The sequence below is a fragment of the Candidatus Methanoperedens nitratireducens genome (assembly GCF_900196725.1).
Classification (GTDB): Archaea; Halobacteriota; Methanosarcinia; order Methanosarcinales; family Methanoperedenaceae; genus Methanoperedens; species Methanoperedens nitroreducens_A.
On sequence record NZ_FZMP01000202.1, the window covers coordinates 1 to 45,133 of the forward strand.

Sequence of the window (45,133 nt, forward strand, 5' to 3'; positions counted from 1 at the left end):
GGTAATGGTCTTTCGGCTACATCCGAGAACAGCAGAAATATAAACAGTTCCACCATGACCAAGCTTCAAAGCTTCAATCGCAGCGTACCGTCTTTTATCTTTTTCAGAAAGCGTATCATAGAATTTTTTCATCTCTTGTTCTACAGATACGTCATAGGGTATCATGCCTGATATTTCGGACGAACAGACTAATATCACTTTTGTTAAAGTTCACCATGCAGAAATGAGAATGTTATTTAATCATCAATCCTAAGCTTGCAAGAAAGGCAGAAATTCAGGGAATAGAAGTCAGAGGAAGCCCAGACATTTTACTTAAGCTTTTGAGAAAAAGTATTATTAATAAGGTACAATATAATCAATTTATAATTGGACTCTATGAAAAGAAAAGGATATCAGAAGCTAATATGATTGGATATTTGGAGAAATAACATGAACACTGAAGTTGTCAGAATAAATACAACGTTGACAAAAGACCTATTGAGAGAACTGGATTCTTATGCAGAAGAACACCAGGAAGATAGGTCTACTGCCATACGTCAACTTCTCTTTGCGGCATTAAAAGAAATATCAAAAAATAAAATTATCAACGACTACAAGAATAATAAGATTACACTGAGGCAGGTGGCAGAAAAGCTTGGGGTCGCATACTGGGAAGCAATGGATATCCTAGTCGAAGCAGGTGTGCCTGTCCAAAATTTGACTAAAGAAGAGATTCAAAACCGCAAGCAAAAGATAGAAAGGGACACATTTTGATTTAAAAGATAATGTATAACAATCCTAAGGTGATGATGCCTAACAACCTTATCCAAGAAAAAGGAATAATTAATATATTTTCCGCTCATTTTTGCACCGATTAAAATGCCTGTCATTACACTATATTACGATGACCTTGAAGAACTCTCAGGGATCGATAAAGAAACCGTCATCCAGCGTATCCCGATGATGGGATGCGATATCGAGCGTATCGAGGAAGACCACGTGGATATCGAATTCTTCCCGAACAGACCCGATCTTTACAGCACCGAGGGCGTTGCGCGCGCACTCAAAGGATTCCTTGATATCGAGACCGGGATACGGGAGTTTAAAGTCACACCTTCGGATATCAAGATAACAAAGGACGCGGAAATTGAAAAAATCCGCCCATACCTTGCCTGCGCCGTAGTTCGCGGGATGAGGTTCAATTCCCGCAGCATCGAGTCCCTTATGGCGCTTCAGGAATCACTCCACTGGGCTGTAGGCAGGAACAGGAGAAAAGTTTCCATAGGTGTGCATGACCTCAGGATGATAAAGCCGCCTTTTAAGTATGTTGCAAAGCAGCCGAATTTCAGGTTCGTACCTCTTGATTTCACAGAACCGATGACAATGAGGGAAATACTTGAAAAACATCCGAAGGGTATAAAATTTGCACATATTCTTGAAAAATTTGATAAATATCCGCTTATTATTGATTCTGAAAATAACGTGTTATCATTCCCACCCATAATCAACGGAGAACTTACAAGGGTTACAGAAGAAACAACCGACCTGTTCATCGAAGTGACAGGTCTTGACCCTGCCGTATCTACTGCCCTTAACATCGTGGCGGCGGCGCTTGCAGAGCGCGGAGGAAGGATAGAATCTGTTGCAATTGACAGCACGACCCGGACACCAAAACTTGAACCATTACCCATGAAACTAAAAAGCAGCGAGATCGAAGAGCTTCTTGGTCTTGAACTGAAAAATGAAGAGGTCATCCAATGCCTTGAAAAAATGAGATACGGAGCGAGAGCTTCGGGAAGTACCATAGAAGTATCAGTTCCCGCTTACCGCGCAGATATCCTGCATAACTGGGACCTGATAGAAGATATCGCCATCGGCTACGGCTTTGATAAGATCAAAACCGAACTCCCGCCCACTTCCACCATCGGGAACGCCCACCCTATCTCCAAAATCCGGGAATCCATCCGCGAGATAATGGTAGGGCTGGGTTATTTTGAAGTAATGCCATTCACGCTCACCAATGAGCGCATCCAGTTCGATACGATGCGCCGGGAAAAGGCGAAGGGTATCACCCATATCCTGTATCCCATAAGCGAAGACCATACAATCGTGCGCCCCACCATCCTGCCGAACCTGCTTGAGATATTATCGATTAACCAGCACCGCGAACTCCCGCAGCGGATATTTGAGGTGGGCGAGGTCGTGCTTGACTGCAAGACCGGGCAGCGGCTCGGCGCCGTCGCCATCCACCCGCAGGCTAATTTCACAGAAATACAGGCTGTTGTGGATGCTGTGCTGAGGGAGAGACATATTGAGTATGAGGTAGCGGAATCAGATGACCCCGCATTTATAGAAGGCAGGCGCGCGGATATTATGATCAAAGGCGAGGGAGCCGGGGTGCTCGGAGAGATTCACCCTGAGGTTATCTCGAACTTCGGGCTGGAGCATCCGATTATCGGGTTTGAGCTGAAGCTATAATCGTAAGAGTTGTTTCGATACAAAAAGGTGATATAGGAACAAGTATAAACTCGTAGAAGAACGCTACGTGCTCATTTCTTCTATCTGGGCTTTTGCTTTTCGGACTTCACTTTGAAGTCCGATTTTTTCAAATATATCAAGAGCTTTTTGTGTATATTCGATTGCTTCTTCTTTTTTGTCAATCTGTGAATAAAGTAAACCAATTTGTGCAAAATTGTATGCTATCCCACGCTGGTCGCCGAGTTTTTTCTTAATCTCCGCAGACTTTTTGTACTTTTCAAGAGCTTTTTCAAACTCACCCCTATCCTGATGAATTATTGCTATCTGATGAAGTGCATATGCTTTCCCGAGCTGGTCGCCGAGTTTTTCATTTATTTCCAGTGATTGGTTGTACATCTCAAGAGCTTTTTCAAACTCACCCTTGACATAATGAATATTTCCGATCTGATGAAGTACGTATGCTATCCCGAGTTGGTCGCCGAGTTTTTCATTTATTTCCAGTGATTGGTTGTACATCTCAAGAGCTTTTTCAAACTCACCCCTATCCTGGTGAACCATTGCTATCTGATGAAGTATTGAAGCTATCCCGAGCTGGTCGCCGAGTCTTTCGGCTAATTCCAGTGATTGGCTGTACTTCATAAGAGCTTCATCGTACTCTCCCCTAAAATAATGAATCATGCCTAATTTAAAATACCAATCTGCAAATTTATAGTTATCAACAATATTTTTCTTTTTGTATTCTTCTAGTAGCTCTGAATACCTTTTATATCGCTCTTTTAATTCATCAATTGTTAGATTTTCTAACCCGCTTTCGGTGATCCTTTCTGTTTTTTCTAAAGGTTCAGATATTTTTTCCATCTTGAACTCAAACACAGTAGTCCGCCAGCTCCAGAAATCCGGCGCTTCGATTGCAATTTTGCTTAATGTTGCTTCATTTGACCAGATGATAACCGGCTGGTTAATAGCAGAAAATTCATCCCGCATTATATTCAGTTTTGTTAAAAATGCAGATTTACCAGATGGGGTAACAGCTTTTGAAGCTTTTTCAATGCCGTAAACAAAAATTGCTACTTTATTTTTTATTAGTGAGATTTTCTTTCTAATTTCATTAACTAAATCGTTGGAACCTTCATCTAATTGTATAATTATTATATTTATATTAAGGGAGCGAAGCCTTTTTTCTAATTCATTGTATAATTCTTTTCTTAAAATCGGCTCATTACAAAGCACAAACGCAATAGCTCCCTCTTTTGAAAGAGTTATTAAAGTAACCAGTTCGTCCAATTTGCTTAACTGTTCTTGATTAAGTTCCATTTTAGCTTCTAATTAACCCCTTTTCAGATAATAGTGATTTTACAATTGGATTTACATCGCACCAATCAGTATCGTTTCTATATTCCAGAACACTTAAATTATGTAACAATCTTACAAGCCCTTCATCTCTCTTTAATTCTTTAGATTTATAAATCTCCCCCAGTATTCTATAATCATCCTCGCTTATTTGCCCTCTGTATAGGTTCTTCATATCATTTACAACTGTAATTGCAATTTCTTTGTCTATCTTTTTCTTTCCCTTGGTTATCGCTCTGATAGAAGAATCCCGTATAATTCTGATTAATTCTCTTACTACCCCACCGCTCATATTTATAATATATTCCAGGGCATCTTTTTCAATAAGATCCAGCGGTGCCCGTCTACTTATTACTTCTTCCAAAACTTTTACGCCGTTACTGTAAGGATTTTGAGCTTTATCCAGAATTTTAATATTAGGATGCATGCAAACTTTATCAAAATTTATTACTATCTGGCTGAATTTTTCAGAATTTTTTAGCGCTATTGGGAAGGTGTAGATTATTTTTCCCAGCGGCTGAACTAACTGGGTTCCATGATTATAAAAAATCTCAATGGCTTTACTGGGGTCAGTTTTCTCAAGATTATCAATAACTATCAATACCTGTTTGCCTGTTGTTTTTTCAATCTCAGCAATCACATCATTAATAATGTTTATAAGCTCCGAAACTTTGGGCTCGATTCTGCTACGAATCTCCGTTCTTGAACTTGTTTCAGTTTTGATTTTCCCCATTAAAGTCAAGAAAGGTATGGATATTTTCGCTGCAATTCCACCGCTTTCTGTCTCTTCATCAACTTCTATTTTCTCAATTGAGCTGCCCCATGTCATAATACGTTTTGAGAGAGCTTCATTCAAAGTCAGACCTTCTCCATCTATTTTGTCCAGCATTTTTGATAGCATTGAGAGAAGCACATCCGTGTAAGATATGTCATTTATATCCATAATATCAAATGCCGAATAATGAACGATAAAAAATTCACCCCCTAATTTTGAAATTAATCTGTGAAGCGCTGTGGTTTTTCCAGAACCTCTATGCCCTGTGAATAATATTTTAATCGGTTCTCTGGTTTTTAAACTTAACTCTAATCTTGTCTTTAATTCATCAATATTTGATTCACTATGTTCAATTTCAACATAGTATTTTCGAAAAAATTCGGTGCCAAAAGTTGTCTTAGGGTCAAATAAATAATAAACATCTTCCAATGAAGGTCCAGGCAATTAAATCAGCTCTACCATAAAATTGTAAATTCAACGTATTAATCTTTTGTAAGGTTCTGGTAAATGTCTTGCTCTTCATGGAAGAAAAAGTATTATTTGAAGAACTACAAACCCTTCTTCCTTTCGTTCTTCATATAATACGCAGCTCCGACCGCGCCCAGTAAAACCACTGCTCCGGCCAGCAAACCCACGGACTCTAAGGGCGAACCTGCATCAGCAGCAACTGTTAATGGTACAGTCCGCCTGAATATCAACACGTTCTCTTTCTGGTCGATGCCTCTTAATTCCACGTCAAGCAGGTACTTCTTTGCCGGCGCAGTATCATCTATTTTCATCCTGATTACGGCGTCGCCGCTTTCGCCGGATTCAAGTTTTCCGATGAAATCGGACTTCTCGCTGAACTCAAACGGCTGTGACGAATCTTTGAACACGCGTAAAGAGACCGATTGAGCCTTCTCATTACCTGCATTCCTGACTTTTATAAGGATATCGGCATTACTTCCCGGCACGATATTTTCCGGGGTAGCTGCAACAGATTCCACTACAAGGCGCGGGGCGGGCTTGATGGGAAGCGCCAGGTCAAGCGTCTTTGTCCTGTACTGGTTATTCTCGTCATTCTCATCCCTGTATGTGATGTTGAGTTTTGCATCGTGCTCGCCTTCTGACACGTTCTCATCGATATCAACATAGAACGTAGCTTCTTTACTGCCACCTTTTTCGATTATGCCAAGACTGTCCTCGTCCGAATAACTGTAACTTGGCTTAAAGCCTTCAGGAAGCAGCAGTTTGACTTTTACATTCTCAGCATTGCCTTTCCCGATATTATCTATGTTAACCGACAGCTTTGCCTCATCCGTGTCCGCTATCAGTCTCTCAGGGGATGTCACAAGTGCCCCGACCACGAAGTCAGGCTTTTTGGGGTCGATATATACGGGGAACTCTTTCTTTGTCCATCCTTCCCCTGTCGTCCATCCGAGCGTTACATTATATGTCCCCTTGAGTGCGTTATCCGCTACCCTGAGCTTATAATGCAGGACATAATAAACCAGGTTATCATTTGTCCCCGCTGATGTCCCGATGTACTTATCCGGGGTATCGCCTGCCTCAAATAAGAATGGATAGCCTGCTTCAAGACGGAACCTGAGATTTTCTGTCGTTCCCCCTACGGTGTTCACTATCTGCCATCTTAGATCGATGTATTTTCCCGCTTCAGCCGGGTCCGGGTCCTGGTACATGAAATTCATCTGTACCTTACTTCCTGTGCCCCCTGCGATGGGAGCCCCCAGAGTTGGACCGATCATTGTTGACAAAACTACTATCAGCATGCCTATAAAGGTGATATCTGGAATTAATCTGCTTTTCATGTTCATACCTCCAATCTACTCAATAAATTTTTAAACATAGTTTTCAAATCGATTTTGTCAAATATTACAATAAGCGCAGGAACGATGGTTATAGCTGCAAGCATGCTTGCCACGACACCATAGCCCATCATGGTCCCCATATCGGCTAAAAATGTCAGCTTGCCCAGCGACATTGCCCCGAATCCTATCAGGCTCGCAAGTGTTGTGGTCGACATCGGGATTATGACGTTATTCAGCGAGACCGCCATCGCTTCTTCCGGGGATTTGCCGGGAAGCTCAAGCCTGTACCTTGTGACGACCTGTATCCCGAAATCTATACCTATGCCCATAATCATGGACAGAACGCCCGATGTCTGGGATGTCATTCCCATCCCGATAAACCCGACATAACCCATTGCCCATATGCTTCCGAAAATAATTGTGGTCATAGGCGTAAACCCGTATTTGATCGAGCGGAAAACAAGCAATATAATCGCAAGGATTCCGATAAGCGAGTAAAGAGACGTTTTCGCCATATCGGGACCAATGGTTTTTTCCATTACTCTGCTTTCCATCACGCTTCCGCCAAGACTTGTTTTTATTCCCGGAGGTTTTGGTACCTGCGTAATGATTTTATCAAGTTCAAGCTCAAGGTTCTCAAGGTCAACGTCATCGGTCGTTTTTATCCTGACCAGCGCCAGGGCATAGTCTTTACTGATATAGCTATCAAGCAGCCCGTTTTTATAAGTAAGCTCCTGTATATCCCTCCGGGATTGTGGAATCCTGCCATCATTGATGCTTTTTAAGACCGATGCCGGGCTTGTGACCTCCAGCACGTCCTGTGTATGAAGCGCAAGGTCAGAGAGCTGGTTCATGTACAGTATAACCCTTGGGTCCCTGACATCCGAGACCTCATCTGACCCTGTGTACCGGGGTTCCCTCTCTATGACAAGATGCACGATGTTCGTGCTTCCGAACTCATCCTCTACTGCGAAAAGGGTACTAATAGCCCCTACATCCTGCGGAAGAAAGTCTTTTTGCTCAGTCTTTTTCGTCTGGATGGTACCAGCCATCTGGATCGCGAATATCGTGATAAGAACTACAACCACCAGTACTATAAAGGGGCGGTGCGTAACAAAACTTGAATATCTTTCAATGAATTTGCCGATCATATTATCTGCCCTTCAGAATATGTTCTTCCTTTTTTGCAGTTAGCTTCTCAAGCTTTCTATGTGTCCTGCTATACTCATAGTCCTCTTCCAGCAGTATCAGCACCGGGTTAGCAAAAAGTGCGGCAAGGAGGCAGTAGGCTATCCCCAGCGCAAGTGTCTGGCCGAAGTGCTGTATCATGGGCATGGAAGTGAACGACAGCACTCCGAAACCCACGATAGTTGTGAGTCCTGAGCCGATAACGGCGGTGCCTATCCCGTGTACCGTGGTCTTCATCGATTCAAGCTGGCTGACCTTCTTGTCTCTCTCTTCTTTGTATCTGCTTACCACGAACACACCGTACTCCACTCCAAGCCCCATGATCATAGAACTGAGACCTACCGTAGCCACGGATAGCGGTATCCCGAGCCAGCCAAGGGTACCCATGGTCCATATAAGCCCGAGGATGAGCGGGATAAACACGAGCAGTCCCTGCGTATAAGACCGCTGCATTGCGAAAAGTAAAAGCAGTATAAGGACTGAGGCAACTACGAGGGTAAAAGCTGCATCTCTTTTCAGCAGATCGAAAATGGTCATCCTCAGGGTTGGCGCACCCGTAATGCTGAATATTACGCCCGGTGGTTTCGGGGTATAATCGATCTGCTGCTGGATAAGCTTGTTGAAGCTCTGTACTTTATCTTCACCAGAGCCTATATCCGCTGTAATGTACATGAGCGCCATCCTGTAATCACGGCTGAAAAATGCGTCTGCCTGGGGGCTGCGCAGGGTACTGGTCATTTCCTCAGGCGAGACTGTTTTATTGCCCCTGAAAAAACTTGCAGGCGAAGCGATGCTGGTCACACCACCTTCACCTTTCAGGTTCTCATCGAGGAACATGAGGGATCTTATCACTTCAGGGTCCCGGATATCCCGGACAGCGCTTTTTGAATCCACGGATTCATCAAGCTGTACGGCTATCACCACGGTATCAGCACCCCCGAACTTGTCAGATATCCGGTCGTTGAGTTTGTATATAGGCATCTCTGTAGGCATTTCTTTCCTGATATCCGAGTTAATGGTCAGGTCTTTAAGACCTATACCGAGCACTACTGTTATGAGAATAACTAAAACCGCAAGTATCCTTGTATGCTTTCTCTGTATCCCGGCAAGCTTTTTAAGGTTTGTTTCGAGGAAATCAGCCATAAATCCCTTGGATCATTTTAATCAGGGTTCAGTTCCAACCCCCCCTATTCTTTCCTTACCTATATTTAAAGTGTTCCAATGTAAACAACTCTGGAGTGGTTTAATTCAAAAGTTTTAAATATGAGGGAGAAAAATTAACCAGTGTGATTGAAAAACTACGAAAATTAGGGCTCACTGGCTATGAGGCGCAGGCATTTGTTGCTTTGCTTAAGCTTGGCGATGCGGAAGCAAATGAGATAGCTAACAGGGCAAAGATACCGATCGGCAGGATATATAACGTGCTTTCAAATCTTGAAGACCTGCGCTTAATACGAGCACAGGACACGCGACCGAGGCGATACGAATGTGTGGAGCCTTCAACTGCTCTTGAGAGGCTTCTAAGAAACAAGCAAGAAGAGCTTAAACATGCCTGTGAAGAAGTGGAGATGCTGACTAATGACCTTGCATCAGAACTATCAGGAGTCAGAGCCAGGAAACCTGGTAAAACATTCTGGACCGTCGCGATAGGGGACCAATCACAGGAGCTTGTGCAGGAGTGCATACTGGGGGCCAGAAAGGAAATATTGTTCTTTCTGGCTTCACAGCCGTGTTCAGAGAGGATAAAAAACAAGTTGAAGTTCGAAAAATTACCTGAAATTATAAATGCAATTTCCGAAGCACTTGAAAAAGGGACGGATGTTAAAGTCATTCTTAGCAAAGAAGTGGATTTCAGCGAGCTTGAGGATTCTTCGAATATTAAAAAACTGTTGATGCACATGGGGAATGAATTCAATTGCAGGCTTGCCGCCATACCTGCAACACCTTTCCACATAATAGACAGGGAAAATGTCCTGCTCCAGATGCTGAATCCGTTAGCTCCGAATGAGCTTTTTGCTGTGGTTAATGTAAGGGACACGAAGCTTGCGGAGGAACTTAGAGAGAAGTTCTTTGCCATATGGGAAAAAGCAGAGGTATATTCTGAGAGGAAAATAAAATCCGCAGTCAAGTAGTTATTTACAGAATATAGCACAGCGTGCCTTTTATATAGGGTTAAAATGATTAAATATTTTTATGTGGAAGATGACGATTAGTATAGATGATTCGGTTCATGGCTACTGTTGTCTGCCCTTCTTGAACAATATGGTTAGGAGATTTGAGATAATTTCAATATTTAATCTTACGCCTTCATTATTTACCGAAATTTGTGAAATTACTTTCCAGGATAGCGTTCATATAGAAGACTGGATCAGGGAAAACGATTTCATTGAACTGCATGTAATAAGACAGGTCGGTCAGAAATATACCTGCTTTATTAAAGGTAAAATAATCATGGATGAGATTTCAGCTTTTATTGAAAATTTTGAAATTAAAATAGAATTTCCAGTAATCGTTGAACAGCGTAATTGCCGATTTAGCCTTATAGGTAAACGTGAAGAATTATACAATATTATAAAAAAATTCAAAAAGGGATGGAAAATTGAAGTTCTGTCTTTTGAAAAATATGACCCCGCTAATAAGAATATGCTGGATTCACTCACTGCAATGCAAAAAGAAGTGCTCAAACAGGCATACTTAAGCGGATATTTCAGTTATCCCAGAAAAATAAACCCTCAAAAACTTGCGGATAAAATGGGGATAAAGAAGGCAACTTTGCTTGAACATCTGCGTAAAGCCGAGAATAAGATATTGCATCGGATTATTGAATAGACTTACATTAATGGTGTTTTTCATAGAGCTTCTATTTTTCCATCCCTGAAGTGTATAATCCTGTCAGCCATCCTGCCAATCTCGGGGCTGTGCGTTACCATCACAATCGTCTGTCCCCGCTCCACGTTCAGTTTCCTGAAAAGCTCTATGATTTCTAAAGAAGATTTAGTGTCCAGGTTGCCCGTCGGTTCATCAGCCAGGAGCATTTTCGGATCATTGGCAAGGCTTCTTGCAATAGTAACGCGCTGCTGCTGCCCGCCGGATAATTCCGACGGGAGGTGGCGCAGCCGGTCGCCAAGACCAACAAGACCGAGCAGTTCCCTCGCTCGGTCCTTATAACCGGATTGCTTATTTAGCATCATAGGGAACATCACATTCTCAACTGCCGTGAGCTCATTAAAGAGATTAAAGAACTGGAATACGAAGCCAATGTGCTTTAACCTGTACTCTGCTCTCGTGTTGCCACTCATTTTTGTTACATCGTTGCCATCTATGTATATTTCCCCGGAAGTAGGGGTATCAAGCATGCCGACCAGGTTGAGAAAAGTTGATTTCCCGCCGCCTGACGGACCCATGATGGCAACAAATTCACCATGCTCTATGGAAGTATCCACACCGTTAAGTGCTTTAACCTCGACTTTGCCTGGCATGTAGCTCTTTTTAAGATTATCTGTTCTGATCATTTCCATTTCAATTACCCCAGATTGCTTTTATTATATTCATCCTGCCGGCGATAAGTGCAGGATATACAGCAGCAAATAGTACGGTGAGCATGGTTACCAGTGAGGCATCGTAGAGGAGATACGTATAAAATCTTGGAGCCATAGAACCCAGCGTAGGCTCAGGAAAAGGGTGGGCTTCCAGATATATTGTACCTGCATATCCCAGTGCATCCCCTATCAGAATACCTATTGCCCCGAGAAACACAGCCTCAAGAATATATACAGATAATACCTGCAAATCCTTCATTCCCATAGCTTTCAATATGCCTATCTGCCTTCTCTTGTGCAAAATATTTATATACAGTATCACACCCACGGACACTGCGCTGGTAAATAACCCGACTGCATTTATTATGGCAAAGATTTCCTTAAAAGTTTCAAGTGAACTTACTACGGATTCGATCTCCTGCTTCCACTCTTTGACTTTTTGCATTTCAAGTTCTTCGGATATTTTATTTTTATATTGCCCTGAAAGGACTTCATCTGAAAGTTTAATAAGAATCACCGAGGCTTTATTATTCAGGTTAAGCTGTTCCGCACCACTATCAAAATTAATTATTACTGTATTCGCGTCCATCGCCATGCCTGTGTGAAGTATCCCCCTGGTTGTGAATACCCTGGTTTTCCCTTTTTCAAATAATATATTCACCTCATCACCGGGTTTTATCTTTAGTTCATCAGCCAGCCGGTAAGATACCAGGATCCCATCCCTGTCATTGGCAGCAAGCGTTTCACCGGAATCAACTTTACTTAGCAGGATAGTAACTTTGTTTTCTTTTGATGGATCAAGTGCTAAAATTCTTACAGACCTGGATTTCTCCTTATATGATAAAGCACCGCCTGCCGTAAGTCTCGGAGAATAAGCAACCACCCCGTCTATAGTCTCAAGTTTTTGTTCCTTTATACCCAGACCATCTATGTATATCTCTTTCTCGTTTGGATAGACATTAATGTGCCCTGACGATGTTTCCATTGTTTTTTCCAGGAAATCATTTGTCACACCATCCATAAACCCGTTCAGGATAATGATATTTGCAGTCGATATGGCAATCGCTATAATAATGAAAATAAATGTTTTCCTGTTTTTTTCTGCATCTTTTCTTGCATAAAAGAATACGGCTGACATACTACGTACCCCATATGGATTTAATGATATCTACCCTGCTAGCCTTGATAGCCGGATATACTCCTGCAAGTATTGTTACTGCAAAAGATACGATAGTTGCCTTGTAGAACAGGTAATATTCGAACCTTGCACCTATCCAGGTCTGCATAATAGCGTCATAAAGAGGGTGTTCTTCCAGGTACCTAATCGCAAAATATCCAAGACCATCCCCGATGGATACGCCGATAACGCCAAAAAGCACTGCCTCCATTAAAAATACAGTAAAAATGAAATCATCTTTCGCGCCTATGGCTTTCATTATTCCGATTTGCCTGTTTTTGTGGATTACATTTATATATATTATAATCCCGACCGAAATCGCCGCTGCCACTAATCCCACAGCAGATATAATGCTGGAAAAACCTTGCCAGGCTCCGGCAAAACTTAATAGATACTCTATCTCTTTCTTCCATGTTTTTACATTACTTACTCCGAGAGATTGCATTATCACCGGCATGTATGCGTCAGCCAGTTCCTTATCTGAGAGCTTAACGAGGATAACTGAAGCGCTGTTATCAAAAGCGAGCTGTTGATTTGCTTCATTGAGGGATATGATAATGGTCGAACTGTCAAAATCCGCAGCCCCGGTGCGAATAATCCCTTTAACATTGTAGACTTTAACTTTCCCGTTCTCAAAGGCAAGTTCCGCCTCATCCCCGACGTCCAGTTTTAGATCTTCTGCGAGCCGGTAAGAAACCAGGATAGCGTTTTTATCATTGGAATTTATAGCCAAACCCTTTATAATTTTATCAAGAAGTTTCGTCGTTCTCCTCTCTTTATCAGGGTCAAGAGCCAGTATTGCTATGGATGCGGATAGCTCTTCGTTGGATAAAACCCCGCTTGCTGAGATCCTTGGGGAATATGCCTCCACCTTCTCCATTGTAGCTAATTTCTGTTCCTTTACCCCGATACCCTCTATAAACCGCTCGTTGTCAGCGGGATAAATATTTAAATGGCCTGAGGACGATTCGATCGTGTTGTCAACCAGATCTTTAATCATTCCGTCCGTAAGCCCATTGATAATAATGATATTTGCAGTTGCGAAAATTATAGATAATGTAATGAATATGAAAATCTTTTTGTTTTTAAAGATGTCTTTTCTTGAATAGAAAAGGGCTGAGCGTAAGTCAACAGGCACTCCTTAGCCCCTCCGTTTGTATATTAAAACAAGAGCAAGTATTGCAAGAACCGGTATGATCACGGTAAAGCCCGGAGTACTGTAACTACTGTCTCCTGATTTGCCTGATTGGTTCGTGGCTTCGGGTGTCTTTGCACTTGTTCTCTTATCAACAGTAAAAATCTTATCGTAGTTGACAGTGAGATCTTTTCCGTTTAATGATACTGAGACGATATACGTACCTTCGCCCAGATTACCGGTCCACAGGATGTTTATGGTTTTCTCCTTGTCGTTTGACATGATAGACGGGGCGGCGATTTCCCTGGTTTCCACAATCTTGCCGCCCTGTTTCAGGGTAAAAATGATTTTAGCGTCCAGGGGAACCATGGACATGCTTTTAATTGTAGCACTTGCACCTATTCCGTCCCCGTACACTTCGGTTATTTCAGCATCGTTCCTGGCTGTGAAATTCGAGCTTGTAGTAAGGTAATATTCTGGTTTTCCTTCCCTGTACAGGTACACCTTTGCCATTCCGGTGTAGTTCTTGCCCCCTTCCAGAGCCACATTCCCCTGGTGATTAAGGATTATATTTCCTTCGCTACCTACTGATAATGGGATTTGTTCAACTCTTTTGGAATAAACAACCTGCCCTTGCGCCATCAGGATATATTCTATATCAGCAAGGAACGGTTTGAAACTAGTCTCTGCATGCCTCTCATATGTCCTTAAGATAAGCTTGAAACCGTTGGAATTTACTCCGAACCCGTCTACGTAGATTTTTGAAAATCCCGACATTCCGCTATCCTCATTAAAAAAATTCTCTTTTTCAATGGAACTATCTATTGACGCATCTACGGTTGAGGCGGTCAACATGATCAAGGCAAGGACTGTTATGATGTGTTTAAACATAAGATACCTCTAATTTATTTCTAGCGTGTAAATTTTTTATCACATGGTTTAAATATAATTTAAAGCCTCTATTGCTTATCGTATTTTGCACCATTTTCAGCGTATCGGTTCCAGCATCTTTATAATACGAGAAAAAGAATGATTCCCAATGCTTAAAGTTATAATCCCAGCATGCCTTGAACAATTCAATCTGGCTTGAACTCATTGAATCAAGTGTGTACGACGTTTCATCAGGTGAAGTGGCTACGAAAAAAACAGGCATTATGAGCCCTTTAATATCTTTGACACTTTCAATGAACTCAAGATTGTATGATACATCCTTTTCAGACTCGCCGGGAAGACCAATAATAATAGAACCGATAGGGAACCAGTGGGCATCATTCATTTTGCCCATTGATTCCTTCAGGGCACCAGCCCATTCATTCGGTGTGAATGGTTTAATCTTTCCTTTAATATGAGCTTCTACTAAGGGAGGACTCAATGTTTCAATACCTATGTTGGCCCAGGACCATCCTGATTTTTTGCTAACAGTCATGAGATTATGCAGGTTTTCAAGATAATCTGCGGAAACCTGGGACAGGAAGGTTACTGATGTATGATAAACTTCAAAACGGTCTATGTCTAACCGGGAAATCGACTCGAAAAGATCTAAAACTTTCCCGGAATCTACGTTTAATCCTTTTGCTCCGTATCGCAAAAAGTCCTCGGCAGCAAGGGATATATTCCTTTGTCCGTTTTCCGAATTAACCTTGATTTCCTTTAGTATTTTATCTTTTGGGAAATGTATTATTGGCACAGATCTAATTGTGCAAAAAGAGCAACCTCTCCCGCAACCTCTTGATATTTCTACAACTCCTATAAGGGTAGGGTTAATATAAGGCGGGACGTCTTCTGAAATTTCCCCATGCACAATTCTTGGAACTTCTTTCTTATCGAGGATGAGTTTAAATATTTCCGGAACCACCTTTTCCCCCGGACCTACAACGAGGTTCCGGATATTGTATTTATCAAGATATTCCGGGAATTGCTCTAGCTGCCATGCACCCGGACCCCCTGCACAGATGCTTGGTTTAAATGTCTGTAGTGACTTATTTAATAAAATTTTACTGAAACTTAACTCAGTGTATGGAACCCCGCCGAATACTTCCCGCATTGCAGATGTGTTTGCAGCCTTCCCCAGCGGATCCCCGCTTGAGATTGCTACTATTCTGGTGTTATCCCCGATAACCTTGCTAATGTCTTGTGGATTGGTGATTATTATATCATTCTCATCAAAACCGCTGTTTAAAAGAACAGTCTCTATCATTCTCAAACCGGCAGGTGCATAAACAACACCGTTGCTTTTACTTTTAATCGGAGGCGATAATAGTGAATAATATATATATTCAGGAATTTTATTAGTGAAAATCGCGGTAAATGCTCCTTCCAGCACTGTCTTATAGTGTCCCATCATTGCACGATCAGCGGTAAGTACGATTTTGTGCGACTCCATAGTTTTATTCACTTATCCTTTTACAGCGCTGAGTATTTGTTTTTTCAACTCGTTTTCGTTAATCTCGCCCAATGATATGATTTTGCCGTCCATAACAATGACCGGGAATGACTCAATTATTACAGGTAACCCGTGCTTTTCAACTTTGTTCCATACATCGGGGCGCTGTTCCTGCACCATCTTTATCAGGATATCCTGGGTTGTTAACGGATCAACTTCCTTAAATACCGCGCCTGCTTCCTTGCATAAATCTTTTAGCGTCTTGGAATAATTCCTGTTTGCAAGCCATTTTGTTGCTGCACAGCAACTGGGTATCTGAAATAGTACTACTGTGTGCTCCATAACATTACCCATAGAGAATTTTTCCAATTTTCCTCATGTTATCAATCCCCGTAATATCAGTTTCAAAGAGGGGCACCTCTTTTTTGTGTAAGCCATTAAATCTCTTATCTATGATGCCCAGGTATTTGTCTTGAGTCGATCTTCGTTTCTCTAAAAACCAGTTCCCTTCCAGGACTTCTTTTGGTATTATTTCATTTATTACTAAAGCCTGGACTTTGATATTTAGCTGACTTAAGTTCTCTATTGCCCTAGCAGTTTCTTCAATAGGTAAGTTCTCGGCAAGCAATACCAGGGAAAATAAAGTACTCTGTGTGTCGGCTAACGTTTTTATTGCAGTCTCATATTTTTTTTGTTCGTTCTTCAGGCTTTCCATTGTATTTCCTTCTCCCTTGATACCCAATACTTTGCTCAGCTCACTTCTGTTTTTAAGCTGGTTTGAAATATAATTAGCCCAATCAAAAGGCATTGCCAGTTCCCTGAGCGTATGACCTGTTGGAGCAGTATCAAATACAACAACGTCATTTTCGTCTGCATTCAGGTATTTTACGAACTGATCGAAGGCTGCCATTTCTTCGGCACAGGGTGTATTCATCACTTCCTTCCCGAACATGCCTGTGATTTGCTCCACCACCTCATTCAGCCTTGCCTGGAAAACGCCGGATGCCTTCTTAGGATTTATATTAAGTCCGCAGAGATTTTTAATTTCTTTTATTTTTGTTACCTCGGTTTCTCCGATCTCCTGTTCAAAAATTGCGGATAAGCTCACTGTAGGGTCTGTTGCCACTATTAATGTATCATATCCATGGTCAGCCAGCCAGACCGCAGTTGAAGAAGCCATTGTTGTCTTCCCAACGCCGCCTTTCCCGCCAAAGAAAAGGAACTTCTTGTTATTTATCAAGTCTCGCATTGTCATGATATCACTATCATGCAGCTAAGAAAGAAAGGTTTTTACCCCTACATGTAGGATTATATTTATAAGGCTGGCAGATAAGTGAGATTCTATGAGGAAAATGACAGCACGTGTCTCTGGCAGCATATTTCAATGCTGTGTTCCTTTAGCCAGCATGGTTGATCGTCTTGAAGTTATTTCAATTTTCAACTTTACATCCACTACTCACACTGAAGTTTGCAATATTACGCTCAAGGATGGAATAAGCATAGAAAACCTAAAGAGCGATTTTATCACCGATTTAATCGTCATAGGGAATGAGGGCAGGAACTATACCTGCCTGACGAAAGGAAATATCTCTGATGAGATTTCCAGGTTTATAGGACGATTTGACCTCAAACTGGAGTACCCGATTATTTTTGACGGGAATACATGTCAGTTTGGGGTTATAGGTTCACCTGAAGAATTAAATAATATCCTTAAAACCGCCAGAGAAATCGGGTGGGGATTTGAAATACTGTCGCTACAAAAATATAATCCTCTGGACTTGAATGCCTTTAGCAAACTAACCAAAAAGCAAAAAGAAATATTGCTGCAGGCATATGATAACGGTTATTTTGATCATCCAAGGAAAATTAATGCAGAACAGCTTGCCAGGAAGATTGGGATTCATAAGACGACTCTCCTGGATCATCTGCATAAAGCAGAGAGACAGCTCATCAGGAATATAATCGGAGAAAAAAAAATAAACAGATTTTGAGAGTGTACCTTACGTTTTTAGGACTTTGAATTTCTTCTGCTCATCTTTATTATCGATTCTCCTATGTAAGATTCTCCTATGTAATTCACTATATTTGCCCAACGCTTCTAACGAAAAGGCCGTAGTGAAATCTTCTGAGCCAATATAAACCGGCCAAATCCCACCTGTACTGACACCAATTTCTGCCCAACCACCATCATTTCTCTGGGTGCTCATTATATACTCGATAGCATTGTCTAATGCTTTACCTTTATATCCTGTGTTTAATAAAGAAACGGCCGCCAGGCTTGTATTAATTTCATTCCCCCAGCTTCCATCCGGTTTTTGTGTACTCAAAAGATATCTTCTTATAACCGGCATTGAAGGCTCTAAATCCTTCACATGCCCATCGGCATAAGCCCTTGTGAACATGTAGAGCTGGATGTATGGATCATTATAATATATCGTAGGATCGGTGAAAGAATTATTAGCTATATAACTATTTAGATAGCCGCTTACTTCAGGCGCCTGTTTTCCATCAAGGGAGAGAGCATATAGCATATTTGCATTTACTACAATATCTATATCATTTTGTTTATAGTAAAAATAAAGCGGGTCTGATTTATTCAGCCATTTTTCTTCATTCATCCAGGTATAAAACAAACCATCAGGGGCTCTGAAGTTAAGCGCGTACTCCATGCCATCATCTTCAACAGGTATTCCGTTTTCTCTTAAAGAGGCAAAAGCTACTGAGGTATCGTCCAGATCGGGCGGTATATAAGGATCAACTAACAGATACGAGTCAGGTGGTATAATGGGATTTTTCCCATAGAATCTCCATACTCCTGGGTCCTCTTTATTAGCCAGTAAGTACTCTACTAGTTTACTTTTTATTCCATCGGCTTCCGAATTCAAATCCACAAAATTAAGTGCATGAAGGATAAATGACGTATCGAAAACTAATGGTATGTACACACTGTTAGACATATCCGGGCTTTTTGAGATGTATGCAGGAAACCCGCCTGAAGGTAATTGCCGTTCTTTTAAGAAAGATATTGAATTTTCTATGCTTGTGTCTACTTCTTTAAGAAATCCATCACAGCGGTCACTATGCATATCATCTGTCAATTCACTGCATGATGATTGCATCTCCATCGAATTCTGTGAAGCAGTGGCACCATGCATACCAGCGGTTACGTAAGCAGAAAACCCCAGTATAAGGATTATTGTTGACCAATACCTCATGGATTTTCTTAAGGCGATTCGTTTATAATTTATTATTTTTTCTTTTATCATTTCGCTATCTCCAGTTGTTAATGTTTTTTCTCCATTTCATCAACTGCAACCTGAAGCACCTGCATGTACCTTTTCGGGCCAAGTAAATTGGCTGGGACAGACTGTTTGATCTTTACCAGCCAACCGTCATCTCCATAGGGATTTTTATTGAGGGGGGTCGGATCATCATAAAGTTCTTCATTGATTTCTATGATGCTTCCTTCTGTCGGAGATTTAATGTACATAACCGATTTGCTACCTTCGACAGAACCGAAAGCGCTCCCCCTGTTGACCAGATCGCCCACTTCGACATCGTAGGATATAAAGTAAATTTCTTTAACAAGCTTTAGGAAAAAATCTGAAACCCCTATCTTAAGGACCGCATCATTTTCAACCCCCCATAAATGGGATGTTGTGTACCCGAGCCATGCTGGTACCTTTACTTTATCTCTTCCGAATTCGTAAATCTGTTTATCTTCCATACGAATCCGCCTATTTTGGTTCAAGGAATATGGATTCTAAAGCCCTGTCCAGTTCAACTACAGTATTTTTACAGCCTGACTTCAGGAGTGGGACGCCTCTTGCGCTAATTCCGAATGCATCAAGTTTCGGTATTGATTTGTAAAGCGAATCTAAACACCCGATACCGAGGAAAGCTATCCCTCTCTTTTTTTCGGTTAGCAATTTGAGGACTACGGTTGAACCTTCTGCTACGAATACCGTATACCCTAACTTTTCTGATGCCTTTTTTAACGGGAATATATTACATTCCTTACTCCCGCATTCCGCACATACAAGTTTTACTCCCCCGCCCACGTCTTCGTATTTTCCTTTACAATGCACCTGGTCGCGAAGACAATGCGGTATTATTATTACACGGCGCTCATATGGGGTCTCTGTGAACTTTTGCTTTAGAGATTCGTTTTTTAACTCAACCACTGTAAAGCGGCGATAATCCTCTTTAATCCCCAGCTGGTTAAGAAATTCTTCAGCGAATATTTCCACATCTGCTTCTCCCAGCCGTCCTGCCGCATCGGGTGCTTTCTCCCTGATCAACATACGGGTCAATTCATCGGGTATGTCTTTATCAAATGAAATAGTCCCTGCGTTCTTAGCTGCATCTGCAACTTGCGGTGCGCTTCCCTGTTCAGGCATGATCTCCCGGGCGTTTTGTCCGGTTTTTTCTGCATTTTGTATCTCTTTACCGGCTATCCAGCCGTCGGAGGACTTTGGGAAAATAATTGCGCGGACAGGGCACAGACGGGCACATGCCGGACATTTATCTTTGCATTTATATGGATTTTTAACGATTACGCAGTCGTTATCATTCTCTTTTATCCCGAATACGCCATAGATGCAATAATCATAACAAGCCCCGCAGGCTTTTAGACCCAGACATCGTTCGTAATTAATAACCGGGAACCATTCATTAATTTTTTCTGATTTCCTGGGGAATACCATTTCAAGCTGGGAGATGACGTCCCGGGTTGTCGCTCCATGAAAGCTTATCGGGATAAAATTCCCGTTCAGGTTTTTTTTTTGCAGGATTTCTTCAAAAAGCCATCTCTGTGCTTTCGGATGGCAGGCCAATACGGCAAGTTTTTCGATGTCCCTGTCCAGCAGCCGGCTAAGGTAGTTTATGCCGATTTTACGGCTGCATAAACTGGGGTGCATTCCTATAAAAGAAACGTCCAGGTTATCCTGGACGTAGGTTACAACTTGATCTAAATCAAAATCCTTTACGTAACTGTTACCATTACACTGACAGATTATAAGACCCGTCTCCCTGTTTTTTGCGTCTGTCATCAGAGCACCCCCTTTGAAGAAATCTCTTTTTCAACAGATAATTCAATATTGTTTTCTTTGAAAAGTAATCTGTACAGGAATGCCGCAAGTATTGCGCCTCCCAGTGGAGCGATTAGATATATCCACTGGTTCGTGAACGTTGCGGAAACCAGAGCCGGTCCGAGAGACCTTGCCGGGTTCATCGATGCACCGCTAATCGGTCCGCCGAACATCGCATCCAGTCCTACGGCAGCCCCGATAGCCGCTGCAGACATACCGATGCCGTGCTTGTGCATGATTACGGCCATTATTACGAACATCAGGAAGAAAGTTAAAATGAATTCCAGTACAAAGGACTGCTGCCAGCCATATCTCGGCTGGGTCGCCCCCAGATTGCTGACTTTTCCAAAAAGAAAAAGCAATGTTATCGATGCCAGTATGCTTCCGAAAAGCTGGGATGCAATATAGGGCAGCGTCTTTTTAGGTTCGAATTTTCCTGTCAGTGCCAGTGCAACGGTAACTGCAGGATTCAAATGCGCACCCGACACATTCCCCAGGCAATAAATCAGGATTGCAACTGTGAACCCGAAAGTCAATGCAATGCCCATGCTGGTTATTTCTCCGGTCAAGGCATTGATAATTATGGCGCCGGTCCCGGCGAACACCAGCATGAATGTCCCTATGCACTCAGCGGCACAACACTTTCGCAACATATTTCTCCCCATCTTTAAGGTTAATTTCAGGCATGCTTTTCGGCTTATAAAACCCATCGTAGCAATCGTAATCAAGGGTCTTTTCTATCTCGGGGTCATGAGTTAAGCCGTGCATGTTTACTTTCTGTACTTTGAAGTTGTAATCAGGGTCATCAAGTATGCCTTTTGCAATAATAGCCACTCTTTCAGCTACGACACGTGCCAGCTCTTTGCCTGATTCTTCAAGTTCCTGTCGTGTATGCCCCGGGCTCAGCCTGGTTTCATGTATGATTTCCGGTACGTATACCCTTGCAGCCGGCTTTATCCCGCAAAAATGACATATATGGCTTCCACATTTTTCATTGCAACCGTCTATAACGATTGTCGGATACACTTCTGCCATATCGATATCTTCGATAACTCCCGAGATAAGCGCCGGTATACAAAGTAAAATTGTCTGGTCTGGAAGCAGCTCTTCATTTACAATGTATGCTGCCAACCGGGTCACTCCCGCCACGGTCTGGCCTATACCCATGCAAGGGGCTATAGTTACCCTCTCAATAGGCTCCTTCAAATTAATCACTCCTTTGTTTTTTAAAATCGATTGAAATGCCGGTATTGAAATACCTGGCACCAGCTTCTTTTTTTATTGCTTTTTTTATACTACTCCCTCCTAAGGATTATATCTACATCACCCTTTATCGTTTAGATTTTATGCCATACATATATGGTGTCTTTATAAGCAGGAGCCTGGTTTCCAAAATTTCTATTTCGCAAGCATATGGTTTTACAAAACGTTACTTCGGAAAATTTCACATAAGGTAGGCTCACCATGCCGCTGTTGATATGATAAAAAAGGACCGATAAATAAAGAATTCTTTTAAAAAGCTATGATAATAAGCCAGGGTCCGGACTCGAACCGGAATGGAATCGCTCTGCAGGCGATTGCGTAGCCGTTCCGCCACCCTGGCGTATGGGGGCTACATACACATTATAGATAATAAGGTTTTTGCAAAAGCATTATAGTTTTTCCTATCCTTCCATACTGCCCCATATCAGGACTGCAAAAAATAAAACCAGAAGCTATCCCTCCGGTGAACTCAACCTCTCCTCATTCTGAAAATAACCACTGCTAAAAATAACGAAACAGCAAGAACAGGCAACAAGGCTGCTCTGGATTCTCCCCCGGTACCTTGCACCACAAAAGTGACAGCCTCCTCAGGACCCCATTTATTGTTCCGCTCCATAGCCCTGACATAGATCGTATGGTCTCCCGGCGCAAGTCCGGAGGTATCAAGCGTGGCAGTAATCTCTTCTGTCTGGTCATCAAAAGAGCCATCCGTCGCAGCCATTGGAAATGCTCTGGCAGATGAGTCGATATAATACTCGGCAGCTCTGACCTTCATCAGGTATCCCGCCATGATGGTGGCTTTAATTGTGATATTTTCCCCTGGAACGACCTCTTTTTTTGACAATGACAGGTCCTTTATGGTCGGCACTACATCGAACCGCAGTAACTTATGGGTATTCTCTATATGACATGACCTGCAATTCTCCTGACTGCCGTGTTTTTCATCCCCTATGTATGTGGCATTGAAAAACGGCGTCTGCTGCTCTACATGGCAGGATTTGCACTCCCTGGGTGACCTGTAGTTCGCAGGGTGCCGTTCCGGCTCCTTCCCGGTCCCGTGGCATGCCCAGCAGGCTTTATTAATAGCAGCAACACTGCCAGGAGCCTCCGGGTTGATTCCGGTATGTGCCCCCAGCTCACCTACATTGTGGCAGGAAACGCAATCCGGGCCTCCGCCCCTGCCCTGCTGCAGCAGCGGTACATGCAGATTTGTGGGAATCCTTCCTGTCAGGAACGTATCATTTTCCCACAGCCAGCTTGTATTATATCCCGAAATAGTGGTGTTATCATTTATTTCTTCTATTTCTTTTATTTCGGGCGAGAGGGCAAGGATGTCTTCAAGAACCACAACACCCGGCGTTCCCGCCTGTATTTCGGCAACTTTCGCCCTGAATAATGTTATGTTTTTACGTTCTATCCCCAGTTCCATATCCGGCTCGTACACGAACATGTTCCCGCGCTCCACGATTTCCGTATAATTGCTATCGTTGCCGCCAGCCTGCAGCAAGAATCTGGCTGAGGCGCTTTTATTATCTATGCCTTCAAGAGTAAAGCTGTAATTCCCGGCAAGTTCCCATTTACCTCCCTCTCTTAATGTCATTCGTTTGCTTCTTTCTATATCGCTGTGTGCATCGGCAGGCGTCATGTTAGTCAGGAGCCGGAGAGCCTGTTCCTGGTAAAACTCATTTTTATCAGAAGAGTTAAAGAATACCTCAGTATAAAATAGTTTATCATCTATCCGGTCAATCACTGTGTATTTGCGCCTTACGGCATCACCGCTGAAATGGCACTGGTAGCAGGAAGTTGTTTTGTTCTCGTAATGCAGTCTTTTTATCCTGGTGCCGTCGAACTGTATAAAGCTCTCATTGTCGGAAACGAACATCCCCGTGATATTGAGTATGAGTACGGGGATCCTGGTGGTTGCGTTATCTACCATGCGATACTCTTCGTAGATGTATTTTCCAGTATTCACAAGTCCTTTATCCACCAGTGCATCAGCCTTATATAACTCCATATTGGCGCTACCCCGCTTGGTTGATATTCCCGTTACCTTTATCCTGTATCCAATACCGAGTTCAACGAATTCCCCTTCGCGGGCAGTGAATTTATTATTCAACTTATCAAGTTCGATCATGGATGTCCTGTTTTTATTTATCTCGGTGGCGTTACCCCATTTTTCTGAATTGTCCTTATCGAGATGGCAGTAGATACAATTCATGGAGCCTATCAGATTCCCGGTGGTAGCGTAGTGGGAAACGGATGCGTTAAGGTTTTCACCCGCTTCAGTTAAGCTATTGGAATGACAGGATTCACAGGGAACTTTTGTAGAAATATTGAAATTCGTGGTGTTTTCGGGATTGCCATTAAGGGCAGCATCCTTAAAATGAGAATAAACCATGGGCGCCCTGAAGGACTGGGAAAGGGAATGGCAGTCATTATTGCTGCACCTGCGCGGGTTTCTATATCTTAACGGGTGTCCTGCCGGCTCATTACCCTCGCCGTGGCATGCCCAGCAGGCTTTATCCGCTATCTCTGAAAGCATTGTGTTGTTCGTTGCATTGCTGTTGAGATTCTCGTGCACACCCACCTTGAACGCTGAAAAATTTATCCGTTTTGGAGCTATCCCGTTTATATCATGGCACAGTGCGCAGTCAGTACCCCCCCCGGATGCCGAACCTGTGGCAACATTATGCATGAACCCTGTTATCCCCGCACCCGTTGCCAGGATTCCGTGGCAGCCTTTGCATGCGGCATCATCCATGGTAATATCACTGTGATCAAAATACGCAGGAGCGCTCCGGTTGGCGCCGTAAGTGGCGTTTCCTGTGATCTCAGGAGGAACGGATAAGTTATCCCCCGTGAAGGTACTTACCGTATCATTATAGGTATTTGCGCCGCTGGCATAGCCCTGCCAGTGGCATGAGGCGCACCACGAGGTACCATCAATGGTTGAGTTCACGGTATTATTGCCTTCCCACAGGGATGGTCTGCCCAGAGCGGCGGTCTTATGCAGCGTATCGCCGTGGCAGTACTTGCATGATGAAAGCTGGGCGCTCCCATCAGTCCCATTCATCCAGTAACCGGATGTCGCATTCCACTTCATTCCTGCAAGAGCATCGTTGCTGTGATTCAGGGGGTTTGAAACCTGCGGGGCACTTCCTGTAAGGGCTCCTGCCTTTGGCTGCGAAAGTAACGCGCTCAGGAAAGAAGAGTTCTGGTGGCAGTTCGTGCAGTTGCCCCTGTTAGCGTTCTCAGAACCCTGTATATATGTTGCATTCTGCGCGAATACCTTTATCGCATGGGCGTCCTGAGAATGGCAGACCGTGCAGCTTACACTGTCGTTATGTTTTTTACGTGCAGTGTGACATGCGGTGCACTGCTGGTATTCGGTGAATGAGTTTGATGTTTCTATGGCATTGTATGGCTTGGACACGTTGTGCATACCGTTATGGCACATGATGCAGGGTATGTTCATGCCTGCATTGTGCGCCGTTATGTTCGTATCAGTCAATGGCTGGTAGGAAAAACCACTTGATGCCGTCTGGGAGAAAGTTTTTACGGTGAGATTATTATTCTTCATTGGATGGCAGTTGTAGCACCGGAGGATTGGCATTGTGCCGCTGTTAAAAGCTGCATGACAGCCTGTACAGGGTACTTTGCCACTGTGGACCCCTGACGGGTATTGAGATGCTGCCTGTACCCTGCTGCTGTGGTTGCGGTATATACCGTCATAGCCCCGGTGGCATGTAAGGCATTCTCCGTTTCCTATAAAACCTCCGCCAAGACCATGGCTGGTAGCATTATGGAAGTTATCCCACGCATGCAGGTAAGGGGAATTCTGGATACTCCCGGCTGCAAACGTACTTGCATTCTTGGAGCCAAAGCCTCCCTGCCAGTATTGCGATGCATGGCAACCGCTGCCGCTTGAACCGCAGCCCCACTCGTCGTAGATGAAGTTATAATTCCCGGCCACAGGTGTACCATCTACGGTTGCACTTGTATTTATCGTGTAAACCCCCTCGCTTCCGCTGCCGTTGAAGCGCAGCCACCTGTTCATATCCTGATCAAAAGCTGCAATACCGAAACTGTTAGTGATATTGGTTTTTTCCAGGACAACCGTGCCATTCGGGAAAAGAAGCTGGCTCGTTACAGTTATGTTCCGGGCTGCTCTGCCCGATGAGTTGATCAGGAGTGCATACCATCGGATAGTCGTACTCTCACCCTGCCACTGGTCGCCCCTATCGGTGATTCCAGCAGCCCCTCCGTCCCAGCCGCTTGGGTCGTCCAGGATGACAAGCCTGTTGGTGGTGAGGTTCATCTGCGGAGTACCGGTGGCGGCTACTGTGAACGGTGATGCTGCCGCTGCCCCTGATAGCACAATAAATGCAAGTATTATACCTGCCAAAAAGTATAATCCAAAATCAGTGATGATCATCGTAAATAAGAATGACCGGAAATCCAGCATCCATTCAACCCCCATCCTTCATGACGCTCTGCTCACCCTCTGATATCTTTTGTTTCCCTGGCTCTTCTACCATCCCCTCACATAAGTATTGGAAGACCGGGCTTATAAAACTATTTGTTCACCTGTGTTGAAAATGTACACCGGCGACTGACTGTAATATGCAGCAGTTCCAAAGGTCAGGAAGCCACAGAGTGGAGCTTATAAAAATTAAGGATAAAGAAAAAGCAGATTAATCAAGATCGCTCAGGTCAGGCTTCTTCTTGGGATGCTCGTCTTTTGCTGACGCCATCACATCGTCAATGCGAAGTATCATGGACGCAGCCTCTGTAGACGATGATATCGCCTGTGTTTTCACACGAAGCGGCTCAATGACATCATTCTTAAGCATATCCACAGGCTTGCCTTCATTTACGTCAAGACCGGCGTTCTTATTGCCTTTCTCATGCTGCCTCCGGAGCTCCGTAAGCATATCGATGGCGTCCAGCCCTGCATTTTCCGCAAGGGTCTTGGGGATTATCTCAAGTGAATCCGCGAACTTATTGACAGCAAGCTGCTCCCTTCCTTCAAGCGTGGATGCGTATTCGCGAAGGCGCAGAGCCAGTTCAGTCTCGGCAGCCCCGCCGCCTGCGACTATTTTCCCGTCTTCGATGGTTACGCCAACAACGCGCAGGGCATCGTGCATGGCGCGATGAAGGCTTGTTACAACATGTTCAGTTCCTCCGCGCAGCAGTATCGAATATGTGTCGGGATTCTTGCATCCTGTAATGAATATCATCTCACCGTTCCCGACCATCTTCTCTTCGACAAGTCCTGCCAGTCCCAGGGCTTCGGGTTTGACCTCGTCCAGACTGGAAATGATTTTCCCGCCTGTCGCCCTTGATAACTTCAACAGGTCGTTCTTCTTGACCCTGTGGGTAACGAAAACGCCTGCCTTGGCAAGGAAATAGCGTGCAGTGTCATCAACTCCTTTCTGACAGAACACAGCATTGGCCCCGCTTTTGATGACCTTATCAGCAGCCTGCCGTATCTGTCTTTCTTCCTGCTCAAGGAACATGCGCGTCTGCCCTGGCGCTTCAATGGATATCTCGGATTTTGTCTCCGCTTTCCTGACCTCTATGGGCGTGGCGAGTATCGCTATCTTCGCGTTCTCAATACGTACAGGCATGCTCTGGTGGGTCTTTGTTTTATCCAGGACTATGCCGGCGACAAGCTCGCTGTCCTCAACGCTTCCTTCCCCGCGCCTTTCGATAGAGATGTCCTTGATGTTCACTTTCTTGCTCCCGTTCTCCTGTTTTACTACCGATTTCACGGCTGTAACCACAAGCTCTGAGAGTTTTTCCCGTGAGAATTCAATGCCTTTCCCGGTCAGCGCAGTCCGGGCTATCTTGTGCAGATGCTCATCTGTTGAATCTATGGCAATATCTGAGAGGAGTTCTTTTGCTTTATGCTCTGCAAGATTATACCCGCTGATAATTGTCGTAGGATGAAGCCCCTGCTCCATCAGCACCTCCGCGCCTTTTAGCAGTTCCCCTGTCAGGACAGCGGCAGTTGTTGTGCCGTCACCGACCTCATCATCCTGCGTTTTCGCCACCTCGGCCACTAACTTTGCAGCCGGGTGTTTGATGTTCATCTCATCGAGTATCGTAGCTCCGTCGTTAGTGATCGTTACAAGCCCTGCAGGGTCTGTGAGCATCTTGTCCATGCCCCTGGGACCCAGAGTGGTCCGCACAGCCTCTGCCACAGCCCGCGCAGCCATTATATTGCTGCGTTTTGCCTCTTCTCCGCGTGTTCTTTCTGTTCCTTTCTTTAAAATGATGATTGGCTGTCCGCCCATTTGACCTGCCATGAATTTTACCTCCTGGTATAAATATGATCAGTTCTGCTTTTTCCTGTCGTAAGGTCAAAGCCTGCCTGTGTTTTTATTGTTTCATGTTTGTAGTTCGATAAAAAGTTTTCGGCTATGCAGAACCCATCCATCAATTCCAACTTCTCAAATTACATATTGCTTATTGGATGGGCTCGTTATAGAGGAAAGGTTTAATAATAATTAATAATGATATATCTGAGCTTGTAAGTGCTGTGAAGACATTTATAAAAGCAAAGAAGAGGTGCGGATTATGGATATTGAAGAGGAAGTTAAGTTCCCGACAAAAGATAGCGAATGGATCGTGAAAGTTTTGATCGGAGGTGTACTTGGGATAATCCCGATTATAAATTTGATAGAGTACGGGTATATCCTGAAAGTGATGAAAGGAGCCATTGATGGTAATCCCGGCATGCCGAAATGGGATGAATGGGGCAATTTATTCATCAACGGATTGATAGGATTTGTTATATGGCTTATTTATATGATAATCCCCATCCTGATAGTTTCCGTGTCTGCAGGTGGGATAATGGCGGCTGCCTTCACCGGTAATATGAACCTTATGGCTGGGATGATGGCAGGCGCGATAGGAGGCATTTTAATCGGTCTATTACTGGCTCTGGTCTTCGGGTTCATGGTTCCGATGGCTCTTGCCATGTACACGAAAGAGAACTCCTTTGGCGCAGCGTTCAGGTTCGGAGAGGTGTTTTCAAGGATCAAATCAGTATTTGGCGATTATGTTACAGTATATATTGTTCTGATCGTCCTGTTGTTTATCCTGGGGCTGCTGAACTTTATACCACTCCTGGGTTTCCTGATAATGATTTTCGGGATTTTCTATGTGTCTGTGGTGACGTTCAATATGTTCGGGAAGGTGTATACAAGGTCAAGCGCGTAAAACAGGCGCTTGCTATAGAACACGGATTGCATGGATGACACGGATGCGCACGGATCGATCGTATCCGTGTCATCCGTGCAATCCGTGTCATCCGTGTTCCTTTTAAATTTTATCCGAACCCTGGATAAAATGCTATAATTATGAGCCTGTTAACAGAGAAAAGATAAAGAAAGAAATCCGGTAGTGCATTATGAATCGTCAGGATTTCTGCATCAGCTTTTCAGTCGCAATCCAGATACAGATAACAGTGAATGGATAGGTTACTAACCATCCAACTCTTAATGCGCCTCCAATGCCATTAATCACAAAAAGTACAACCCCGATTATTATCGTGAACTGGAAGTTCTCTCTCCCTATCCTGTAACTTTTCTTAAGAGAATCTATAGCCCCGGATTTTGTTGATATGGCTATAGGGATCGCATACTGGAAAAGGAACATGAGAATCAATCCCGGGATTACAAGAAGGATAAGACCGGCCAGTATTGCCAGCCCGCCAATTATGAACATTACCCAGCTGGTTACGAAATAGTCAAAACCCTTGAATACATCTGAGATTTTTATTTCTTCTCCTTTAATTATCTTCTGTGCCATTATGTATAGCCCGAATACCAAAGGCGGTATCGTTACTATCAGTATTGAAACAACAGCAGCTATCACAGTTGCAACAATAAATGTCGCAAATTGTTTTTTATAAATGTTATAGCCTTCGTTTAAAATATCTTCAACCTGCATGATTCAAACTCCACTAATTAAATATTTCAATACAATGTATATAAAGATGCCTGCTTTTGATGTCTATCAAAAATCAGTGCGCTGCCTTCATCGGCTTGCGCGGCGCGCCGAACTGTGTAAAAATTATTATCAATATATACCGCTTTTGTAATCCCTGCGAATCAGTGTCACCAATGAAATAAATCGATATATTTATTCTGATTTCTTTACATCCTCCCACAAACCAATTACATTCCCCTCGGTATCGGCAACCCGCGCATAAAAACCGAAATCTTCTACAGGCGATTTATGCCCGACCACCTTACCGCCAGCCTTTTCAATTTTTTTAAGATACTCGTCTATAGAAGGGACACTTATCACTATTGACTGGCATTCCTCCGGACTTTCTCTTAAATACAGGGCGCCATTGATCGCTCCGGGTTCCTCCGGCATGCCCTTTTCATCAACAGCCACAGTTGTCGCAAGCTGGTAGTCCATCCCCGCCACTGTTTCTTCTATCTCCCAGCCGAAGATGCTCTTATAGAATTTCATTGCCCGTTCCATGTTTTCCACAGGTATGTGAAAATGCGTCACTTTATCCATTTAAGTTCACCCCTCTAATTAAATGACTATCCTTATCATACTTAAAATTTGCCTCTTAATCCCTGGAGGGCTAAAGACAGGGCTCATCGCTGCAGGAATTTTCGTAATTGGTCACTGAATGGCAGATTCGGTCTCCGGTTCATAAGCCGGCAGTTTGGCCCGGAGTAAAAGCTGGAGTTATTGTTATTATTTAATCTATAAATAGTGCTATATTCCAATGGTTAAATTTAAGTTGAACCGTAACTATATATTAAATGAATGGATTCGGACAAAATAAATATAAAAGCACTTAAAACAACGATATTCGGAATTGCTAAAAATAACGGTGCAACATTGCCTGAGATAGTAAAAAATAAAAAACTAAAATCCGATGTCGTTAAAGACCATGTTATTTTCTTAAAAAACCTGGGTTTATTTGACCTTGAGAACTGCGAAGTTACGCCTGCGAGGGAAAACCGGAACTCTAAATCCGTGTTCATCAGATTCAAACCGAATATCGAAACTTTACAAAAAATTGCTAATGTGTTTGATTATAAAGAACTATCAAAATTGATGATAACAAAATACTATAAAGATAACCTGGAAAACTACTGTAAGCTCCTAATCGGTTTATTGAACGAAAACAGGCTCTACCAGTTACCCGACCCTGATTATTTTGAATACGGCATGAGATGTTCGCCATCTGTGGTCCGATTTTTCATAGTTGATAACGACATGAGCTCATTAAAGTCTTTATATCAAAAAGGTATTGTTTTTGCAAATGAAAAAGAAAAGGATAATACGAGAGTTGAACTGCTTAAAAAATGCAACATGTATTTTATCTGGGATAACATAATATTCGAGAAAATCCAGGAAGATAAGCGAAATAAAATCCTGTTCGATTCGGCTAACTATTTTGCAGGATATCTGCCGTTAGCCAAAAGATCGGTCGATAGATTGCTTGAGTTAAACGGTCTTGTAAAAAAAGAAGGGATTGAGGATGCCCTTTTAAATTCCGGACTTAAAGATTACCTTAAATCCTTGCTTCCGGATTAGTTAAATACAGGCGCTTAAACCGAACAACAAATATTTATTCGAAGGAATCACCATTATGATCATGATTGACTTGGCCCGGTATGGACTTGAAGAAAGTGTAGGACTCCACATAATTATATCAAATTTTTTTTGGTGGTTATCGATAATTCTTGTATTCATAGCATACGGATACCGGCGCTTATGGAGCGTGGGTGATATGCCGTGGGCTTTTTTGTTTTTAACGTTCATCTGCTTCGCTATACGCGAACTGGGACATCTTAGCGGATCGCCTCTTATCGGTACTATACGATACATTTTTGGGGTATGGTCTGCAATCTTTATGGCTTCTGCATTCATCAGTTTATATTTGAAAATCTGCCAGAGAAAAAAAGACTCAATGGCCATGACTTATACCCCGTTTATTCTCGTAATCCTGTTCCCGGTTATCGTGCTCTATTTATACATTTCAGGCACCGATGTTTCAGATTTAAAAAAAATAACGGGCAATATTGAAAGTCTTGTATGGATGGCTGCCAGTTCACTTATCATCTACGCCACATATATGCTCGGAACGCGTACAACAGGCGGATTTATCCGGGTATTCATGTTTTTCCAGTTTTCAGCGTTTACAGCTTTTACCTGGAAATTGCTGGGGCTCATTGAAAGCCTGGGCTCCCCGATACCTTATTCCATCCGTGAAATAATTGAGACATTATTCGGCTTGTTTGCAATCGTGTCCATGTATCTACTAATGAGAATGCTGAGAAAATTATCCAGATATATGCATAGCGAGAAATATGGTCACAAAAGCTGAATTATACCTGAAAGTTCTTCAAGAACTGGAAAAAAGCACCACTGACGTGCTCAGTACAGCTATTGTCACACCCGATGGACTGATAATGTCATGTACATCTTCAAACTGTGTGGACAGGGAGACCTTCGCAGCATACAGTGCCGCTACCTTTAAACATGCCGGAGGGGCGATGGGAGAGATCTCAAATGAGATAGCCGATATGTTACTTTCTGAATCGAAAAACCACAGGCTGATAATAATGCGCGCTACTGATTATGCTCTTCTGATAGCCCTGACCGGCAAGAATGCACAGATAGGTGTGTTGCTCTTTGAGATGCAAAAAACAGTCCGGAAAATAAAGGAGCTTTGAACCAGCTTTAACAGGCCGGATGGATTGAAGCATAAGTTAAACGAAAAGCTGAAATGCTTGTAATCCTATTAGACCGTTTTATCTGGTGATATTTGTGAAAGTACTTGTAAGCGACCCTATAGCAGAACAGGGTATCGAGATATTAAAAAATGAAGTTGATGTGGATATAAAAACCGGTCTTCCCCCTGCAGAACTGATAAAAATAATCGGAGATTATGAGGCTCTTATCGTCCGCAGCGAGACCCAGGTGACAAAAGATGTCATCAGTGCGGGCAAGAAATTGAAAATAATAGGGCGCGCCGGGGTCGGAGTGGATAATATAGACGTGAATGCAGCTACTGAAAGGGGTATTATCGTTGTCAATGCTCCGGAAGGCAACACCATTTCGGCTGCGGAACATACGATAGCCATGATGATGGCGATGTCAAGGAATATCCCGCAGGCGAACGCCTCGCTCAAAAGCAAGAAATGGGACAGGAAGAAGTTCATGGGAGTTGAGGTAAGGGATAAGTCCCTGGGCGTAATCGGGCTTGGCAGGATAGGCTCAGAAGTGGCGAAGCGGGCGCAGGGGATGGAAATGAAGATACTTGCTTACGATCCTTTCATATCTGCAGAGAGAGCCAAAGACCTTGGAGTGGACCTCACTACTGTAGAGGACATAGTTAAACGCGCAGATTACATTACTGTGCATACACCTCTCACCAAGGAAACTAAAGACCTTATCAGCACAAAGGAATTTGCAATAATGAAGAAAGGCGCACGTGTCATAAACTGCGCGAGGGGCGGCATTATCAACGAGGAGGCGCTTGCAAAAGCGGTCAAGGACGACATCGTGAGCAGTGCAGCAATCGATGTTTTTACCAAAGAGCCGCCGTTTGACAACCCGCTTCTTGAGCTTGATCACGTTATCGTTACCCCGCATCTTGGCGCATCGACCGAGGAGGCACAGATAAACGTGGCTGTCACAGTGGCGGAGCAGATCGTAAACTCCTTAAAAGGCATGCCAGTCAAGAACGCAATTAACATGCCCTATGTTAAAGCCGAAGTCCTGCAGATACTTGAGCCGTATTTCCCTCTCGCAGAGAAAATGGGGAAATTAGGAACCCAGCTTATCGGGAATTACGAAAAGGTCGAAATAGCGTACTGCGGTGAGATCGCTGACCAGAACGTAGCACCTGTGACCCTTGCTGTGTTGAAGGGACTGCTTGAGCCCATGCTAGGTTCAGGTGTGAATTATGTTAATGCGCCCACGATAGCGAAAGAGCGGAAGATAAAAGTCATAGAAAGCAAGTCAAAGACAGTTGTCGGTTATCCGAGCCAGATCACTTTAAAACTGGGCAGGAAGGGTGAGGACAGGGTACTGAGCGGCACAGTCATAGGAAAGGAGCCACGGATTGTGCAGATCGATAAATACTTTATCGACATCATACCTTCAGGTTACATGATACTGACAAAGATCGAAGACCGTCCTAATATTATCGGACCCTGCTGCATGATACTTGGAAAGAACAACATCAATATCGCAGGGATGCAGGTGGGAAGGATCAAGATCGGCGGCGAGGCAATAATGGTGCTCAATATCGACAGTGATGTGAACGATGATGTACTTAACGAGATCAAGTCAGTTGACGGGATCATAGATGCGAAGCGCGTGATGTTGTAAATACCTTTAACTATCGTATCAACAGTAGAGCTAATATGAATAAAATGTCCATTGAGATCCTGACGGCAGTTGGTTCCGTAGCGGTATTTATAATTTTAATTGTTGCGGCAAAGCTTATCATACCCGCATTTGAAGGCTATGGATTCGCTGCCGCCCTGCTGATATTCGTTGTTATAATGAGTATTGCCGGATTGAAGCTTGCGGAAATCCAGGATAAATAATAAACAGGAAATCAGAGATATAATCCGTTCACATAGGCTTATAATCAAGCGGACTTACAATCACACAGGCTTCGGTTTTCGATTCTTGCTCCCTCATTTCTTGCCTTTGTTATAAATGCCTCCCCATTTTCCCCCAGAAACTCCCCGGCTATTTTCATGAGGCTCCCGGTGTCCTCACCAAACGCATATACCGTGGGACCGAAAGAACTCATTCCTGCGCCGTATGCGCCGCCGTCTCTTAATGCCTGCATTAACTTCTTTGATAACGGCTGAAGTTCCACTTCCTTCTTCTTAAAACTAAGCTTCTGGATCGCATTTATGCTGCTGCCAAAGGTCACAATATCCTCCTCAACAAGTGCAGGAAGCAGTTGCATGAGGATGATATGGGACAACTCCTCCACTTCCCGCAGCGGTACGGGGCAGACTTTTTGGAATATGTTCACCTCGGTCTTGCGCGATGCGCCTTTCTGCTTCGGGACGGCGACTAGGATATCCCAGTCCGGGAAATCTTTTCTTAGCAGGACGGGCGCCGGGGGAAGCCTGCTTGCCGATGACGGCAGGAAACTCTTCTTCTCGCCAAACTTATGCCCGCCGTCAAGGATGAAGCCGCCGCTCTCAAACGCCGACACGCCGATGCCGCTTGTCCCTCCCCGCCCGACCTTTACCGCTATGTCGTACACGCTCAAACCCAGGTCGTATAATATGTTCACAGCCATGCCCGCAGCAAGGGCAGCCTGCGTTCCTGAGCCAAGACCGATATGTGAGGGGTAATCTTTCTCAATGTCGATATGGATTCCTTCACCTTCAGGCAGGAGCAGTGCGGCGCTTTTCATCATGCGTTCGGTATGCTCACTGCTGCCAGTTACCTCTATCCTGTCAGAGTTTTCAGTTTTGATGATGATGGCAGGTTTATCTAAAGTAAGACCGACGCTGCCATCCACACGTCCCCCGGAGGCGTTCATGTCGATAAGTGTGATATGCAGGCGGGATGGGGTGGTTATTTTTAGCATGTATCAGTGTACTATCTTGGTAATATCCATCTCAAGGATATCCTCGGCACCAAGGCTCTTGAGTTTCGGTATGAGGATGTTGATTTCACTCTTGCTAACCACGCTTTCCACGGCATAGTAATCAGATTTATAGAGCTTTGAAACCGTAGGTTTTTTCATGGCAGGAAGCGCGCTTACAACGCTATCCAGTTTCTCCTCGGGGATGTTCATTACTATGAATACCTTTCCCCGCGCCTCAAGCACTGCCAGCAGCAGGATTTTTATCTCCTCTATCTCTTTTCTTTTCGCCGGGTCATTCCAGCTTTTCTTGTTGGCTATGAGTTTCGTATTGGATTCAAGTATAGTGTCCACGATCTTTAACCCGTTTTTACGAAGGGTCGAGCCTGTTTCTGTCAGGTCAACGATCACATCTACGAGTTCCGGGACTTTTGCTTCAGTTGCGCCGTAGGAATACCGTATATCCACAGGTATTCCCAGGTTATCAAAGAACCTCTTTGTGAGCCTGGGATATTCCGTCGAGACCCTGCTTCCCGGTCTGATGTCCTTTCCGCTTTTGATGTCCTGGTTGTTTGGTACAGCTACGACGATCTTAACAATCCCTTCCCCCATTTTACTGTAGAACATATCTGCAATTTCGACAACATCAGACTCGGATTCCATTACCCAGTCCTTTCCTGAAATGCCGAGGTCAAAGTATCCCTCTTCAACGTATTTGGGGATTTCCTGAGGTCGCAGTATCTTTACTTTCTTTATCCTGGGGTCTTTTATTGTAGGATTATATTCACGGTCTGTTTTTTTAATTTCAAGGTCAGCCTGCTTGAATAAGAGTAATGTCTGTTCCTCAAGGCTGCCTTTTGGGATTGCGATGTCAAGCATATTAATTCGCCTTCTACATGAATTTACAGATTAAAAACCTTGCTGCCCTCATTTCACCTGTCTTTAACTGGTCTTGTCCTGTTTGTCCTGATTACACGAACTTCGGTCTTGCAGATAACCGGACTGCCAGCGGAAGCCCTTTAAACGGAAAACCCGAACTCTCATTTGAAATCTTCTTGTTGAGTTCAGCCACTGTCATCTTTACGTTGGCAGGCTTGTTAGGCTGCGATTCGCTTCTTACCGTAACGGTAATGCTGCCGCCTGAGACCTCTTCATCCCCCACGACTGCCACATAAGGGATCCATTCCTTGCCGGCATCGCGTATCTTCTTGCCCACTGTCTCCTCGCGGTCGTCGATATCCACCCTGCAATTCAACTCCCCTGCCACTTTTTCTGCGTATTCCATATGTTTATCCGTAACGGGGATCACTCTAACCTGCGTCGGGGAGAGCCAGACGGGGAACATGGGGACTATGCCTTTTTCCGAGTTCATGTGCGCCTTTTCAAGCAGCGCATAGATGCATCTTTCTATCGCGCCGCTTGGCGAGCAGTGTAAGATAAAGGGTCGTTTCTCCTTTCCGTCCGAATCAATGTACTTTATATCGTACCTTTCGGCGTTCTCAACATCGATCTGGACAGTGGATAACGCGCTGGCTTTGTCCATCGCATCAACGTAGTTGAACTCGAACTTCAGGACAAAGTAGAAGAACCTCTGGTCCCAGAGTTCCACCAGCACAGGCTTATTCACAGTCTTTACAAGCCCGACTATGAAATCTTTGTTCTCCTCATAGAAATCCCGCGTGAACCTGATGGCGACTTCATAATCTTTCAGGTCTATACCTACGTTCGAGAGAACGTCTATGCACATATTGTACTGCTCATTGAACTGGCGCACAGCCCCGTCCATGTCCTTGCACAGCGTATGCATATCCGGCATGGTGAACGCGCGAAGCCGTCGCAGACCGACAAGCTCGCCGCTTTGCTCTTTCCTGAAGCTGTAGCGGGTAAGCTCGACCATCCGCAGCGGCAGGTTCCTGTAGGATATGGTCATATCATGGTTCATAAGGAACTGACCGAAACACGCTGCAAACCGCAGGAAGAGCATCTTCTTATCAGCCTCTATCGAGTACTGCCGTGCCGGGAAGCGGTCAAGGTACTTCTTCAATGTCGGGTGGTTCATGTCGTACATCAGGGGCGTCTCGACCTCCATCGCGCCCATTTTTGCAACTTCACCCAGTACGTAGTTCTCGATAAGGCTCTTCATAAGCCTCCCTTTCGGGTAGAAGCGCAAATTCCCCGGGTCAGAGCCGGGCTCGTAATCAGCAAGCTCAAGCCGCCTCATAAGCTCTACATGCGGCGGTATCTTATCGACAGCCCTGCTCTTGTGTATCTCGTAGTTCACGAATTTCCTGAGGTTATCATGCCCGGTGAAATCAAATCCTTCGGGCTTCAGCAGTTCCCCTTCGGGCGTCAATATATGCCAGTACGAGGTCGCCTTCGCCTCGGACTTCAGCGCCTCCGAAACAATTTCCTCTTTTTCCTCTTTTACTTTTACGACAGTTCCGCATTTTTCATCTCCCGGCCCTATCGTCCTTGAAAGCTCGGACAGCGGATGCCCCTTGCATTTTATGGTAAAGGACTTATACCACCCAAAAGGCGCGCGCTTCACCTCAAAGGATGCATCCTTTAGCAGTTCCTCAAGTTTTTTAAGTGCTTCGATAGCCGCTTTCGGGGATGCAAGGCTTGAACTTAAGTGCGCATAAGGATAGAGCATGACGCGTTTCGTCTTGACCTGCTCGGTTACCTTTTTTATCTCCTCGGCTGTCTGTTTTGACACGTTATCGACATTATCTTCATCGTTCTTCTCGACAGCCACAAAAACGGTCAGAGCCTCTTCCATGCGCCCCTTTTTGAGTTGCTCTTCTATTTTTTCAGCAACAGGCGTACTTCTTTTTGTCTCGTATTCTATGTAATCGGAATGGATGAGTAGTATCTGCATGTTATCACTTTCCTGCATCTACAGCGTGGACAAGCTTAAAGTTTTGTCGGTTTTGAGGGGGGTTGGAGATATTTAGGCATGATGAACATGCTGCTTCGTCAGGAGAATGAATGGTTCAGGTGGAAATGGATGGGAGGTTATTGGAGGGTGTAATGGAATCTGAGAGAGTATCATTTAAAAGCAGTATGTATAGTCATCGTTACATTTGTACGGATTATGGTAAATTATGGTAAATTGTAGTGTGCGACAAGAAGTTGCATCATAAATTGCCACAGTGCTACCCCTTCCACTCGGAGTAACCTTATTATGGCATGCGTCCCCAGCAATGAGGAGGTGTGAAGCCCGTAAGACAATGTGGAAAAACCTGAAAGTCTCATTCAGGTAATCTGCTAAGTAAGAATACTACCCCTTGATCCTCTTCAACCTGAACGTATTCTCACGTTCCATCTCTTCAAGCCTCAGCACAATGAAATCCCTGGCTTCACCAAGCTCAGGGATGACCTTGAACTCAAGAGCATTTACCCTGCGCTTTGTTTTTTCGATATCCTCAAGCAGTTTCTTCATTGTGGTCTCGATCTCAGCTGCCTGGATTATCTTCTCAACAAGAACCTCATAGGAATCTACGGCTTCATCAATACGGGAGCTTGTGCCGATAATACCATAACCATGCTCAGAGAGGCTCTTATGTACGCTTGAAGCTTCGATTTTCGGGACAACTACTCCCATTACGTTCTTACTTTCAAGTTCAAGTTTCGGATTATCCTTAAGGGCAAAAGCAGTGGATTTCACAACCACCACACCATCGACTGATTTGGCGATCGATAGCTTTTGTGTTGCAAGAGCGAACTGCTTCTCAACTTCACTTCTAATGTCTTTTGCCTTCTCAAGTATCTCGAAAAGTTCAAGGATCAGGCCATCCCGCTTCATTTTAAGAAGCTTATGACCGCCCTGGCTGAGCTTGATCTTCTTCTTAAGCTCGATAAGCTCCGAACGTGTTGGTTTTATGTTGTCCTTAATGGCCATGCTACTCTTACTTTCCTTCCTTTGCCTTATGGGCAGGATGATATTTCTGGATATACTTGTTATCTATTCTTGTAAGTTGTGCTTCAGGTAGTTCTGCAAGCAGTTCCCAGCCTATGCTCAGTGTTGTCTCTATGTCCCTGTTCTCATCAACACCCTGGCGCACGAACCTGTCTTCGAACATGTCCGCAAATTCAAGGAATTTCTTGTCCCTGTCAGAAAGGGCATCCTTGCCCACGATAGCAACTAAGCCTCTTAAGTCCTTGCCTTCAGCATATGCGGCATAACACTGGTCAGAGACGGCTTTATGGTCTTCCCTTGTTCTGGTAGCGCCAATTCCGGAGTTCATCAGCCTTGATAATGAGGGCAGTACATTTACAGGCGGATATATTCCTTTCCTGTGAAGTTCTCTTGAAATGACTATCTGGCCCTCGGTGATATATCCTGAAAGATCAGGGATTGGATGCGTGATATCGTCACCAGGCATGGATAAAATAGAGAACTGGGTAACTGATCCTTTTCTTCCCTTCACGACGCCAGCGCGTTCGTATAATGAGGCAAGATCAGTGTACATGTATCCTGGATAACCTCTTCTTCCTGGCACTTCTTCACGGGCTGCCCCCATCTGGCGCAGAGCTTCGCAATAATTTGTGATATCTGTAAGTATAACCAGCACATGCATATCATGTTCGTATGCAAGATATTCAGCCGCAGTAAGTGCAAGTCTTGGCGTGATCAGACGCTCAACAGCCGGATCATCTGCAAGATTCAGGAAAACCACTGCCCGCTCAAGCGCGCCTGTGCGCTCAAAGTCAGCCATGAAGTACTGGGCTTCCTCATTGGTGATACCCATTGCAGCAAATACTACTGCAAATGGTTCATTTGATCCCCTGACCCTGGCCTGTCGCGCGATCTGGAGTGCAATCTCATTGTGAGGAAGACCTGAGCCTGAGAAGATCGGAAGTTTCTGTCCGCGAACAAGCGTATTCATTCCATCGATCGTGGATATGCCTGTCTGGATGAAATCCTTGGGCGGGAGCCTTGCGTATGGATTGATAGCTGCGCCTGTTATCTCAAGCCTGTCCTCCGGAACGATGCGCGGCCCGCCATCTAAGGGCTCACCAGCTCCTGATAAGATCCTTCCAAGAAGGTCTTTTGAAACAGGCAGCTTGATCGTTTCGCCTGTAAACCTGACACCGCAATCCCTGTTAAGGCCGCCTGTTCCTTCAAAAACCTGTACTACAACGATATCATTGGAAGTATCCAGTACCTGTCCTCTCTTGGTGGTTCCGTCCGGAAGATTGATATTAACCAGTTCATTGTAACCAACCGGTTCTGTTTTTTCCACAAAGATAAGCGGGCCTGAGATCTGGCTGATTGTCTTGTATTCTTTTGTCATGTTACTTACCTCTTAGTTTTGCAAACTCATCTTCCATGGTTTTCAGTATCACGCCAAGCGCTTTGTCAAATTCTTTCTCATATTTGACTTTGGCAAGGTCGTCTTTTGATTTCAATTTCATTATATCTTCGATAGGCGCACCGCCATCCAGTGCATTATGGGCTTTATCGCCCCATGACATGATGGATTTCAATAGTTTGAATTGCTTATCCATCGGGCAGAACGTATCAACTTCATGATAGGCATTCTGCTGCAGGAAATATTCACGGATCATCCTTGCAACCTCAAGGGTCAATTGCTGGTCTTCAGGAAGCGCATCTGAGCCCACTAACTGTACAATTTCCTGGAGTTCCGATTCCTTCTGAAGAAGTTCCATTGCATCATTCCTGAGTTTTACCCAGTCAGGAGACACATGTTCATCATACCATGGCCCAAGAGCTTTGGTATATAATGAATAACTGTTAAGCCAGTTGATTGATGGAAAATGTCTTCTCTGTGCAAGCTTGGCATCAAGAGCCCAGAATACTTTGACGATACGGAGTGTATTTTGCGTAATCGGCTCTGAGAAGTCACCACCAGGAGGCGAAACTGCTCCGATGACTGTAATCGAACCTTCTTTTCCGGACAGGGCTTTTACTTTTCCTGCCCGCTCGTAGAATTCTGATAGTCTTGCTGCAAGATAAGCCGGATATCCTTCTTCACCTGGCATTTCTTCAAGACGTGAGGATATTTCTCTCATGGCTTCTGCCCATCGGGATGTTGAATCGGCCATCAGGGATACATCATATCCCATGTCCCTGTAATACTCAGCGATCGTAATTCCTGTATAAACCGAGGCTTCCCTTGCTGCTACTGGCATATTGGACGTATTTGCGATAAGAACAGTTCGCTCCATTAAAGGCCGGCCTGTTTTTGGATCTTTGATCTCCGGGAATTCATATAGAACATCCGCCATTTCATTGCCGCGTTCGCCGCATCCGATATATACCACGATCTCTGTATCGCTCCATTTTGCAAGCTGCTGCTGCGTAACTGTTTTTCCACTTCCGAACGGGCCGGGAATGGCTGCAGTCCCGCCTTTTGCAACAGGGAAGAGACCATCAAGGATCCTCTGGCCTGTTATCAGTGGTGTGCCCGGTGTCATTTTTTTGCTTACTGGCCTTGGTTTCCTTACAGGCCATTTCTGCATCATTGTGAGTTCCTTGCCGTCTTCAAGGGTACAGATCACTTGATCAACTTTGAATTTTCCTTTCTTTATTTCACTTATGGTTCCTGAAATTGTGGGCGGGACAAGGATCCTGTGCTCGATATTCAATGTTTCCCGAACTGTTCCGATTATATCTCCACCATTAATTTTATCGCCTTTTTTAACCGTGGGTACAAAATCCCATTCTTTCTCGCGGGATAGACCGTTCGCAGAAACACCGCGCTTGATAAAGTCGCCCATCTTTTCCTTTAATACAGGAAGAGGACGCTGGATACCATCGTATATGCTCTCAAGAAGGCCGGGTCCAAGTTCAACAGACAGGGACATGCCAGTATTTTCTACAGGTTCGCCGGGTCTTACTCCCGATGTTTCTTCATAAACCTGTACTGTGGATTTATCTCCTTCAATACCTATAACCTCACCCATCAGGCCTTCATTTCCGACTTTTACCACATCATACATCTTGGTATTTAAGCCGGTGATAATAACGACAGGTCCTGATATCCTATAAATTTCACCTTTATTTTTCATCTGTGACACCTGCTATTTTAATTTAATTAGTATTATTTCCAGAGATCTACACCCACTGCTTGTTTTATCTTATCCCTGAGGTTTGTACTCTCACCTTTTCCGCCGATGGCTATCACTGTTGGCTCAACCGAGTCATCGAGTGTCTGCTGCATATGTGGGGATAACATTCTCAGGTCATCATCATGAACAACAAGAATCGCCACGGTTTTATCATTCAATACGCTCTGGATCTTTGATTCTATATCACTTGACGTTGCATCGAAAATTTTCCGGATGCCTGCAAGCCGAAATCCAATAACAAAATCACTATTTCCAACAACCGCTATTTCCATCTACATCACCAGGTGGGCTTTTATTGTTTCCTCAGGAAGTTTTGTTTCTTTTCCTCGTACAATGATTCGCAGATTATCAACTTCAAGTTTCTTGCTCACTATATAATCAAGAACCGGAAGGATTGAAAGCGGATAATAATATGATATCCTGGTAATATTGACAAGACCGTATTTATCAAGCTGTGTTTCAATATTGATCAGGGAAGTCAGATCATTACTTACGCCTGCTATTGCTTTCCAGTAGGAATATTCTTCAAGGGCCCGCACGAATTCAGGAAAAGGTAGCGCTGCAAGCCTCCCAAGATGTGCTTCTTTAAGTTCAATACCTCCGGGGATCAAAAGTTTGAGGATTTCCTCGCGTTCCATTCCTGCACTTTTCATCCTGAAGAGTATCTTTAAATTCTTCAAATCTATTTCTGTCCTCAGAAATTTCAGGAAAAATCGGTCTTTCGAATTCTCACCTGCTTTTATAAGGTTAGCATAATATAGTTTATCCAGATTATTCTCGATATCGGCCAGAACTCCTTTGTAACCGGAAAGTGCAGGATAATAGGGGGTTTTTGATAAAGCTGCAATAACTCCCTCTACACTTGTGATCTTGATGAGATCCAATAGATCCCTGTATCTTAACTGGCCAGCAGAGACCACATCTTCAAGGATCTCCTCTTCGCTTGCTCCTGAGAATTTCCCGCGCAGTATGGTCTTTATATTCCATATATCCCAGTAGCGGAGATATTCCGTTATTATATAATTTGCCTCATTCTGGGATACTTCGATCAATTTGCGGTAAGTCAAAGCCAGGTTCTGGTTCAATGCATGTTCAAAAAGGTCAGTACCTCTATACTTCTTCCCAAGTTCATCAACCTCGTTCTTATACTCGGATTCCCCGATGAACCGTGTGATCTCAGGTATATCCATGTTAAGGAATTTGGGGTACATCTCCTTGGGGATGAGTTTACCTTTCATAGCCCGAACCCTGGCCACAATATACGCATATTTGACAGCTTGTGATTTTCCCATTCCTTTTTTCACCCAAATAAGATATCGGAAACCTGTTTTAAAGATTGTTCACTGACATTTTTAAGGATCATGTCATACTTGAAGTCCAGAACTACGCTTCCGTCAGCATTTTCCATAACAATGCCGCCGATGCAGTCAATTTCACCAGCAAATTCCAGCTTCGTCATTTTTGAAACTGTTGATTTGTCTTTACTTCTTGAATATATTTTACTGTAGCCTGATTGGTTTTTTTCAATAATCGATTTCAGGATTTTCTGGTTCTTCTCAGCCGGCAGTTTTGAGATCAGTTCTCTGGTTTCCTCATAAACCTCATCAAGGATTTCCTTGCGGGCATTGAGTTTTGCTTTTTTGACCTCAAGATTGGCACTTGACAGCTCCTGCTGCTTTATTCTCTCAATTTCTTTTTTGACAGCTTCTTGTTTGGCAGCTTTTATTTTATCTGCGCTGGCCCGGGCATCTGCAATAATCTTAGAAACTTCCAAAGACGTCTCCTGGTTTATTTTCGAGGCTTCTGCCCTGCCCTTGGCCTTAATTTCCTCAACTATCGCATCAAGTCCCATGTTTTTCCTTTAGAATACGAACAATAAGATCAAAGCGACTACAAGTCCGAAAATTGCTATGGATTCGGGTATAACTGTCATTAAAAGACCTTTACCGAAGAATTTTTCATCTTCTGCCATTGCACCTACTGCTGCGGCTCCAATGGCCTGTTCACCCATACCGGCTCCAATTCCGCAAAGTCCTACTGCTATTCCTGCTCCAATTGCAATTATTCCTTTTGCATTTGCTGCTACAATTGCTGGATCTACCACTGATGGATCTACCATATTTTTTATTCCTCCGTATATTTTCGTTTATGACCAAAGGGAAGGTATTTTGTACCGCCCCCTTCATAAAATTTAAGTGAAAAACTACCACATATTGAAGTCTTAATGAATGGATTCCCGGGCCAAGGATCCCTAATAACAGATT

At 43.8% G+C, this 45,133-nt stretch carries 42 protein-coding genes and 1 tRNA gene; 11 read left to right on the forward strand and 32 right to left on the reverse strand.

Annotation, left to right across the window (positions count from 1 at the left end):
* Nucleotides 1-429: 429 nt before the first annotated feature.
* Together MNV_RS13825 and pheT are read left to right on the forward strand one after the other, a co-directional pair.
* A complete protein-coding gene (locus tag MNV_RS13825) occupies nt 430-753 on the forward strand; it encodes a type II toxin-antitoxin system HicB family antitoxin (RefSeq protein ID WP_096206539.1) in 324 nt (107 codons plus the stop codon).
* Nucleotides 754-858: 105 nt separating this feature from the next.
* Nucleotides 859-2,457 (forward strand): phenylalanine--tRNA ligase subunit beta, encoded by a 1,599-nt coding sequence (pheT, locus tag MNV_RS13830; RefSeq protein ID WP_096206540.1) that lies wholly within the window; start codon nt 859-861, stop codon nt 2,455-2,457.
* A gap of 63 nt (nt 2,458-2,520) precedes the next feature.
* Here pheT and MNV_RS13835 read toward each other — a convergent pair whose 3' ends face one another.
* From MNV_RS13835 to MNV_RS13855, 5 genes are all read right to left on the reverse strand, one after another.
* Nucleotides 2,521-3,771, reverse strand: a complete 1,251-nt coding sequence (locus MNV_RS13835) for a tetratricopeptide repeat protein (protein WP_096206541.1) — start codon at nt 3,769-3,771, stop codon at nt 2,521-2,523.
* A 1-nt stretch (nt 3,772) separates the two neighbouring features.
* Nucleotides 3,773-5,026: a P-loop NTPase fold protein gene (locus tag MNV_RS13840; RefSeq protein WP_096206542.1), complete on the reverse strand. Its 1,254-nt coding sequence runs from the start codon at nt 5,024-5,026 to the stop codon at nt 3,773-3,775.
* 104 nt (nt 5,027-5,130) lie between these two features.
* Nucleotides 5,131-6,390 carry a COG1361 S-layer family protein gene (locus tag MNV_RS13845; RefSeq protein WP_096206543.1) on the reverse strand — a complete coding sequence of 420 codons (1,260 nt, stop codon included), beginning with the start codon at nt 6,388-6,390 and terminating at the stop codon, nt 5,131-5,133.
* 2 nt (nt 6,391-6,392) lie between these two features.
* The gene (locus tag MNV_RS13850; RefSeq protein ID WP_096206544.1) at nt 6,393-7,541 is read right to left on the reverse strand and encodes an MMPL family transporter; all 1,149 of its coding nucleotides are present in this window, start codon (nt 7,539-7,541) and stop codon (nt 6,393-6,395) included.
* Between the two features lies 1 nt (nt 7,542).
* On the reverse strand, nt 7,543-8,721 hold the full coding sequence (locus MNV_RS13855; protein WP_096206545.1) for an efflux RND transporter permease subunit: 1,179 nt from the start codon (nt 8,719-8,721) through the stop codon (nt 7,543-7,545).
* 143 nt (nt 8,722-8,864) lie between these two features.
* Between MNV_RS13855 and MNV_RS13860 the strand changes: the two genes are divergently transcribed.
* Together MNV_RS13860 and MNV_RS13865 are read left to right on the forward strand one after the other, a co-directional pair.
* Nucleotides 8,865-9,710: a TrmB family transcriptional regulator gene (locus MNV_RS13860; protein ID WP_096206546.1), complete on the forward strand. Its 846-nt coding sequence runs from the start codon at nt 8,865-8,867 to the stop codon at nt 9,708-9,710.
* Between the two features lie 70 nt (nt 9,711-9,780).
* Nucleotides 9,781-10,407 (forward strand): helix-turn-helix domain-containing protein, encoded by a 627-nt coding sequence (locus MNV_RS13865; protein WP_179293996.1) that lies wholly within the window; start codon nt 9,781-9,783, stop codon nt 10,405-10,407.
* A 20-nt stretch (nt 10,408-10,427) separates the two neighbouring features.
* On the opposite strand, the gene MNV_RS13870 is transcribed toward MNV_RS13865, so the two are convergent.
* The 7 genes from MNV_RS13870 to MNV_RS13900 are packed head-to-tail and all read right to left on the reverse strand — an operon-like array spanning nt 10,428 to nt 17,067.
* A complete protein-coding gene (locus tag MNV_RS13870) occupies nt 10,428-11,096 on the reverse strand; it encodes an ABC transporter ATP-binding protein (protein WP_096206548.1) in 669 nt (222 codons plus the stop codon).
* 1 nt (nt 11,097) lies between these two features.
* The gene (locus MNV_RS13875; RefSeq protein WP_096206549.1) at nt 11,098-12,255 is read right to left on the reverse strand and encodes an ABC transporter permease; all 1,158 of its coding nucleotides are present in this window, start codon (nt 12,253-12,255) and stop codon (nt 11,098-11,100) included.
* Nucleotide 12,256: 1 nt separating this feature from the next.
* Nucleotides 12,257-13,432 carry an ABC transporter permease gene (locus MNV_RS13880; protein ID WP_096206550.1) on the reverse strand — a complete coding sequence of 392 codons (1,176 nt, stop codon included), beginning with the start codon at nt 13,430-13,432 and terminating at the stop codon, nt 12,257-12,259.
* A 3-nt stretch (nt 13,433-13,435) separates the two neighbouring features.
* Entirely contained in the window at nt 13,436-14,320 is an 885-nt protein-coding gene (locus tag MNV_RS13885) for a hypothetical protein (protein WP_096206551.1), read from the reverse strand.
* Nucleotides 14,313-15,812, reverse strand: coding sequence for a B12-binding domain-containing radical SAM protein (locus MNV_RS13890; protein WP_096206552.1), 1,500 nt, complete (start codon nt 15,810-15,812; stop codon nt 14,313-14,315). The genes MNV_RS13885 and MNV_RS13890 overlap by 8 nt, the downstream gene beginning before the upstream one ends.
* A 12-nt stretch (nt 15,813-15,824) precedes the next feature.
* On the reverse strand, nt 15,825-16,181 hold the full coding sequence (locus MNV_RS13895; RefSeq protein WP_143311798.1) for a hypothetical protein: 357 nt from the start codon (nt 16,179-16,181) through the stop codon (nt 15,825-15,827).
* Nucleotides 16,159-17,067, reverse strand: coding sequence for an ArsA family ATPase (locus MNV_RS13900; protein WP_096206554.1), 909 nt, complete (start codon nt 17,065-17,067; stop codon nt 16,159-16,161). Before MNV_RS13900 ends, MNV_RS13895 begins: the two co-directional genes overlap by 23 nt.
* Before the next feature lie 88 nt (nt 17,068-17,155).
* Between MNV_RS13900 and MNV_RS13905 the strand changes: the two genes are divergently transcribed.
* Complete coding sequence (locus MNV_RS13905; RefSeq protein WP_096206555.1) at nt 17,156-17,803, forward strand: helix-turn-helix domain-containing protein; 648 nt, start codon at nt 17,156-17,158, stop codon at nt 17,801-17,803.
* 9 nt (nt 17,804-17,812) lie between these two features.
* On the opposite strand, the gene MNV_RS13910 is transcribed toward MNV_RS13905, so the two are convergent.
* The 8 genes from MNV_RS13910 to thsA form a co-directional block, all read right to left on the reverse strand.
* Nucleotides 17,813-19,078: a prenyltransferase/squalene oxidase repeat-containing protein gene (locus tag MNV_RS13910; RefSeq protein ID WP_096206556.1), complete on the reverse strand. Its 1,266-nt coding sequence runs from the start codon at nt 19,076-19,078 to the stop codon at nt 17,813-17,815.
* A 17-nt stretch (nt 19,079-19,095) separates the two neighbouring features.
* On the reverse strand, nt 19,096-19,539 hold the full coding sequence (locus MNV_RS13915) for a glycine cleavage system protein H (RefSeq protein WP_096206557.1): 444 nt from the start codon (nt 19,537-19,539) through the stop codon (nt 19,096-19,098).
* 10 nt (nt 19,540-19,549) lie between these two features.
* On the reverse strand, nt 19,550-20,863 hold the full coding sequence (locus tag MNV_RS13920; protein ID WP_096206558.1) for a DUF116 domain-containing protein: 1,314 nt from the start codon (nt 20,861-20,863) through the stop codon (nt 19,550-19,552).
* Nucleotides 20,863-21,555, reverse strand: coding sequence for an MIP/aquaporin family protein (locus MNV_RS13925; protein WP_218838031.1), 693 nt, complete (start codon nt 21,553-21,555; stop codon nt 20,863-20,865). Before MNV_RS13925 ends, MNV_RS13920 begins: the two co-directional genes overlap by 1 nt.
* Nucleotides 21,530-22,108, reverse strand: coding sequence for a putative zinc-binding protein (locus MNV_RS13930; RefSeq protein WP_143311800.1), 579 nt, complete (start codon nt 22,106-22,108; stop codon nt 21,530-21,532). The genes MNV_RS13925 and MNV_RS13930 overlap by 26 nt, the downstream gene beginning before the upstream one ends.
* Before the next feature lie 325 nt (nt 22,109-22,433).
* Nucleotides 22,434-22,505: transfer RNA gene (locus MNV_RS19815), tRNA-Cys, on the reverse strand.
* A gap of 129 nt (nt 22,506-22,634) precedes the next feature.
* Nucleotides 22,635-26,645 carry a hypothetical protein gene (locus tag MNV_RS13935; protein WP_096206560.1) on the reverse strand — a complete coding sequence of 1,337 codons (4,011 nt, stop codon included), beginning with the start codon at nt 26,643-26,645 and terminating at the stop codon, nt 22,635-22,637.
* 214 nt (nt 26,646-26,859) lie between these two features.
* Nucleotides 26,860-28,464: a thermosome subunit alpha gene (thsA, locus tag MNV_RS13940; protein WP_096206580.1), complete on the reverse strand. Its 1,605-nt coding sequence runs from the start codon at nt 28,462-28,464 to the stop codon at nt 26,860-26,862.
* A gap of 283 nt (nt 28,465-28,747) precedes the next feature.
* Here thsA and MNV_RS13945 point away from each other — a divergent pair, with 283 nt between their 5' ends.
* Nucleotides 28,748-29,392 (forward strand): DUF4013 domain-containing protein, encoded by a 645-nt coding sequence (locus tag MNV_RS13945; RefSeq protein ID WP_096206561.1) that lies wholly within the window; start codon nt 28,748-28,750, stop codon nt 29,390-29,392.
* Between the two features lie 198 nt (nt 29,393-29,590).
* Here the strand turns inward: MNV_RS13945 and MNV_RS13950 are convergent, their stop codons facing one another.
* Nucleotides 29,591-30,124: a glycerophosphodiester phosphodiesterase gene (locus tag MNV_RS13950; RefSeq protein WP_096206562.1), complete on the reverse strand. Its 534-nt coding sequence runs from the start codon at nt 30,122-30,124 to the stop codon at nt 29,591-29,593.
* A 192-nt stretch (nt 30,125-30,316) separates the two neighbouring features.
* Entirely contained in the window at nt 30,317-30,706 is a 390-nt protein-coding gene (locus MNV_RS13955) for a VOC family protein (RefSeq protein WP_096206563.1), read from the reverse strand.
* Between the two features lie 258 nt (nt 30,707-30,964).
* Here MNV_RS13955 and MNV_RS13960 point away from each other — a divergent pair, with 258 nt between their 5' ends.
* The 5 genes from MNV_RS13960 to MNV_RS13985 all read left to right on the forward strand — a co-directional run bounded on the left by MNV_RS13960 (nt 30,965) and on the right by MNV_RS13985 (nt 34,767).
* Complete coding sequence (locus tag MNV_RS13960; protein ID WP_096206564.1) at nt 30,965-31,741, forward strand: hypothetical protein; 777 nt, start codon at nt 30,965-30,967, stop codon at nt 31,739-31,741.
* 61 nt (nt 31,742-31,802) lie between these two features.
* Nucleotides 31,803-32,534, forward strand: a complete 732-nt coding sequence (locus tag MNV_RS19085) for a hypothetical protein (RefSeq protein WP_143311802.1) — start codon at nt 31,803-31,805, stop codon at nt 32,532-32,534.
* Nucleotides 32,518-32,883: a roadblock/LC7 domain-containing protein gene (locus MNV_RS13975; RefSeq protein WP_096206567.1), complete on the forward strand. Its 366-nt coding sequence runs from the start codon at nt 32,518-32,520 to the stop codon at nt 32,881-32,883. Before MNV_RS19085 ends, MNV_RS13975 begins: the two co-directional genes overlap by 17 nt.
* 94 nt (nt 32,884-32,977) lie before the next feature.
* Nucleotides 32,978-34,546, forward strand: a complete 1,569-nt coding sequence (gene serA / locus MNV_RS13980) for a phosphoglycerate dehydrogenase (RefSeq protein WP_096206568.1) — start codon at nt 32,978-32,980, stop codon at nt 34,544-34,546.
* A 35-nt stretch (nt 34,547-34,581) separates the two neighbouring features.
* Nucleotides 34,582-34,767: a hypothetical protein gene (locus MNV_RS13985; protein WP_096206569.1), complete on the forward strand. Its 186-nt coding sequence runs from the start codon at nt 34,582-34,584 to the stop codon at nt 34,765-34,767.
* A 44-nt stretch (nt 34,768-34,811) separates the two neighbouring features.
* On the opposite strand, the gene MNV_RS13990 is transcribed toward MNV_RS13985, so the two are convergent.
* The 10 genes from MNV_RS13990 to MNV_RS14035 form a co-directional block, all read right to left on the reverse strand.
* Nucleotides 34,812-35,777 (reverse strand): beta-ribofuranosylaminobenzene 5'-phosphate synthase, encoded by a 966-nt coding sequence (locus MNV_RS13990; protein WP_096206570.1) that lies wholly within the window; start codon nt 35,775-35,777, stop codon nt 34,812-34,814.
* Nucleotides 35,778-35,780: 3 nt separating this feature from the next.
* The gene (hisG, locus tag MNV_RS13995; protein WP_096206571.1) at nt 35,781-36,653 is read right to left on the reverse strand and encodes an ATP phosphoribosyltransferase; all 873 of its coding nucleotides are present in this window, start codon (nt 36,651-36,653) and stop codon (nt 35,781-35,783) included.
* Between the two features lie 91 nt (nt 36,654-36,744).
* Nucleotides 36,745-38,652, reverse strand: coding sequence for a threonine--tRNA ligase (locus tag MNV_RS14000; RefSeq protein ID WP_096206572.1), 1,908 nt, complete (start codon nt 38,650-38,652; stop codon nt 36,745-36,747).
* Between the two features lie 402 nt (nt 38,653-39,054).
* Nucleotides 39,055-39,675, reverse strand: a complete 621-nt coding sequence (locus tag MNV_RS14005; RefSeq protein WP_096206573.1) for a V-type ATP synthase subunit D — start codon at nt 39,673-39,675, stop codon at nt 39,055-39,057.
* A gap of 7 nt (nt 39,676-39,682) precedes the next feature.
* Nucleotides 39,683-41,071, reverse strand: coding sequence for an ATP synthase subunit B (locus MNV_RS14010; protein WP_096206574.1), 1,389 nt, complete (start codon nt 41,069-41,071; stop codon nt 39,683-39,685).
* A 1-nt stretch (nt 41,072) separates the two neighbouring features.
* On the reverse strand, nt 41,073-42,809 hold the full coding sequence (locus MNV_RS14015; RefSeq protein WP_096206575.1) for an ATP synthase subunit A: 1,737 nt from the start codon (nt 42,807-42,809) through the stop codon (nt 41,073-41,075).
* A gap of 32 nt (nt 42,810-42,841) precedes the next feature.
* Nucleotides 42,842-43,141 (reverse strand): V-type ATP synthase subunit F, encoded by a 300-nt coding sequence (locus MNV_RS14020; protein WP_096206576.1) that lies wholly within the window; start codon nt 43,139-43,141, stop codon nt 42,842-42,844.
* On the reverse strand, nt 43,142-44,161 hold the full coding sequence (locus MNV_RS14025) for a V-type ATP synthase subunit C (RefSeq protein WP_096206581.1): 1,020 nt from the start codon (nt 44,159-44,161) through the stop codon (nt 43,142-43,144).
* 8 nt (nt 44,162-44,169) lie between these two features.
* Nucleotides 44,170-44,721 (reverse strand): V-type ATP synthase subunit E, encoded by a 552-nt coding sequence (locus tag MNV_RS14030; protein WP_096206577.1) that lies wholly within the window; start codon nt 44,719-44,721, stop codon nt 44,170-44,172.
* A gap of 9 nt (nt 44,722-44,730) precedes the next feature.
* Entirely contained in the window at nt 44,731-44,988 is a 258-nt protein-coding gene (locus tag MNV_RS14035) for an ATPase (protein ID WP_096206578.1), read from the reverse strand.
* Nucleotides 44,989-45,133 lie beyond the last annotated feature (145 nt).

Excerpts from the sequence above, each read along its gene's own strand:
- MNV_RS13825 (WP_096206539.1), top strand. The coding sequence starts at position 430 with ATGAACACTGAAGTTGTCAGAATAAATACAACGTTGACAAAAGACCTA.
- pheT (WP_096206540.1), top strand. The coding sequence starts at position 859 with ATGCCTGTCATTACACTATATTACGATGACCTTGAAGAACTCTCAGGG.
- MNV_RS13835 (WP_096206541.1), bottom strand. The coding sequence starts at position 3,771 with ATGGAACTTAATCAAGAACAGTTAAGCAAATTGGACGAACTGGTTACT.
- MNV_RS13845 (WP_096206543.1), bottom strand. The coding sequence starts at position 6,390 with ATGAAAAGCAGATTAATTCCAGATATCACCTTTATAGGCATGCTGATA.
- MNV_RS13850 (WP_096206544.1), bottom strand. The coding sequence starts at position 7,541 with ATGATCGGCAAATTCATTGAAAGATATTCAAGTTTTGTTACGCACCGC.
- MNV_RS13855 (WP_096206545.1), bottom strand. The coding sequence starts at position 8,721 with ATGGCTGATTTCCTCGAAACAAACCTTAAAAAGCTTGCCGGGATACAG.
- MNV_RS13865 (WP_179293996.1), top strand. The coding sequence starts at position 9,781 with ATGACGATTAGTATAGATGATTCGGTTCATGGCTACTGTTGTCTGCCC.
- MNV_RS13870 (WP_096206548.1), bottom strand. The coding sequence starts at position 11,096 with ATGGAAATGATCAGAACAGATAATCTTAAAAAGAGCTACATGCCAGGC.
- MNV_RS13875 (WP_096206549.1), bottom strand. The coding sequence starts at position 12,255 with ATGTCAGCCGTATTCTTTTATGCAAGAAAAGATGCAGAAAAAAACAGG.
- MNV_RS13885 (WP_096206551.1), bottom strand. The coding sequence starts at position 14,320 with ATGTTTAAACACATCATAACAGTCCTTGCCTTGATCATGTTGACCGCC.
- MNV_RS13890 (WP_096206552.1), bottom strand. The coding sequence starts at position 15,812 with ATGGAGTCGCACAAAATCGTACTTACCGCTGATCGTGCAATGATGGGA.
- MNV_RS13900 (WP_096206554.1), bottom strand. The coding sequence starts at position 17,067 with ATGACAATGCGAGACTTGATAAATAACAAGAAGTTCCTTTTCTTTGGC.
- MNV_RS13905 (WP_096206555.1), top strand. The coding sequence starts at position 17,156 with ATGAGGAAAATGACAGCACGTGTCTCTGGCAGCATATTTCAATGCTGT.
- MNV_RS13910 (WP_096206556.1), bottom strand. The coding sequence starts at position 19,078 with ATGATAAAAGAAAAAATAATAAATTATAAACGAATCGCCTTAAGAAAA.
- MNV_RS13915 (WP_096206557.1), bottom strand. The coding sequence starts at position 19,539 with ATGGAAGATAAACAGATTTACGAATTCGGAAGAGATAAAGTAAAGGTA.
- MNV_RS13920 (WP_096206558.1), bottom strand. The coding sequence starts at position 20,863 with ATGACAGACGCAAAAAACAGGGAGACGGGTCTTATAATCTGTCAGTGT.
- MNV_RS13925 (WP_218838031.1), bottom strand. The coding sequence starts at position 21,555 with ATGTTGCGAAAGTGTTGTGCCGCTGAGTGCATAGGGACATTCATGCTG.
- MNV_RS13935 (WP_096206560.1), bottom strand. The coding sequence starts at position 26,645 with ATGGGGGTTGAATGGATGCTGGATTTCCGGTCATTCTTATTTACGATG.
- thsA (WP_096206580.1), bottom strand. The coding sequence starts at position 28,464 with ATGGGCGGACAGCCAATCATCATTTTAAAGAAAGGAACAGAAAGAACA.
- MNV_RS13945 (WP_096206561.1), top strand. The coding sequence starts at position 28,748 with ATGGATATTGAAGAGGAAGTTAAGTTCCCGACAAAAGATAGCGAATGG.
- MNV_RS13950 (WP_096206562.1), bottom strand. The coding sequence starts at position 30,124 with ATGCAGGTTGAAGATATTTTAAACGAAGGCTATAACATTTATAAAAAA.
- MNV_RS13955 (WP_096206563.1), bottom strand. The coding sequence starts at position 30,706 with ATGGATAAAGTGACGCATTTTCACATACCTGTGGAAAACATGGAACGG.
- MNV_RS13960 (WP_096206564.1), top strand. The coding sequence starts at position 30,965 with ATGGATTCGGACAAAATAAATATAAAAGCACTTAAAACAACGATATTC.
- MNV_RS19085 (WP_143311802.1), top strand. The coding sequence starts at position 31,803 with ATGATTGACTTGGCCCGGTATGGACTTGAAGAAAGTGTAGGACTCCAC.
- MNV_RS13975 (WP_096206567.1), top strand. The coding sequence starts at position 32,518 with ATGGTCACAAAAGCTGAATTATACCTGAAAGTTCTTCAAGAACTGGAA.
- MNV_RS13985 (WP_096206569.1), top strand. The coding sequence starts at position 34,582 with ATGAATAAAATGTCCATTGAGATCCTGACGGCAGTTGGTTCCGTAGCG.
- MNV_RS13990 (WP_096206570.1), bottom strand. The coding sequence starts at position 35,777 with ATGCTAAAAATAACCACCCCATCCCGCCTGCATATCACACTTATCGAC.
- hisG (WP_096206571.1), bottom strand. The coding sequence starts at position 36,653 with ATGCTTGACATCGCAATCCCAAAAGGCAGCCTTGAGGAACAGACATTA.
- MNV_RS14000 (WP_096206572.1), bottom strand. The coding sequence starts at position 38,652 with ATGCAGATACTACTCATCCATTCCGATTACATAGAATACGAGACAAAA.
- MNV_RS14005 (WP_096206573.1), bottom strand. The coding sequence starts at position 39,675 with ATGGCCATTAAGGACAACATAAAACCAACACGTTCGGAGCTTATCGAG.
- MNV_RS14010 (WP_096206574.1), bottom strand. The coding sequence starts at position 41,071 with ATGACAAAAGAATACAAGACAATCAGCCAGATCTCAGGCCCGCTTATC.
- MNV_RS14015 (WP_096206575.1), bottom strand. The coding sequence starts at position 42,809 with ATGAAAAATAAAGGTGAAATTTATAGGATATCAGGACCTGTCGTTATT.
- MNV_RS14020 (WP_096206576.1), bottom strand. The coding sequence starts at position 43,141 with ATGGAAATAGCGGTTGTTGGAAATAGTGATTTTGTTATTGGATTTCGG.
- MNV_RS14025 (WP_096206581.1), bottom strand. The coding sequence starts at position 44,161 with ATGGGAAAATCACAAGCTGTCAAATATGCGTATATTGTGGCCAGGGTT.
- MNV_RS14030 (WP_096206577.1), bottom strand. The coding sequence starts at position 44,721 with ATGGGACTTGATGCGATAGTTGAGGAAATTAAGGCCAAGGGCAGGGCA.
- MNV_RS14035 (WP_096206578.1), bottom strand. The coding sequence starts at position 44,988 with ATGGTAGATCCATCAGTGGTAGATCCAGCAATTGTAGCAGCAAATGCA.